Annotated in this window: 49 protein-coding genes and 3 tRNA genes (1 of these 52 cut by a window edge); 28 read left to right on the forward strand and 24 right to left on the reverse strand. The window is 72.1% G+C overall.

Going from position 1 to position 56,308, the window contains the following annotated elements; all coding sequences use genetic code 11:
• From ACFY6U_RS28555 to ACFY6U_RS28570, 4 genes are all read left to right on the forward strand, one after another.
• Positions 1-1,108, forward strand: the 3' portion of a protein-coding gene (locus ACFY6U_RS28555) for a right-handed parallel beta-helix repeat-containing protein (RefSeq protein WP_390042739.1). Its footprint begins 932 nt before the window's first position; the window shows 1,108 of its 2,040 coding nt (coding positions 933-2,040); its start codon lies off the left edge, out of view; its stop codon occupies positions 1,106-1,108.
• A gap of 66 nt (positions 1,109-1,174) precedes the next feature.
• Complete coding sequence (locus tag ACFY6U_RS28560) at positions 1,175-2,053, forward strand: polysaccharide lyase (RefSeq protein WP_390042741.1); 879 nt, start codon at positions 1,175-1,177, stop codon at positions 2,051-2,053.
• A 28-nt stretch (positions 2,054-2,081) separates the two neighbouring features.
• Positions 2,082-2,846 (forward strand): NDP-sugar synthase, encoded by a 765-nt coding sequence (locus ACFY6U_RS28565; protein ID WP_390042743.1) that lies wholly within the window; start codon positions 2,082-2,084, stop codon positions 2,844-2,846.
• A 49-nt stretch (positions 2,847-2,895) separates the two neighbouring features.
• Entirely contained in the window at positions 2,896-4,248 is a 1,353-nt protein-coding gene (locus ACFY6U_RS28570) for a phosphomannomutase/phosphoglucomutase (RefSeq protein WP_390042744.1), read from the forward strand.
• 7 nt (positions 4,249-4,255) lie between these two features.
• Here ACFY6U_RS28570 and ACFY6U_RS28575 read toward each other — a convergent pair whose 3' ends face one another.
• Together ACFY6U_RS28575 and ACFY6U_RS28580 are read right to left on the reverse strand one after the other, a co-directional pair.
• Positions 4,256-4,756 carry a heme-degrading domain-containing protein gene (locus tag ACFY6U_RS28575; RefSeq protein WP_390042746.1) on the reverse strand — a complete coding sequence of 167 codons (501 nt, stop codon included), beginning with the start codon at positions 4,754-4,756 and terminating at the stop codon, positions 4,256-4,258.
• Positions 4,756-5,835: a Gfo/Idh/MocA family oxidoreductase gene (locus tag ACFY6U_RS28580; RefSeq protein WP_390042748.1), complete on the reverse strand. Its 1,080-nt coding sequence runs from the start codon at positions 5,833-5,835 to the stop codon at positions 4,756-4,758. The genes ACFY6U_RS28575 and ACFY6U_RS28580 overlap by 1 nt, the downstream gene beginning before the upstream one ends.
• Before the next feature lie 48 nt (positions 5,836-5,883).
• Between ACFY6U_RS28580 and ACFY6U_RS28585 the strand changes: the two genes are divergently transcribed.
• From ACFY6U_RS28585 to ACFY6U_RS28610, 6 genes are all read left to right on the forward strand, one after another.
• The gene (locus tag ACFY6U_RS28585; protein ID WP_390042750.1) at positions 5,884-7,086 is read left to right on the forward strand and encodes an ROK family protein; all 1,203 of its coding nucleotides are present in this window, start codon (positions 5,884-5,886) and stop codon (positions 7,084-7,086) included.
• A 455-nt stretch (positions 7,087-7,541) separates the two neighbouring features.
• Positions 7,542-8,543 carry a hypothetical protein gene (locus ACFY6U_RS28590; protein ID WP_390042751.1) on the forward strand — a complete coding sequence of 334 codons (1,002 nt, stop codon included), beginning with the start codon at positions 7,542-7,544 and terminating at the stop codon, positions 8,541-8,543.
• A 181-nt stretch (positions 8,544-8,724) separates the two neighbouring features.
• Positions 8,725-9,504, forward strand: a complete 780-nt coding sequence (locus tag ACFY6U_RS28595; protein ID WP_351491055.1) for an HAD-IIA family hydrolase — start codon at positions 8,725-8,727, stop codon at positions 9,502-9,504.
• Between the two features lie 139 nt (positions 9,505-9,643).
• Positions 9,644-10,186: a hypothetical protein gene (locus ACFY6U_RS28600; protein ID WP_390042753.1), complete on the forward strand. Its 543-nt coding sequence runs from the start codon at positions 9,644-9,646 to the stop codon at positions 10,184-10,186.
• A 13-nt stretch (positions 10,187-10,199) separates the two neighbouring features.
• On the forward strand, positions 10,200-10,871 hold the full coding sequence (locus ACFY6U_RS28605) for a class F sortase (protein WP_390042754.1): 672 nt from the start codon (positions 10,200-10,202) through the stop codon (positions 10,869-10,871).
• A gap of 323 nt (positions 10,872-11,194) precedes the next feature.
• Positions 11,195-12,223, forward strand: a complete 1,029-nt coding sequence (locus tag ACFY6U_RS28610) for a glycoside hydrolase family 6 protein (RefSeq protein WP_390042756.1) — start codon at positions 11,195-11,197, stop codon at positions 12,221-12,223.
• Between the two features lie 117 nt (positions 12,224-12,340).
• On the opposite strand, the gene ACFY6U_RS28615 is transcribed toward ACFY6U_RS28610, so the two are convergent.
• The 3 genes from ACFY6U_RS28615 to ACFY6U_RS28625 all read right to left on the reverse strand — a co-directional run bounded on the left by ACFY6U_RS28615 (position 12,341) and on the right by ACFY6U_RS28625 (position 16,802).
• A complete protein-coding gene (locus ACFY6U_RS28615; RefSeq protein ID WP_390042757.1) occupies positions 12,341-14,278 on the reverse strand; it encodes a galactose oxidase-like domain-containing protein in 1,938 nt (645 codons plus the stop codon).
• Positions 14,275-16,257: a glycosyltransferase family 2 protein gene (locus tag ACFY6U_RS28620; RefSeq protein WP_390042759.1), complete on the reverse strand. Its 1,983-nt coding sequence runs from the start codon at positions 16,255-16,257 to the stop codon at positions 14,275-14,277. The genes ACFY6U_RS28615 and ACFY6U_RS28620 overlap by 4 nt, the downstream gene beginning before the upstream one ends.
• Before the next feature lie 471 nt (positions 16,258-16,728).
• Positions 16,729-16,802 (reverse strand) — tRNA-Lys (locus tag ACFY6U_RS28625).
• Positions 16,803-16,988: 186 nt separating this feature from the next.
• Here ACFY6U_RS28625 and ACFY6U_RS28630 point away from each other — a divergent pair.
• From ACFY6U_RS28630 to ACFY6U_RS28650, 5 genes are all read left to right on the forward strand, one after another.
• Positions 16,989-18,290 (forward strand): peptidoglycan-binding protein, encoded by a 1,302-nt coding sequence (locus ACFY6U_RS28630; protein WP_390042761.1) that lies wholly within the window; start codon positions 16,989-16,991, stop codon positions 18,288-18,290.
• Between the two features lie 69 nt (positions 18,291-18,359).
• Positions 18,360-19,490 carry an SPFH domain-containing protein gene (locus ACFY6U_RS28635; protein ID WP_390042763.1) on the forward strand — a complete coding sequence of 377 codons (1,131 nt, stop codon included), beginning with the start codon at positions 18,360-18,362 and terminating at the stop codon, positions 19,488-19,490.
• Between the two features lie 114 nt (positions 19,491-19,604).
• Positions 19,605-20,210 carry a lytic polysaccharide monooxygenase gene (locus ACFY6U_RS28640; RefSeq protein WP_390042765.1) on the forward strand — a complete coding sequence of 202 codons (606 nt, stop codon included), beginning with the start codon at positions 19,605-19,607 and terminating at the stop codon, positions 20,208-20,210.
• A gap of 129 nt (positions 20,211-20,339) precedes the next feature.
• Positions 20,340-20,816 (forward strand): DUF3592 domain-containing protein, encoded by a 477-nt coding sequence (locus tag ACFY6U_RS28645; RefSeq protein ID WP_390042767.1) that lies wholly within the window; start codon positions 20,340-20,342, stop codon positions 20,814-20,816.
• Positions 20,817-20,923: 107 nt separating this feature from the next.
• Positions 20,924-22,579 (forward strand): long-chain-fatty-acid--CoA ligase, encoded by a 1,656-nt coding sequence (locus ACFY6U_RS28650; RefSeq protein ID WP_390042769.1) that lies wholly within the window; start codon positions 20,924-20,926, stop codon positions 22,577-22,579.
• Here the strand turns inward: ACFY6U_RS28650 and ACFY6U_RS28655 are convergent.
• The 6 genes from ACFY6U_RS28655 to ehuB all read right to left on the reverse strand — a co-directional run bounded on the left by ACFY6U_RS28655 (position 22,545) and on the right by ehuB (position 27,068).
• A tRNA-Lys gene (locus ACFY6U_RS28655) sits at positions 22,545-22,618 on the reverse strand. The genes ACFY6U_RS28650 and ACFY6U_RS28655 overlap by 35 nt on opposite strands.
• Before the next feature lie 340 nt (positions 22,619-22,958).
• Positions 22,959-23,717 (reverse strand): IclR family transcriptional regulator C-terminal domain-containing protein, encoded by a 759-nt coding sequence (locus tag ACFY6U_RS28660; RefSeq protein ID WP_351496851.1) that lies wholly within the window; start codon positions 23,715-23,717, stop codon positions 22,959-22,961.
• A gap of 280 nt (positions 23,718-23,997) precedes the next feature.
• On the reverse strand, positions 23,998-24,780 hold the full coding sequence (gene ehuA / locus ACFY6U_RS28665; protein ID WP_390042771.1) for an ectoine/hydroxyectoine ABC transporter ATP-binding protein EhuA: 783 nt from the start codon (positions 24,778-24,780) through the stop codon (positions 23,998-24,000).
• On the reverse strand, positions 24,770-25,420 hold the full coding sequence (ehuD, locus tag ACFY6U_RS28670; protein ID WP_351496855.1) for an ectoine/hydroxyectoine ABC transporter permease subunit EhuD: 651 nt from the start codon (positions 25,418-25,420) through the stop codon (positions 24,770-24,772). The genes ehuA and ehuD overlap by 11 nt, the downstream gene beginning before the upstream one ends.
• Positions 25,417-26,133, reverse strand: coding sequence for an ectoine/hydroxyectoine ABC transporter permease subunit EhuC (ehuC, locus tag ACFY6U_RS28675; RefSeq protein WP_390042773.1), 717 nt, complete (start codon positions 26,131-26,133; stop codon positions 25,417-25,419). Before ehuC ends, ehuD begins: the two co-directional genes overlap by 4 nt.
• A complete protein-coding gene (gene ehuB, locus ACFY6U_RS28680; protein ID WP_390042775.1) occupies positions 26,130-27,068 on the reverse strand; it encodes an ectoine/hydroxyectoine ABC transporter substrate-binding protein EhuB in 939 nt (312 codons plus the stop codon). The genes ehuC and ehuB overlap by 4 nt, the downstream gene beginning before the upstream one ends.
• Positions 27,069-27,115: 47 nt before the next feature.
• Here ehuB and ACFY6U_RS28685 point away from each other — a divergent pair, with 47 nt between their 5' ends.
• On the forward strand, positions 27,116-27,610 hold the full coding sequence (locus ACFY6U_RS28685) for a DUF3830 family protein (protein ID WP_390042777.1): 495 nt from the start codon (positions 27,116-27,118) through the stop codon (positions 27,608-27,610).
• Positions 27,611-28,040: 430 nt separating this feature from the next.
• Here ACFY6U_RS28685 and ACFY6U_RS28690 read toward each other — a convergent pair whose 3' ends face one another.
• Together ACFY6U_RS28690 and ACFY6U_RS28695 are read right to left on the reverse strand one after the other, a co-directional pair.
• The gene (locus ACFY6U_RS28690; protein ID WP_390042779.1) at positions 28,041-29,447 is read right to left on the reverse strand and encodes an amidase; all 1,407 of its coding nucleotides are present in this window, start codon (positions 29,445-29,447) and stop codon (positions 28,041-28,043) included.
• Between the two features lie 16 nt (positions 29,448-29,463).
• Complete coding sequence (locus tag ACFY6U_RS28695; RefSeq protein ID WP_390042781.1) at positions 29,464-30,417, reverse strand: D-2-hydroxyacid dehydrogenase; 954 nt, start codon at positions 30,415-30,417, stop codon at positions 29,464-29,466.
• A 160-nt stretch (positions 30,418-30,577) separates the two neighbouring features.
• On the opposite strand from ACFY6U_RS28695, the gene ACFY6U_RS28700 reads away from it, so the two are divergent.
• The 3 genes from ACFY6U_RS28700 (at position 30,578) to ACFY6U_RS28710 (ending at position 33,575) form a co-directional block, all read left to right on the forward strand.
• Entirely contained in the window at positions 30,578-31,378 is an 801-nt protein-coding gene (locus ACFY6U_RS28700; RefSeq protein ID WP_390042783.1) for a decarboxylase, read from the forward strand.
• A complete protein-coding gene (locus ACFY6U_RS28705; RefSeq protein WP_390042785.1) occupies positions 31,375-32,106 on the forward strand; it encodes an aspartate/glutamate racemase family protein in 732 nt (243 codons plus the stop codon). The genes ACFY6U_RS28700 and ACFY6U_RS28705 overlap by 4 nt, the downstream gene beginning before the upstream one ends.
• A 371-nt stretch (positions 32,107-32,477) precedes the next feature.
• Positions 32,478-33,575, forward strand: a complete 1,098-nt coding sequence (locus ACFY6U_RS28710) for an LLM class flavin-dependent oxidoreductase (RefSeq protein WP_390042787.1) — start codon at positions 32,478-32,480, stop codon at positions 33,573-33,575.
• Here ACFY6U_RS28710 and ACFY6U_RS28715 read toward each other — a convergent pair.
• Positions 33,545-35,398 (reverse strand): putative bifunctional diguanylate cyclase/phosphodiesterase, encoded by a 1,854-nt coding sequence (locus tag ACFY6U_RS28715; RefSeq protein WP_390042789.1) that lies wholly within the window; start codon positions 35,396-35,398, stop codon positions 33,545-33,547. The two genes, ACFY6U_RS28710 and ACFY6U_RS28715, sit on opposite strands and share 31 nt — an antisense overlap.
• A gap of 372 nt (positions 35,399-35,770) precedes the next feature.
• Here ACFY6U_RS28715 and ACFY6U_RS28720 point away from each other — a divergent pair, with 372 nt between their 5' ends.
• Positions 35,771-36,985, forward strand: a complete 1,215-nt coding sequence (locus ACFY6U_RS28720; RefSeq protein ID WP_390042978.1) for a M6 family metalloprotease domain-containing protein — start codon at positions 35,771-35,773, stop codon at positions 36,983-36,985.
• Positions 36,986-37,046: 61 nt separating this feature from the next.
• On the opposite strand, the gene ACFY6U_RS28725 is transcribed toward ACFY6U_RS28720, so the two are convergent.
• The 7 genes from ACFY6U_RS28725 to ACFY6U_RS28755 all read right to left on the reverse strand — a co-directional run bounded on the left by ACFY6U_RS28725 (position 37,047) and on the right by ACFY6U_RS28755 (position 43,230).
• Positions 37,047-37,120 (reverse strand) — tRNA-Lys (locus tag ACFY6U_RS28725).
• Positions 37,111-37,734, reverse strand: coding sequence for a bifunctional DNA primase/polymerase (locus ACFY6U_RS28730; RefSeq protein WP_390042790.1), 624 nt, complete (start codon positions 37,732-37,734; stop codon positions 37,111-37,113). The genes ACFY6U_RS28725 and ACFY6U_RS28730 overlap by 10 nt, the downstream gene beginning before the upstream one ends.
• A 105-nt stretch (positions 37,735-37,839) precedes the next feature.
• On the reverse strand, positions 37,840-38,202 hold the full coding sequence (locus tag ACFY6U_RS28735; RefSeq protein WP_390042792.1) for a hypothetical protein: 363 nt from the start codon (positions 38,200-38,202) through the stop codon (positions 37,840-37,842).
• Positions 38,203-38,281: 79 nt separating this feature from the next.
• Positions 38,282-39,619 carry an AAA domain-containing protein gene (locus ACFY6U_RS28740; protein ID WP_390042793.1) on the reverse strand — a complete coding sequence of 446 codons (1,338 nt, stop codon included), beginning with the start codon at positions 39,617-39,619 and terminating at the stop codon, positions 38,282-38,284.
• Positions 39,616-41,205 (reverse strand): hypothetical protein, encoded by a 1,590-nt coding sequence (locus ACFY6U_RS28745; RefSeq protein WP_390042794.1) that lies wholly within the window; start codon positions 41,203-41,205, stop codon positions 39,616-39,618. The genes ACFY6U_RS28740 and ACFY6U_RS28745 overlap by 4 nt, the downstream gene beginning before the upstream one ends.
• Complete coding sequence (locus tag ACFY6U_RS28750) at positions 41,196-42,380, reverse strand: hypothetical protein (RefSeq protein ID WP_390042795.1); 1,185 nt, start codon at positions 42,378-42,380, stop codon at positions 41,196-41,198. Before ACFY6U_RS28750 ends, ACFY6U_RS28745 begins: the two co-directional genes overlap by 10 nt.
• Positions 42,277-43,230, reverse strand: a complete 954-nt coding sequence (locus ACFY6U_RS28755) for a phosphatase PAP2 family protein (protein ID WP_390042797.1) — start codon at positions 43,228-43,230, stop codon at positions 42,277-42,279. The genes ACFY6U_RS28750 and ACFY6U_RS28755 overlap by 104 nt, the downstream gene beginning before the upstream one ends.
• A 223-nt stretch (positions 43,231-43,453) precedes the next feature.
• On the opposite strand from ACFY6U_RS28755, the gene ACFY6U_RS28760 reads away from it, so the two are divergent.
• Positions 43,454-44,050: a histidine phosphatase family protein gene (locus ACFY6U_RS28760; protein WP_390042799.1), complete on the forward strand. Its 597-nt coding sequence runs from the start codon at positions 43,454-43,456 to the stop codon at positions 44,048-44,050.
• 119 nt (positions 44,051-44,169) lie between these two features.
• Here the strand turns inward: ACFY6U_RS28760 and ACFY6U_RS28765 are convergent, their stop codons facing one another.
• A complete protein-coding gene (locus tag ACFY6U_RS28765; protein ID WP_390042801.1) occupies positions 44,170-45,648 on the reverse strand; it encodes a hypothetical protein in 1,479 nt (492 codons plus the stop codon).
• Between the two features lie 255 nt (positions 45,649-45,903).
• Here ACFY6U_RS28765 and ACFY6U_RS28770 point away from each other — a divergent pair, with 255 nt between their 5' ends.
• Positions 45,904-46,284, forward strand: a complete 381-nt coding sequence (locus tag ACFY6U_RS28770; RefSeq protein WP_390042803.1) for a hypothetical protein — start codon at positions 45,904-45,906, stop codon at positions 46,282-46,284.
• A 36-nt stretch (positions 46,285-46,320) separates the two neighbouring features.
• Positions 46,321-47,193 (forward strand): spermidine synthase, encoded by an 873-nt coding sequence (locus tag ACFY6U_RS28775; protein ID WP_390042805.1) that lies wholly within the window; start codon positions 46,321-46,323, stop codon positions 47,191-47,193.
• Between the two features lie 171 nt (positions 47,194-47,364).
• Here ACFY6U_RS28775 and ACFY6U_RS28780 read toward each other — a convergent pair whose 3' ends face one another.
• Positions 47,365-47,895 carry a hypothetical protein gene (locus ACFY6U_RS28780; protein WP_390042806.1) on the reverse strand — a complete coding sequence of 177 codons (531 nt, stop codon included), beginning with the start codon at positions 47,893-47,895 and terminating at the stop codon, positions 47,365-47,367.
• 98 nt (positions 47,896-47,993) lie between these two features.
• On the opposite strand from ACFY6U_RS28780, the gene ACFY6U_RS28785 reads away from it, so the two are divergent.
• The 4 genes from ACFY6U_RS28785 to ACFY6U_RS28800 all read left to right on the forward strand — a co-directional run bounded on the left by ACFY6U_RS28785 (position 47,994) and on the right by ACFY6U_RS28800 (position 52,775).
• Positions 47,994-48,704, forward strand: coding sequence for a response regulator transcription factor (locus ACFY6U_RS28785; protein WP_093502626.1), 711 nt, complete (start codon positions 47,994-47,996; stop codon positions 48,702-48,704).
• Positions 48,701-50,140, forward strand: coding sequence for a sensor histidine kinase (locus ACFY6U_RS28790; RefSeq protein ID WP_390042808.1), 1,440 nt, complete (start codon positions 48,701-48,703; stop codon positions 50,138-50,140). The genes ACFY6U_RS28785 and ACFY6U_RS28790 overlap by 4 nt, the downstream gene beginning before the upstream one ends.
• A 132-nt stretch (positions 50,141-50,272) precedes the next feature.
• Complete coding sequence (locus tag ACFY6U_RS28795; RefSeq protein ID WP_390042810.1) at positions 50,273-51,763, forward strand: cellulose binding domain-containing protein; 1,491 nt, start codon at positions 50,273-50,275, stop codon at positions 51,761-51,763.
• A gap of 109 nt (positions 51,764-51,872) precedes the next feature.
• Positions 51,873-52,775, forward strand: a complete 903-nt coding sequence (locus tag ACFY6U_RS28800) for a hypothetical protein (protein WP_390042812.1) — start codon at positions 51,873-51,875, stop codon at positions 52,773-52,775.
• 123 nt (positions 52,776-52,898) lie between these two features.
• On the opposite strand, the gene ACFY6U_RS28805 is transcribed toward ACFY6U_RS28800, so the two are convergent.
• The gene (locus ACFY6U_RS28805) at positions 52,899-54,329 is read right to left on the reverse strand and encodes a GH1 family beta-glucosidase (protein ID WP_390042814.1); all 1,431 of its coding nucleotides are present in this window, start codon (positions 54,327-54,329) and stop codon (positions 52,899-52,901) included.
• A gap of 628 nt (positions 54,330-54,957) precedes the next feature.
• Here ACFY6U_RS28805 and ACFY6U_RS28810 point away from each other — a divergent pair.
• A complete protein-coding gene (locus ACFY6U_RS28810; protein WP_390042816.1) occupies positions 54,958-56,274 on the forward strand; it encodes an ABC transporter substrate-binding protein in 1,317 nt (438 codons plus the stop codon).
• Positions 56,275-56,308 lie beyond the last annotated feature (34 nt).

Genomic DNA, 56,308 nt, shown 5'->3' on the forward strand with positions numbered 1-56,308 from the left:
TCATTCGCACGACAACGGCGACCACGGGATCATCTGCTCGCAGCGGTGCGACCACCTGGAGATCGCGTACAACGAGGTCGACCACAACGGCATTCCGCCGTACGTCCCGGTCGGTGACGACGACCCGTCGGACAACCAGGTCCACGGCATCATGATCCACCGCGGGGTCACCGACAGCGTCATCGAGGACAACTACGTCCACGACCAGCCCAACGGCGCCGGCATCGCGGTCTTCGACAGCAGCGGCGACACCATCCGCGACAACACGGTCACCGGCGCCGAGTACGGCCTGCGCTACAGCGTCGGCTCGTCGAACATCACCACCACCGGCAACACGGTGACCAACAGCAGCCAGTACGCCGTCTTCACCTACCAGGGCTCCGACATCCCGGCCTACACCAACAGCACCGGCCGGCCGAGCAACCTGACCTTCACCGGCAACACCTTCGACACGACCGCCAGCAACGCGGTGAAGCTGAACCAGACCGACGGCACGGTGTTCTCCGGCAACACCTTCAGCGGCTCGTTCGCCTCCGGGGTGCTCACGCAGTGGAGCACGGGGACGGTGTTCTCCGGCAACACCCTTCCCACGTCCCTCACCTACTCGGTGAAGGGCGACTCGACCACCCCGGGCAGCATCACCTTCAAGGACGTCAGGCAGGCCACGAAGGTGGCGGTGGACTCCGTGAGTTCGGCGTCGTTCACCGGCTCGGCCGGCACCGTCTACAAGGCGAGCGCCTACCCGGCCGTCACCACCGCGCTCGGCTCCGCCGGAGCGGGCAGCACGGCGACACTGACCGCGGCGGCGGTCGGCACCTCCCAGGTGACCGTCACCCCGCAGTCCGTCGCGGTGATCCCCGCGAGCGGCACCGCCACGGGCCGCGTGCCCACCGGCGCGGGGGCGTACGAGGTGCTGGTCGCACCCGGCACCGCCGGCACCGACCTCGCCTTCACCGCCGTCGGCCTGACGCCGGGCGCCAGGTACGCGCTGACCGTGGGCGGCACCACACTCGCGAGCGGCACGGCCGCCGCCGACGGCACCCTCACCCTGCACACGGTGGCGAGCACGGCCCAGGAGGTGGACTACCGGTTCGTCAGCGCGAGTTAGCGGGCCCTGAGACGGCCCGACGCACGGATCGACGGTTCGGCACACCGGCAGACGGGAGCGGCGGCAGTGCGCAGAAGGCAGTTCATCATGGCCTCGGGGGCCACCGTGATCGGTACGGGGGTCGCCGCCTGCTCCTTCGGCGGCCCGGGGGGCGGCACGTCCGGATCCCCGGGCCGCTCCACCGGCCCGGCCACCCCGCTGAGCGCGGACCCGGCCGCCGTGGCCGGGTTCTTCGGCCCCCGGCTCACGGCACGCCAGGCCGGCTCGTTCGGCCTCTCCCGCGCCGGGCTGCTGCCGGGACACCACCCCGTGCTGGGCCGGGTGCTGCGGGTCCACTACCCGGCACGCTCGGCCAGCCCGACCGTCGCGCGACAGTACGGCCTGCCCGAGGGCGGAGCCCAGATCTACCTGAAACTGGCGGACGGCCCCGTCGACCTCCTCCACCTTCGTTACTACGTGCGGTTCCCGAAGTACTTCGACTTCGTCAAGGGTGGCAAGCTGCCCGGCCTGTACGGCGGGACGGTGACGAGCGGCCGTCGCATCCCCGACGGGGCGAACGGGCTGTCCACCCGCTACATGTGGCGCACACACGGCGCCGCCGAGGTCTACGCCTATCTGCCGACGTCGGTCGCCCACGGCACCTCGCTCGGTCGTGGCTCCTGGGACTGGCCGCTCGGCCGCTGGGTCTGCGTCGAACAGGCCGTACGCCTCAACAGGCCGGGCCACTTCGACGGAAACGTGACCGTCCACGTCGACGGGCGGCAGGTGCTGAGCCGAGGCGGGCTGGAATTCCGTACCACCGAGCGGCTCGGCATCGACGGAGTGCTCTTCTCGACCTTTTTCGGCGGTAGCGACCCGACATGGGCGACGCCGCGTTCCCAGTACGCCGACTTCGCGGCGTTCGCCGTGGCCGACCGGCCGATCGACCCGCTGCCAGGCGTCTGAACATCCCGTCCTAGGAGGGACCCCACCCATGACCGTCACCCATGACACGGCTCTCACCATCACCGGCTGGGGCGGAGCGCATGTCCGACAGGCCGTCATCCTCGCCGGAGGGCAGGCCAGCAGGCTGCGCCCCTACACCGACCACATCCCCAAGGCCCTGGTGGAGGTGGCCGGACGGCCCATCTTCGAGCACCAGGCGCACTGGCTGGCGGCCGAGGGCATCGAGGAGGTGGTCATCTCCTGCGGCTACAAGGCCGACGTGCTGCGCGACTACGTGGCCGCCAACCGGCTTCCGCTGCACGTACGGGTCGTCGTCGAGGACGAGCCGCTCGGCCGTGGCGGCGGCCTGAAGTACGCCGCCACCCGCCTCCCGTTCCCCGCGGAGCGGTGGGCCGGCCTCAACGGCGACATCCTCACCCGCTTCTCGCTGCGCGACCTGGCGCGGGCCCACGTCGAGCGGAACGCGCTCGCCACGCTGGCGGTGACGCCGCTCAAGTCGCCGTACGGGATCGTGGAGATGACCCACTCCGACCGGGTGACGAGCTTCACCGAGGCACCGGTGCTGCCGCACTGGATCAACGCGGGGGTCTATCTGTTCGAGCCGGAGGTCACCGCGCTCCTGCCGGACCTGGGCGACCACGAGGACACCACGTTCCCCGAGCTGGCGCGGGAGGACCGGCTGTCGGCGTACCGGATCAACGGGTACTGGCGCGGCGTGGACAACGCCAAGGACCTGAAGACGGCGACGAAGGAGATCACGGGGTTCGGCTGGGTCCGGACGGTCACCGCCTAGCCGCCCCGACGGACCGTCCCGGACCGCCCCGACAACGAAAGGCTTTCCCGTGCCCGACTACTCCCACCTGGTCAAGGCCTACGACATCCGTGGCGAGGTCCCCGCACAGCTGAACTCCGACCTCGCCCGCAGGACCGGCGCCCTCTTCGTCCGGCTCACCGGCGCCCCGCGGATCGTGGTCGCCCGCGACATGCGCGACAGCAGCCCGGAGCTGGCCGCCGCGTTCGCCGCGGGCGCGAACGCGGCGGGGGCGGACGTCGTCGACGCCGGGCTCGGCTCGACCGACTACCTGTACTACGCCTCCGGCAGCCTCGACCTGCCCGGTGCGATGATCACCGCCAGCCACAACCCGGCCAAGGACAACGGCATCAAGCTGTGCCGTGCCGGAGCGGCGCCCATCGGCGAGAGCTCCGGGCTGGGGCGGATCCGGTCCTGGCTGGAGGCCGGCGACATTCCGGCGCCCGCGGCCCGCCCCGGCACCACCACCTCCCGGAACCTGCTCGGCGACTACGCCGCCCACCTCAACGCCCTCGTCCCCCTCAAGGGCAACCGCCGCCTGACCGCGGTCGTGGACGCCGGCAACGGCATGGCCGGCCACACCGTCCCGGCCGTCCTCGACGGCCTGCCCGTCGATGTCGACGCCCTGTACTTCGAACTCGACGGCAGCTTCCCCCACCACGAGGCCAACCCCCTGGACCCGAAGAACCTCGTCGACCTGCAGGCCCGGGTCCGCGCCGTCGGCGCCGACATCGGTCTCGCCTTCGACGGCGACGCCGACCGGTGCTTCTTCGTCGACGAGCGCGGCGAGGCGGTGTCCCCCTCGGCCGTCGTCGGCCTGGTCGCCGCCCGCGAGCTGGCCCGTCACCCCGGCTCGGCCGTCGTGCACAACGTGATCACCTCCGCGGCCGCCGTCGAGATCATCCGTGAGCTCGGCGGCACGCCGGTCCGCTCCCGGGTCGGCCACTCGTTCATGAAGGCCGCGATGGCCGAGCATGACGCGGTCTTCGGCGGCGAGCACTCCGGCCACTACTACTTCCGGGACTTCTGGCGTGCCGACACCGGGATGCTCACCGCCCTGCACGTGCTGGCCGCCCTCGGCGAGCAGGACCGCCCGCTGTCCGAGCTCGCCGCCGGCTACTCCCGCTACGCGGCCTCCGGTGAGATCAACTCCGTGGTCGCCGACGTGCCCGGCACCCTCGACCGGGTCGAAGCCGCCTACCGCGGGGAAGGGGTCACCACCGACCGGCTGGACGGGCTGACAGTGGACCTGAGCGACGGCCGCTGGTTCAACCTGCGGCCGTCGAACACCGAGCCCCTGCTGCGGCTGAACGTCGAGGCGCCCGTCCCGGCGGCTGTCGACGCCCTGCGCGACGAGGTGCTCGCCCTCGTACGGCGCTCCTGAAGGGGTGTTACGGCTTCAGGAAGTTCTCCAGTGCCTCCACCACGAAGCGGTGGTCCTGGAGTTGGGGGAGGCCCGAGACCGTCACCGAGCCGATCACGCCCACGTTCTCGACGGTGATCGGGAAGGAGCCGCCGTGGGCCGCGTACTCGTCCGGGTCCAGGCGGGAGGACTCCTCGAAGGTCGTGCCCTTGGCGCGGAAGCGGGCGCCGACCAGGTAGGAGGCCGAGCCGTAGCGCTCGACCACGCGGCGCTTGCGGGTGATCCACGCGTCGTTGTCGGGGGTGGAGCCGGGCAGGGCCGCGTGGAAGAGCTGCTGGCCCGCGCGGTGGATGTCGACGGCGACCGGGGCCTGGCGCTCCCGGGCCATCTCCACCAGCAGGGAGCCGAGGGCCCACGCGTCGTCGTAGGTGAACTGCCGGAACACCAGGCGGCGTTCCTGCTTCTCCAGCTCCTCCACGGACGGGGTGAGTTCGGGAGCGGTCTTCGGGGTGAGCTGCGGGTGGTGCATCAGAGGGTCACCGTCACCTTGTCTCGGGCCGAGCGGCGGGCTGCTTCCAGTACGTCCAGGGCGGCGGCCGCCTCCAGCGCGGTCACCGGGTTGGGGCCCTCGCCCCGCAGGGCCCGGGCCACGGCCGCGTAGTACGCGGGGTAGTCGCCGGGGAGGGTGGGGACGGTACGGCCGCCGCCGGTGACCGGGGACTCCCCGGCGCCGATACGGCCGTACAGCGACTCCGGTTCCTGGCCCCAGGCGGCCGAGGTGTCCGGGCGCTCGCCCTTGCGCAGGGCGTCCTCCTGCGGGTCCAGGCCGTACTTGACGTAACCGGCCTTCGAGCCCAGGACCCGGAAGCGCGGGCCGAGCTGGGCCGCCGTCGCCGAGGCGTAGAGGTGGGAGCGGACGCCGTTCGCGTGCGTGACGGCGATGAAGGTGTCGTCGTCCGTCTCGGCGCCGGCCCGGCGGATCACCGACTCGGCGTACACCTCGGTGGCGGGGCCGAAGAGGACCAGGGCCTGGTCGACGACGTGGCTGCCGAGGTCGTAGAGGAGACCTCCGATCTCTGCCGGGTCGCCGGACTCGCGCCAGCCGCCCTTGGGCTGCGGACGCCAGCGCTCGAAGCGGGACTCGAAGCGCCAGGCGTCGCCGAGTTCGCCGTCCGCCAGCAGCTTGCGGAGCGTCAGGAAGTCGTTGTCCCAGCGGCGGTTCTGGAAGACCGAGAGCAGCAGGCCGCGCTCCTCGGCGAGGGCGGCCAGCTCGCGCGCCTCCGCGGCGGTGCCCGCGACCGGCTTGTCGACCACGACCGGGAGGCCCGCCTTGAGGGCGGTCGTCGCCAGCGGGACGTGCGTCCTGTTCGGGGACGCGATGACGACCAGGTCGAGCCCGGCGGCCCGGTCGAACAGCTCGTCGGGCGTGGCGACCGTCCGGGCGTCGGGGAACTCGGCCTTCGCCTGCGCCTGCCGCTCGGCGTTCGAGGTGACCACCGTGTCCAGGGCCAGGCCCTCGGTGGCGGCGATCAGGGGGGCGTGGAAGACGGATCCGGCGAGGCCGTAGCCGATGAGGCCGACGCGGAGGGGAGGGGCAGCAGCTGTCATGCGTCCTACTTTCGCAACGCTGTTGCCAAAGTGCAAGTGGGAGGGAGAATGAGTGGCGTGAACAGGACGAGGAGCGGGCGGCCGGGTGTGGCCGGCGGGCGAGCCGGTGCCGCTGGGGGGCTGCCGGGTGCGGCCGGTGGGCTGCCGGGTGCGGCCGGTGGGCGGCCGGGGGCGGTCGGAGCGAATCTGCCGGCCATGCGCAGCCACAACAGCGCGCTGGTGCTGGACCTGCTGCGCACGGCGGGGGAGGACGGCATCAGCCGGCTCGAACTGGCCGAGCGGACCGGGCTCACCCCGCAGGCGGTCAGCAAGATCACCGCCCGGCTGCGGGAGGACGGCCTCGCCGCGGAGGCCGGGCGGCGCGCGTCCACGGGCGGCAAGCCCGCCACCGTGCTGCGGCTGGTGCCGGACGCCGGGCACGCGGTGGGGATCCAGCTCGACCGGGACGAGCTGCGCGCGGTGCTCGTCGACCTCGACGGCACGGTGGTCGCGGACCGGCAGGCGGCGGTGGACCTGGGGGCCGGGGCGGAGGCCGTCCTCGGCGCGGTCGTGGAGCTGGCCGGGGAACTGGTCGAACGCGGCGGCGACACCCTGCTCGGCGTCGGGGTCGGGGCGCCGGGGCCGCTCGACCACAGCCACGGGGTGCTGCACCGCGTCACCGGGTTCCCCGAGTGGGACGGCTTCCCACTGCGGGACGCCCTCGCCGAGCGGCTCGGGGTGCCGGTCGTCGTCGACAAGGACAGCAACGCTGCGGCCCTCGGACTCGCCGTCGGCGGCGAGGGCGGCTCCTTCGCCTGCCTGCTCCTCGGTACGGGGCTGGGCGCCGGCCTGGTGATCGGCGACACCGTGCACCGGGGGGCGCGGACCGGGGCCGGGGAGTTCGGGCACCAGGTCGTCCAGCTCGACGGGCCGCCCTGCCACTGCGGCAACCGCGGCTGCATCGAGGCCCTGTGCCTGGCGGCGGTGGCCCGCGGCGACGTGGCCGAGGCGGCGCGGGTCCTCGGCGTCGGGGCCGCGAACCTGGCCGGCCTGCTCGACATCGACCTCGTGCTGCTCGGCGGCCGGACGATCGCCGCCGCGCCGGAGCCCTTCGTACGGGGGGTCGCCGCCGTCCTCGACGCGCACACCCGGCGGGAGGGGAGCCTGCGCACGGCCGTCCCGGTCCGCCTCGCTCCCGGCGGCGGCCGGGGGGTCGCGGAGGGCGCGGCCCAGCTGCTGCTCGCTCCGCTGTTCGGGCGCGCGGACGGCTGAACGGAGTGCGCCCCCGCACGAGTTTCGGCGGGCATGGCGAACGGGGTGCGTCGCTGCAATGGGCGGGGCGTTGGCAGGCATGGCGAAGGGGGTGCGCCCTTGCACGGGGTCGGGCGGGCATGGCGACGGGAAGTCCTCTTCACCGGGCTTCGGACGGATATGGCGGATGGGGTCCGTCATTCCATTGGGTTTTGGTGGGCATGACGACGGAAGTGCCTCTGCACCGGGCTTCGGGCGGGTATGGCGAACGGGGTCGTCGGTGCATGGGCTTTCGGGCGGGTATGGCGAACGGGGTGCGTCGGTGCAGGGGTTCGGCGGGCATGGCGAACGGCGGTTGCGCGCGGGCGGGTTTCGGCGGGTATGGCGAACAGGGTGCGGCTGATCGGGCGGAGTGGGCCCCCTTCGCGGAGTGGCGTCCGTCCTCTCCGGCTCGCGCCCGGCAGAGTCACCTGTCCATGCGCATGCGACTGAGCACCCCCCTGTCCCTCTGCCTGGCCGCCGCAGCCGCCGTACTCACCCCCGCGTCCCCGGCGACGGCCGCCCCCGCCGTCGCCGAGGCGTCCTGCGCGGGCGCCGACCAGCAGGGCTTCCCCCTGACCACCCGCCTCCACGACGGCCCCTCGTCCTACGAGCCCGGCGGCGGCTTCGGCACCTGGTACCTCGACCTCACCAACATCACCGGCCGCACCTGCGCCGACATCCACCCGGTCGTCGTCCTCGTCGACGACAAGAAGGCCCTCAAGCCGTCCCAGACCGAGCTGGAGTTCTACGACGGCCCGCGCACCCGCCCGGTCCCGCTGACGGAGACCGACGAGTCCGAACTGGTCGGCGTCTTCGACGGGACCGGATTCCCGGGGCTCACCGTGGCGCCCGGGGCGACCGTCTCGGTCAAGGTGAGACTGGCCGTCACCTCCGACGCCGTACGGAACGGGGTCACGGCCAACGCGGCCGTCGTACAGCGGCAGGGGGCGGACGGCGAGTGGGTGGGGGAGTCGAACGACTACCGCTTCGGCATCGGCGGCGAGGCACCGCCGCGGCCGCCCGCGAGCGTCGCTCCCGCCGTCCCTTCCAGTGGCTCCTCGCAGGTCGGGCCGGAGACGCCCGCGCGCACACCTGCGGGGACCAGCCCCGCAAGCCCCGCCAGTCCCGACACCAGCCCGGGTGCCACCCCCGCCGCCTCCCCCGGGGGCAGCGCCTCGCCCTTCACCGACGAGGCCGCTGGCGGAAAGCGGGACGGCCGGCGTGACGGCTGGGAGGGCCGGGAGGTCTGGGACCGCCGCCGGGAGGCCTGGGAAAACCGGGGTGCCTGGGGCGCCGAGGGACCCTGGGAGGCCGGGGAACGCGCCCGCGAACTGGCCCGCACCGGCCTCGGCCTGGCCCACGGGCTGTTCACGGCCGCCGTCGCCCAGCTCGCCGTAGGAGCGAGTGCGTTCCTGCTGGCGCGCCGACGGCGGTGACCGCTGTCGGGTGACGGTCACGGCGACGGCCATGGCGCTGCCCCCTGTCGATCCCTGGGTGGGCCGGCAGGCGAACCGGCCATTCCCGGGTGATCCCGGCTGTGTCTAGGCTGGGGCGTCGGTACGCCGTGGTTCCGGCGCCCCAAACGCACACAGGACAGCTCACCAGGAGACGCACCACATGGCAGAGCGCAAGCCCATCGAGTCGTGGCTCACCGACATGGACGGGGTCCTCATCCACGAGGGGGTTCCGATCCCTGGAGCGGACGCCTTCCTGAAGAAGCTGCGGGAGTCCGGACGGCCCTTCCTGGTGCTCACCAACAACTCCATCTACACCGCCCGTGACCTGCACGCACGGCTGCGCCGGATGGGGCTCGACGTGCCGGTGGAGAACATCTGGACCTCGGCGCTGGCCACCGCCCAGTTCCTGGACGACCAGCGGCCCGGCGGCAGCGCCTACGTCATCGGCGAGGCCGGCCTGACCACCGCCCTGCACGACATCGGGTACATCCTCACCGACCACGAGCCCGACTTCGTCATCCTCGGCGAGACCCGCACCTACTCCTTCGAGGCGCTGACCAAGGCCGTGCGGCTGATCAACGACGGCGCCCGGTTCATCGCCACCAACCCCGACAACGTCGGCCCGTCCGTGGAGGGCGACCTGCCCGCCACCGGCTCGGTCGCCGCGCTGATCACCGCGGCGACCGGCAAGAAGCCGTACTTCGTCGGCAAGCCCAACCCGCTGATGATGCGGGCCGGCCTCAACGCGATCGGTGCCCACTCGGAGACCTCCGCGATGATCGGCGACCGCATGGACACCGACGTCCTCGCCGGCCTGGAGGCCGGGATGCGCACCTTCCTGGTGCTGTCCGGCGTCACGCAGCCGGACGACGTCGACCGCTACCCCTTCCGCCCCTCCGAGGTCGTGAACTCCATCGCGGACCTCGTCGACCGGATCTGAACCGGTCCCGGAGCGACTCCGGACCGGCTGCGACCGGCGGGCACCAAACCTGGGACCACCCGTACGGAGCAACAAGGCGCCCCCAGAGGATGCGGGGGCGCCCCGTGCGGGGGAGCCTCCAGATATCTGGAGGTTCACGATGGGCTCAATTCCCCTCACTCTCTGTACCGGACTCCTGGTCTGCGCCGCCGGTCTCGCCCCCGCGGCGGCCCTCGCGGCGGACGGCCAGGGCGTCACCGTGACCCCTGCTTCCCCGCCCGCCGGATCCGTGGTGGCGCTGCGGGCGAGCGGCTGCTCCGGTACGACCGGCACCGCCGCCTCGACGGCCTTCGTCACGGACGTCCACCTCGCCGGCACCGGCGGCGACCTGACCGGGCAGGCCCAGGTCCGCTCCACGGCCGGCGCCGGCAGCTACACCGTGCAGGTCACCTGCGGCGGCTCCGCCGTCGCCGGCAGCGTCACCGTCGTACGGCAGTCCCAGCCGGACGCGCCCGGCGTGGTGCCCGCCTCGCCGTTCGCTCCCGTGCACGCGGGCGGCGGCGGCACCGCTCCGCTCGCCTCGGTGGATGCCCGTTCGGCCGGTCCGGACACCGCGCAGGCGGTCACCGGCCTGCTCCTCGCCGCCTTCGCCGCGGCCGCCGTCGGACTGCTGAGCGCCCGCCGCCGGCGCAGCTCGCGCTGAGGACGGGAGCACGATGTCCGACGACACCGAACGTTCCCCCGGCACCGGACGGCTGCTGACCGGGGTGGCCTGGGCGGTCCTGCTGCTCGGGCTGTGGCTGTGGGGTCGCGGGGTGACCGAGATGCCCGACGGCATGACGGGGCCCACCACGGGTGACGTGGCCGCCGTCGGCCGCCCTCCGTCGGATCCCGAACTCCCGCCCGCAGCAAAGCCGTTGACTTCGGCCGTGCCCGAGCGCGTCGACATACCGGACCTGGGCGTGCAGGCCCCCGTGGTCGCCCGCGGCCTCGACGGGGACGGCGGGGTCGACCCACCGCCCTTCGACCAGCCCGGTGTGGTCGGCTGGTACGGCTCCGGGACCTACCCCGGCGCGGCCGGCACCGCGGTCCTGGTCGGGCACGTCGACACCGAGACCCGGCCCGCCGTCTTCTACAAGATCAGCGCGATGCGCCCCGGCGAGACGATCCGCGTGGTCCGCGCGGACAACACGGTCGCCGAGTTCACCGTCGACGACGTCCGGGTCCTGCCCCGCGACCACTTCGACGCCCAACAGGCCTACGGCACCCGCGAGTCGGGTCGCGCCGAGCTCCGCCTGATCACCTGCGGCGGCACCTTCGACCGGACGACCCACAGCTACACGGCGAACGTGGTCGTCTCGGCGTACCTCACCGGCACCGCCGCATAGGGCCGCGGTACCGCACGCACCACCTGTCGCCCGGTCGACGGCCCGCTCCCCTGAGACCGCCGACCGGGCCGGTCCTCGACCGCGCGCGCTCGGGCTGCGGGAGCAACCCGGCGTCAGGCGCGGGAGGCTGGGAAGGCGGCCGGTGTCCGGGCCGCCCGCAAGCGACTCTAGAGGGCGACGGGCGCCCGGGCCTAGGTTCGCGCTCGCCAAGCCCGTCAACAGCGGCTGTAACAGCTCACCGACAAGGGTTGGGCGATCTCGTGGCGAGAGCGGTGGGTATGTCACGATTGGGCTCTGGCCAAGTGCACCCAGGGGGGAATTGGATGTACGACAGCAGGGGGGCCCGCTCGGCGGCCCGGGCCGGGGCACTGGGGGCGGCGCTGCTGCTCGCCGGCTGCTCCTCGGGCGGCGGCTCGGGCGGGGGCAAGCCGGCCGCGAGTCCGCAGGCGGTGATCACCCAACAGCCCAAGGAGGCCGACCCGTTCTGGGTGAACCCGGACTCCAACGCGGCCCGCCAGGTGAAGGCCTACGCGAAGGCCGGCAAGGGCGGCGACGCCGAGCAGATCCGCAAGATAGCGGCACAGCCGACCGGCGAGTGGATCGGCCCGGAGAACCCGGAGCAGGAGGCGCGCGGCTTCACCGAGGCCGCCCAGAAGTCCGACCGCACGGCCCTCCTGGTCCTCTACGACATCCCGCACCGTGACTGCGGGCAGTACAGCCAGGGCGGCGCGGCCGACGGCGACGCGTACCGGGCGTGGATCGACGGGGTCGCCCGGGGCATCCAGGACCGTCCCGCCACGGTGATCCTGGAACCGGACGCCGTACTGCACATGGTCGACGGCTGCACCCCGCCCCAGTTCCAGGAGGAGCGCTACAGCCTGCTCAACTACGCGGTCGGCAAGCTGAAGTCCCTCAAGTCCACCAAGGTCTACCTGGACGCCGGCAACGCCGGCTGGGGCCACCCCGACCAGATCTACCGCCCCCTCCAACAGGCGGGCATCGCCCAGGCGGACGGCTTCGCCGTCAACGTCTCCAACTTCTACTCCACCCAGGACTCCATCGCCTACGGCAAGCAGCTCTCGGCGAAGGTCGGCGACGAACACTTCGTCATCGACACCAGCAGAAACGGCAACGGCCCGTACGCAGGCGGGAATCCGGACGAACGCTGGTGCAACCCCCCGGGCCGTGCCCTGGGAGAGACCCCGACGACGAAGACGGCGGACCCCCTGGTGGACGCCTACCTGTGGGTCAAGCGCCCGGGCGAGTCGGACGGCACGTGTAAGGGAGGGCCGCAGGCGGGCCAATGGTGGCCCACCTACGCTCTGAAACTTGCCCAAGGGTCGGATACCTAGGGGCGCGGGGCGGAGCCGACTTGCGGCTCCGCCGCGCGGGCGCGACAAGCCCCCACCGGCCCGCAGGTGACCCCTGCCCGGTTCGGCACAGCGCTCCCGCCCGAACCCGCGGGAGCGCTACGGCACCTTCACCCACTGCGCCTTGCTCGGCGTTCCCTGATCGTCGTCCACGAAAATCATGTACCACCCCGAAGGAACCAGGTTCCGGTTCCCCGGCACCGTCACAGTGATCCGGTTCCCGGACGTCTTGAAGTCCAGGGCGACCGACCGCTGGTCCACGTCCGTGACATGGGTGGTCGCACTCGGCCGGATCAGCCGCACCTTCTTGATCGTCGACGCATGCCGCGACGTGAACGTCCCCGTGCCGCCCCGTGCGATGGTCTGCGGGCCCCCGCTCAGCGACGGCCGTGAGTCCCGGTACAGGTACGGCGGCGTGTAGATCTCGATCCGCTGCTCGAAGACCCCCGGCTTGGTGTTCGCCTTGTCCGCGAAGAGCGGGTTGGAGCCGAAGAACATGACCCGGCCGTCGGGCAGCAGGATCGACCCGGAGTGGTAGTCGCGGCCCACGAGCGGGTCGGCCACCCTCCGGAAGGAGTTCGTGGCGGTGTCGTAGATCCGCGCCTGTCTGATGTCGGAGGCGCCGCGCCCCCGGTAGTCCTCGGAGCCGCCCGACACCAGCACGCTGTCGTCCGGGAGCACCGAGATCTGCGGGTACCGCGTCCCCTTCTCCAGCGAGGGGCCGTCGACGAACTTCGGGTTCGGGTCCTTCAGGTCGATCAGCCGCGTCTTCCTCGTGGACAGCGCGGACTCGCCGACCCCGCCGCCCCCGACCACCAGGTACTTCTCGTCCTGCGCCGGAGGCAGCAGCACCGTCCCGGACGTCTCCAGCATGTTCGGGTCGCTGAGCCCGGACAGCCTGGTGAACCGGTTGGTGTCGACGTCCCAGATGCCGGGGTCCCGGCCGACGTCGTCCGGACCGTACCCGGCGTTGGAACCGGAGTAGAAGAGCCTGCCGTCCTGGAGGAGGAACAGCGCGGGGTAGGTCGGGAACTGGCGCTTGTACTTGGTGTACGTCCAGGTCTTCGTCCTCGGGTCGAAGACCTCGTTCTTGCCGGGCACCAGCTGCCCGATGTCGTCGAGTCCGGAGACGCTGAGGATCTTTCCGTCGGACAGTGTCGTGAGCGTGGGATACCAGCGTGCCTCGTTCATCGGGTCGACCTTGATGTACTTCTCGGCGACCGGATCGAATTCGTAGGCGTTCTTGATGCCCTCGAAGTCCCGCTTGTCCATCCCGAGTTTGTTGGCGATGCCGTAGGTGTTGCGGGCGTCGGCGCCGGTCAGTCCCGCGATGCTGTAGTTGTCCTGGGTGCCGGTCTCGTACCTGGTGCCCTGCTCGGGCGCCTCCACGACGACGCGGGCGTAACCGGGGTTGTTCCGCAGGAACCTGCCGGTCTTCCTGTCGAAGACCTTCGTCGCGCGCGGGATCAGCGCCGAGTCGTCGGAGACGAACGTCTTGCCGTTCTGCTTGCCGGTGAACCGGGTGCCCTTGGGCAGGGTCATCGGTTTGTCCGGGTTCTCGTTGTAGAGGATCATGACGCCGCCGGCCTTCTTGACGTCGCCCTTGAGCTTCTCGTACCGCTTGGTGCCGCCCGCGATCAGGATGTTGCCGTTGGCGAGCTGGGTGTGGCCGGTGCAGAACAGGTCGGCCGGGGTGGGCACCTTCTTGATCGTGCCCTTGACCGGGTCCCAGATCCGGCTGTCGTAGATCTTCGCGTCGAAGTTGTCCTGGTTGTTGCCGGAGCCCGCGACGAGCAGCACCTTCCCGGTGTGCAGGAGCACCGCGTGGATGGTGTCCTGGCGGTACTCCTTCGGGAACTCGATGATGTCCCAGTGGCCGTTCGCGGCCTTGTACTCCGGTCTGTTGATCTTGTACTGGTGGTATCGCTCGGTCCCGAAGCGGTACAGCCACGGCCCGTTCATCCCGGCCAGGGCGAGAACGACCACGGTACTGATCGCGAGCCGACGGGCCCGGCGGCGCCCGGCGCTGTCGTTCATGCCTCACGGCCTCCCGGTCCGCCGCTGCCCCTCGGTCCGCCCGGACCGCCGAGCGCGATCCGCAGGGTCTGCTCGGCGGGGGTGCCGGTGGGCGGCGTCCAGGTCGGCCGCTGCCGCGGCGCGTGTCCCGCGGGCAGGTAGCCGGCCGGCACCGCGTCCTCCGGTTCGGGCACCGCCCCGGACGCCCCGCGCTCCTTCCGCAGGGTGTACCGCCAGACGAAGATCGGCGCGGCCGTGATCAGCAGCGCCAGCGTGGCCCAGGTGAGCATCGCGGGCTGCGCGTGGCCCTCGACGAAGCCCGCGGCGAGCGAGCCGCCGAAGACCAGGATGAAGAACCAGTGGATGCGGAAGGTCCCGAAGAGGGTGTCGGGGCTCGCCGACTCGCCCTTCGGGGTGACCACGAACCTGCTCTTGCGGCGCAGCACGGCGTCCATGAGGGAGCGGGCGTAGACGGGTGCGGAGAGAGCCGACATCACCATGCCGGCGACCCCGCCGGAGCCCTCCGGCTCGTGCGGGGAGACGTTGTGCCGGCGGTTCCAGACGTAGAGGCCGATCTGGAGCGCGGAGGCGTTGCCGTAGAGCATCAGCCACACGGCGGGGTCGATGTTCACGCCCGAGGCGCCCAGGCCCAGGAACAGCGCGCAGCTCAGCGCCGCCAGGATCCAGTTGAGGGCCGACATCGGGTAGAAGATGATCATCATGGTGTAGTTGAAGAGCTTGCCGGGACCCAGGCTGAACAGGCCCTTCCAGTACTGCTTGAGGATCGTCTCGTACGTGCCCCGGGACCAGCGGAGCTGCTGGGTGAAGAAGTCGGTCCAGGCGTTCGGGCCCTCGCCGACCGCGAGCACGTCCGGGGTGTATACCGAGCGCCACTTGCGGCCGGTCGCCGGGTTCTTCGCGCGGTGCATCTCGAAGCCGGTCGCCATGTCCTCGGTGATCGAGTCGTACAGACCGCCGATCTGCTGGATCGCCCTGATCCGTACGGCGTTGGAGGTGCCGACGAACATGGGGGCGCCGTAGCGGTTGCCGGCGCGCTGGATCAGGGCGTGGAAGAGGAACTGCTGGGACTCGGCGGCCTTGGTGACGAACGTGTCGTAGTTGCCGTAGACCTGCGGGCCGATGACGAAGCCGACGTCCGGGTCGCGGAAGTACCCCAGCATCCGCTCCAGGTAGTTGGGGAGCGGGACGTGGTCGGTGTCGACGGAGGCGAAGAAGTCGTACTCGCCGCCGTGCGCCTCCAGCCAGGCGTTGTAGTTGCCGTGCTTGGTCTTCGCGCGGTGCGGGCCCTGTGGCCGGTTCCACCGCTCGACGCCCTTGCGGGTGAAGTGGTGCACGCCCAGGCGCGCGCAGACCTCCTTCACCTCCGCGTCGTCGCCCTCGTCGAGCAGCCACACATGCAGCAGGCCCCGGTGGCGCAGCCGGACGGCCGCCTCCAGGGTGCGGGTGACCATGTCGAGGGGTTCCTTGCCGGGCACGAACGTGGTGATGAAGGCGACCCGGGTGCCGGTCTCCGGGACCACCGGGACCGGGTCGCGGGCGACCAGGGTGGCGTGCGCGTTGGACAGCACGTTCAGGCAGCGGAAGAACTCGATCAGGCCGATCGACACCAGCATCACGATGTCGAGGGCCGGCAGGACGTCGTACGCCGGGTAGTCCCGCTGGGTCCAGTGCTCGGGCTGCAGCAGCCAGGTCAGCAGGACCAGCGAGAGCAGCGGGGCCGCGCCCAGCATCAGCGCGGCGCGGACGCGGTGCGGTTCCTGGGAGAGCAGCGAGCGGTACTGCACGGTGTACGGCCGGGCCGGGTCGGGCTGGGTGAGGGGGCCCGCGAGCCGGCTGTAGTGCTCGTAGTCGTATCTGGGCAGGGTCTTCTTTATGCGGCCCAGGGCGGCGGCGGTGCGGTGCGCGGGCACCCGGAGCTGTGCGGTCTGTGACGGGTCGTATTCCTGTTCCTGCCGGGCGCCCATCGGCGTCGACGTCATGAGTCATCCCCCCACACGCAGATCAGCGCGTGATTCATCGGTCCCGGAGCCCGCTCGGATCCCCCTCGACCCTGCCGGGCGCGTCAATGGCGGGGCACAGTCGTCCCACAGGAAATGGACACGGACCGTGACCGTCCGGTTGCATGGTGCCCCCCTCGGCACCGATTCATGACGGGGCCCCTCAACCCCGCAGATCTGGCAACCGGCTATCTACCCCCCAAGTGCCGCGAAACACCGGCACTTTGGACAACCAGGGTTCTACGCTGCCCAACATGATCGCAAGGGCGAAACGCCGTGTTTACCGGGCATAAGCGTTCATTGTGGAGCATGTGGTGATTGTGTGGATCGGTCGTGTCGGTTGTTGACATGAAGGGGCAAGAGGGGGCACGGGGCGCCGAAGTGGCCTCGCGTGACCGCCGGGGTGTACGCCAGAAGGCCCCCCGCTGCTGCGGAGGGCCTTCTGGGTGTCTGTGCGCCGCCAGGGACTCGAACCCCGGACCCGCTGATTAAGAGTCAGCTGCTCTAACCAACTGAGCTAGCGGCGCCTGCTGACATCGAGAACTCTACCCGACGGGGAACCGTGCTCCCGACCATCGGCCACCAGGGCGACCCCCGTCCGCCCTTTTCTGTACATCATTCGGACCGTCAGCATGCGCACCGGGGCCACAGTTGGGAAACTGATCAACGTGCACAGTCCCGGACATATCAACATGAAGTGTGAGGGGAATCGCATGCCGGCCCCGGTCTTCGAGGAATTCGACCCCGCGACCACCTGCGACTGCCCCGGCTGCGTCCACTGGCGGCGGGTGAGCCCCTCCCCGCTGCCCGGCCGCTTCGGCGGACACCCGGCGGCCCGCGGCGTCCTGGTCGTGGCCGCCGCCACGTCCGCCGCCCTCGCCGCGGGCGCCCCCATCGCCGCCGCCCACAGCACCCCGCCCGCCCCGCACCGGTCCGCCACCCCCGTGGACCCCCAGCCCGAGACCCCGCAGGGCGTGAAGTCCCCCCTGCACGGCCCCAACGGCAAGCCCGTCCAGGGCCCGGTCACGACGCCCCCCATCACCCGCACGCAGATCATCAACCGGGCCAAGACCTGGGTCACCGCCAAGGTGCCGTACAGCATGACCCTCTACTGGACGGACGGATACCGGCAGGACTGCTCCGGCTACGTCTCCATGGCCTGGGGGCTGACCGGCAACGAGTGGACCGGGAGCCTCGACCAGTTCGGCACGAAGATCACCAAGGAGGAGCTCCAGCCCGGCGACATGCTGCTCTTCCACAACCCGGACGACCCCGAGAAGGGCTCCCACGTGGTGCTCTTCGGGGGCTGGACGGACTACACGCACACCTACTACACGGCGTACGAGCAGACACCCCCGCACGCCCGCAGCCAGTCCACGCCCTACGCCTACTGGAGCAACTCCGCCAAGTACGTCCCCTACCGCTACAAGGGCCTGATCGCGGACCCGGCCACGCCCGGCGCCCAGGCCGCGAAGACGTCGGTGGTGTACCCGGGGGCGGCCTACTTCGGGCCCGGTGCCCACAACAAGTACGTGACCCTCCTCGGGCAGCTGCTGATCGCCCGGGGCGCCGGCGGCTACTACGCCAAGGGCCCGGGGCCGGCCTGGGGGCCGTCGGACCAGCGGGCCACCCAGGCCTTCCAGCGGGCCCAGGGCTGGACCGGCGCCGCCGCCGACGGCCTGCCGGGACCGGGCACCTGGGAACTCCTCGCCACCGGCAGGGGCAAGAACATCAAGTCCGCCCCCACGGCCCCGTCCGCCCCCGCCTCGCACGGGGTCCCCGGCTACCCCGGCAAGAACTTCTTCCGCCCGGGCGCCGCCAACGACTACGTCACCCGGCTCGGCAGGCAGCTGGTCGAGAAGGGCTACGGCCGGTTCTACCCCGACGGTGCGCATCCCGCCTGGGGGGAGGCGGACCGCAGGGCCGTCGAGGCGTTCCAGCGCGCCCAGGGCTGGCGCGGCGGCGCGGCCGACGGCTACCCGGGGCCGGAGACCTGGCGACGCCTGTTCCTGTGACGACCCCGACCCCGATCCCGACCCCTTGAGGACCACCTGAAGCATCTGGCGCGGAGGCTGGAGGCAGGCATGAGTACGACCACCGAACACACCCCTGATGCGGACGGGCCCCCGGACGGCGGGCCGCCCACCCGCCCGACCCCCCGGCTGATCCAGAACGAGATCACCACCGAGATCCCCGTCCACCTGCTGTTCCGCGACGACCCCGACCCGGTGTCGGTGCCGCTGCGGCCCGCCGTGGTCGGCCGTAGGCAGGGCACCGGCGAGCAGCCCCGGCTGCGCCGCCCGTTCCCGGCCAAGCCCCGGCCGGCCGCCGCCGTCGACCCCGACCTGGTGGAGCGTCCGGCCCGGGTGCTGCCCGGCGCGGCCGGCGTGTGCGCCGGGCTCGGCGGAGTGGCCGGGGGGCTCGCCACCTCCTGGTGGGCGGGGGTGCTGCCGCCGCTCGCGGCGCACGCGCTGCGCCTGCCGGCGTACGGGGGCGCGGGGCTGGGCCCGGCGCAGTGGGCGGCGTACGCCGGGGCCGGTGCGCTCGGGCTGGCCGGCTTCGCGGGGCTCGCGCGCGGGACGACCGGCCGGGCCTGGGTGCTCGGCCTGTTCGGCCGCTACCGGGGAACGGTACGGCGCACCGGCCTGCTCTGGGTCAACCCGCTGCTGCAGCGCCGCCGGGTCGATGTCCGGCTGCGGCACTGGCGCAGCGAGGAGATGCCGGCGGCGGACGGCAACGGGGTCGCGCTCCGGGTCGTCGTCCTGGTGGTGTGGCGGGTGCGGGACACCGCGCGGGCGGTGCTCGGGGTCGAGGACCACGAGACGTATCTGCGCGAGTGCGTGGAGGCCGCACTGGCCCGGGTGCCGGTGGAGCCGCCGGGCACCGCACGGGGTTCGGTGGAGATGGCCACGGACGCGCTGACCCGGCTGGTCACGGCGGACGCGGCGGGCATCGGCCTGGAGGTGTTCGCCGTGCAGCCGGTCCGCGTGGAGTACGCCCCGGAGGTCGCCGCCGCCATGCAGCGCCGCCGGATCGCCGCGCTCGACGCCCGGCAGCGGGCCACCATGCTCACCTCGGTCGTGGACTCGGTCGAGGACACGGTGACCCGGCTGACCATGCGCGGACTCGTCGAACTCGACGACTACGAGCGCAAGGTGCTGGTGCGTGACCTGACGGTGGCGTTCTGCTCGGGGCGCACCGAGCCCGTGCCGTGACGGGGACGGACCCCCGTTTGGTATGGACATGTTCAACAGGCGGCAATAATCTGGGACTTGGTCTAGACCTGCACGGCTCACTGAACCTCCCCCACGTTCTCCAGGAGCGGCAGCATGCGTAAACGGACCAAGGTGTCGGCCGTCGTGCTCGGCGTGGCGACCGCCGGAGCCTTCGCACTCTCCACCGGCGGCGCCAGCGGGCACGGCTACACCGACCTCCCCATCAGCAGGCAGAAGCTCTGTGCCAACGGCACGGTGACGAACTGCGGCGACATCCAGTACGAGCCGCAGAGCGTCGAAGGCCCGAAGGGCTTCCCGGCGGCCGGTCCCGCCGACGGCCAGATCTGCAACGGCGGGCTGAGCAGGTTCGCCCAGCTCAGCTCGCCGACCACGCCCTCGGGCGGCGCCTGGCCGACGACGAAGGTGACCGGCGGCCAGACGTACACGTTCCGCTGGCAGTTCACGGCGATGCACGCCACGACCGACTTCAAGTACTACGTCACCAAGCAGGGCTGGAACCAGAACCACGCCCTCGCCCGTTCGGACCTCAACACCACCCCGTTCCTCACCGTCCCCTACAACGGCCAGCGCCCGCCGGCCACCCTCAGCCACAGCGGCACCCTGCCGTCGGGGCTGAGCGGTCACCACGTGATCGTGGCGGTCTGGACGATCGCCGACACGGGCAACGCGTTCTACGCCTGCTCGGACGTCACGTTCTGACCGGCGTCGTTCGACAACCGGGTAACACCCGGCTGATCTGAGCTTCGCTTGAGGACCCGCCGCGGGCCGCGGGGGTACGTTCCCGCCACGCCGGTCAGTCGGACCGGTGTTCGGAGGCGGGGGACTCTCATGGGCCTGATGGAAGCGTTCTTCTACATCCTTCCCGGCATCTTCGTCGTCGTCGGTGTCCTCGGGTTGGTCAAGACGCTGCGGCGGTCGAGCGAGATCAGCCGGACGTGGCGTCACGGGCGTACCGCCGAGGCGCGCTGTCTGCGGTCGTACACGAGGACCAGCGGCGGTGGCGGGGACACGTCCGTGACGACCACGCTGCACCATGTCTACGAGTTCACGACGGCCGAGGGGCGGGTCGTCCGCTTCGACGAGGCGAGCGGGCGGTCGACCGTGGTCGAGGGGGATTTCGTGACCGTGTACTACCTGCCGGAGCGCCCCGAGGGGGCGACCTCGCAGCCGCCCGCGCAGGGGAAGCTGGCGGTGGGGACCGGGTGCACGGTGGCGTTCTTCGCGGTGTTCATCGGGTTCGCGCTGGTCTTCATGGGGGTGGCGCACTTCTTCTTCTCGGTGGCGGACGGGACTGTTGCGCCGTGAGTGTCGGTTGAGGCCGTGGGCTTCTGCGGGCCGGTGTGGGCTGGTCGCGCAGTTCCTCGCGCCCCCGGGGTATTGATCTGATGGAGTGTCAGTTAATCTGCTTCTCCATGGCCGTCGATGGGCGCACCGTTGCCGAAGCCGTTGCCGCCCGGTGGGGGGACCACCGGCCGGGGCTGTGGTTCGAGGAGTCGGTGCTGACGCACCACGAGGTGGCCGGCGGGGCCGCTGCCCGCGCGGCCCTGTTCAGGGAACTGCTGCCTGCCGGGGCCGTGCCCCACGTCGGGGTCCTCCTCGACAACACCCCCGAGTTCGCGCTCTGGTTGGGGGCCGCCGCGCTCGCCGGGGCCGCCGTCGCCGGGGTGAACCCGACCCGCCGGGGGCCCGAGCTCGCCCGGGACATCCTGCACACCGAGTGCCCCGTCCTCGTCACCGAGCGGGCCCGACTGCCGCTCCTCGCCGGGCTCGAACTGCCCGGCGTCCGCGTCCTCGTCACCGACGAGCCGGAGTACGGCGCTCTTCTCGCCCCTTACCTCGGTGCCTTTCCCGACGCCTCCCGGGCCGCCCCCGAGGACCGGATCCTGCTCTACTTCACGTCCGGCTCCACCGGCGCCCCGAAGGCCGCCCTCTGCTCGCAGGGGCGGCTCGCGGCGGCCGGGCGGTCGCTCGCCGGGCAGTTCGGGGTCCGGCCCGACGACGTGCACTACGTCTGCATGCCGATGTTCCACGGCAACGCCGTGATCGCCGACTGGGCGCCCGCGCTGGTGGCTGGCGCCGGGGTGGCGTTACGGCGGCGGTTCTCGGCGTCGGGCTTCCTGGCGGACGTGCGGCGGTACCGGGCCACCTACTTCACCTATGTCGGCCGCGCGGTGCAGTACGTACTCGCCACCGAGCCGCGCGCCGACGACCGGGACAACCCGCTGCGGCTCGGGTTCGGGACGGAGGCCGGGGCCGTGGACGCGGCGGCCTTCGAGGAGCGGTTCGGGGTGCGGCTGGTCGAGGGGTACGGGTCCTCGGAGGGCGGGGCGGCGATCCAGTGGTCGCCGGGGACGCCGGCCGGGGCGGTGGGGCGGGCGGCGCCGGGGCTCGTCGTACTCGACCAGGAGTCGGGGGAGGAATGCCCGCCGGCCGTCTTCGACTCCGGGGGAAGGCTGCTGAACGGGGAGGCGGCGATAGGGGAGTTGGTGAACCGGGCGCCGAATCCGTTCGAGGGGTACTGGCGGAACCCGGCGGCGGAGGCGGAGCGGCGCAGGGGAGGGTGGTACTGGACCGGGGACCTCTTCTACCGGGACGCGGCGGGATACCTGTACTTCGCCGGGCGTACCGACGACCGGATCCGGGTCGACGGGGAGAACCTGGCCGCCGCGGTGATCGAGAACATCGTGGCCCGCTACGAGGGTGCGGAGGCCGTCGCCGTGTACGGGGTGCCGGACCCGGTGACCGGGGACCAGGTGATGGCGACCGTGGCCGGGCGGTTCGACCCGCTGGACTTCGCCGAGTTCCTGCTGGCCCAGCCCGACCTGGGGACGAAGATGGCGCCCCGGTTCGTGCGGGTGGTGGACCGGATGCCGGTGACGGCGACCAACAAGATCCAGCGGGCGGCCCTGCGGAGGGAAGGGGTGCGGTGTGCCGACCCCGTGTGGTGGCGGCCGCCGGGGGAGCGGACGTACCGCAGGCTGACTCCGGAGGACGCCGAAGGGCCCCTCGTGTCCACGAGAGGCCCTTCATCTGTGCGCCGCCAGGGACTCGAACCCCGGACCCGCTGATTAAGAGTCAGCTGCTCTAACCAACTGAGCTAGCGGCGCATGACCCATGCCGACCGTTCGAATCGTCTCTCGACTGGTTCGTCCGGCTGGCGACGAAGAAAATACTACCTGGTCCGGCGGGGTGCTTCCGACCACCGCCGGGGTGACCCAGGGCTGTCCGGCGGATCAAGCCGCAGACGCGGGGTCCGGCACGTCCTCCCCCGGAGGGGGTACCCCCAGCGGCGCTGTCGTCACTCCCCGACGTCCCCCAGCCTCCGGCCGGGAGGTGCCCCCACCGCGCCGGCTCCCTCCTCCGCCTTGCAGCCGGAGGCACCAGACCCCGCTCACCTCGGCACGTAGTCGCCGCTGCTCTCCTGCGACTTGATCCGCCGGACAGCCCCTAGATGGCCAGGGAGAGCAGCAGGGGAGCCGCGCTGCGGTTCAGGGTGTCGGCGGCCTGGCGGAGACGGTGGGCGTGCTCGACCGGGAGGGAGAGGGCGAGGCAGCCCACGGCCGAGCCGGCGGTGATCGGGACCGCGGCGCACACCGTGCCGATCGCGTACTCCTGGAGGTCCAGGACGGGGACCGTCGGCGGCTGTGCCTCCAGGCGGGAGAGCAGCAGCTTGTCGCTGGTGATGGTGCGCGAGGTGAGGCGGGCCATCTTGTGCCGGGAGAGGTGGTCGCGGCGGGCGTTGTGGTCGAGCTGGGTGAGCAGGCTCTTGCCGATCGCGGTGGCGTGCGCGGAGGAGCGGAAGTCCACCCACTCGTTGACCGCGGGGGTGGTCGGGCCGGCGGCGTACTGGCCGATCTTCACCTCGCCGTCGACGTAACGGCTGAGGTAGACGGCGGCGCCGACCGAGTCGCGCAGCCGGTCGAGGGTCTGCTGGAGCTGCTCGCCGAGGGCCTGCTCCCGCTCGTGCGCCGAGCCGAGCCGGCGCAGGGTCTCGCCGGTCACGTACGCGCCGTCGGTGACCTGCTCGACGTAGCCCTCGCGGCGCAGCATCCGCAGCAGCGCGGTCAGCCGCTCGGGACCGAGGCCGGTCCTGCGGGCCAGTTCGGTGTCGGTGACGCCGGTGGCGTGCCCCGCCACCGTCTCCAGGACGCGAAGGGCGTCCTGGGCGGAGTGGTACGGGGCGGTCGGCTCGTGCATCAGCGCCACGGTGGTCCCCCTGTGCTCGCTCGGCGATACTGCTTCGGCAGCACTGCTTGGGCCGCGATCCGGACAGCGGATCCTCTCCACGATAACGGGCAAGCACCGGAAACGGAGGGGGTGTTGGCGAGATTCCAGTGCTCTCAACTGCGGAAAAGACCCTCTGGCATATGCCAGCGGAATGAACCATGGCCCGGTCGGCCCGCCGGACCTCGGGTGATCGAGCGTTCACTTCCTGTAGTCATGGCACGGTGTGGGGAAATTTCTACGGCGCCGGCGGTGGAAATATCTACAGCACCGCGCTGAGGAACTCCCGGGTCCGCTCGTGCTCGGGCTCGCTGAAGATCCGCTCCGGCGGGCCCGCCTCGATGACCCGCCCCGAGTCGAACATCAGGACCTGGTCGGAGATGTCCCGCGCGAAGTTCATCTCGTGGGTCACACAGAGCATGGTGATGTCGGTGGTGCGCGCGATGTCCCTGAGCACGTCGAGGACGCCCGCGACCAGCTCCGGGTCGAGCGCCGAGGTCACCTCGTCGAGGAGCAGCACCTTCGGCCGCATGGCCAGCGCCCGCGCGATCGCCACCCGCTGCTGCTGTCCGCCGGAGAGCCGGGTCGGCCGCTCGTCGGCCTTGTCGGCGAGGCCCACCAGGTCGAGCAGCTCCCGGGCGCGCGCCTCCGCCTCGTCCTTGGGCAGGCCGAGCACGGTCACCGGGGCCTCGGTGACGTTGCGCAGCACGCTCATGTTCGGGAACAGGTTGAACTGCTGGAACACCATCCCGATCTGCTTGCGGACCTCCCGCCGCTCCTTCTCGGACGCCGGGAAGAGCCGCTGCCCGTCGACGGTGATGGTGCCGGTGTCCGGCTTGGTCAGGGTCATCAGCAGCCGCAGGATCGTGGTCTTGCCGGAGCCGGACGGCCCGATCAGGGTGACGTGCCGGCCCGTCTGCACGGCGAGGTCGAGCCCGTCGAGGACGGTGTTGTCCCCGAACCGCTTGGTCACCCCCTCCAGGCGGATCAGCTCCGTGGCTGCGGTACCGGTCGTACTCGGCTGCTTGCTGGTGTCAACGGACAAGGCGACGCTCCAGGGTGCGCAGGAGAAGGGAGGCGAGGTAGGAGATGACGATGAAGGCGACGCCGATCACCGTCACCGGCTCGGTGAACTGGAAGTGCTGCTGGGAGAAGAGCCGGGCCTGGCCGAGCATCTCCAGGACGGTGATCGACATCAGGATCGGCGTGTCCTTGAGCATCGAGATCACGTAGTTGCCGAGCGGCGGCACCACCCGGCGCACCGCCTGCGGCAGGATGACCGCGAACCAGGTCCGCCGCGTGGGCAGGCTCAGCGCGGTGGCGGCCTCCCACTGCCCGACCGGCACCGCCTCGATACCGGCCCGGTAGACCTGCATGGTGTACGTCGAGTAGTGCAGGCCGATCGCGAAGACCCCGGTGGTCAGCGCGGAGAACGTCAGCCCCCACTCGGGCAGCACGTAGAAGAGGAAGAACAGCTGCACCAGCAGCGGGGTGTTGCGCACGAACTCGGTCACCACCCCGACCGGCCAGCGCACCCACCGCGTGGGCGTCCGCATCAGCAGCGTCCACACCAGCCCCAGCGAGAACGAGATCAGCGAACCGAGCGCCAGCGCCTCCAGGGTGACCCACAGGCCGTCCCAGAAGTGCGGCATGAACTCCCGTACGGCACTCCAGTCCCACGTCACACGACACCACCGACCCCGGTCGTCTCCCTGCGCTTCACCGCACGCGCCTCACGTTCCGTCCCCGGCGCCTTGCCGATGCCGGCCTTCAGCCGCTTCTCCAGACCGCGCATCAGCCGGGTGATGACGAACGCGATCACGAAGTAGATGAGCAGCAGGTACGTGTAGATGTGGGCGCTCTCCTGCAGCGCCAGCCGCACCAGGTTCCCGCTGAAGGCGAGGTCGCCCATGCCGGTGATGGACACCAGCGCGGTGCCCTTGAGCAGCTCCACGAGCAGGTTGCAGTAGGACGGGATCATCTCCGGCACCGCCTGCGGCAGCAGGATCAGCCGCAGCCGTTGCCAGGGCGTGAAGCTGAGCGCGATCCCGCCCTCCTTCTGCGCCGGGTCGACCGCGTTGAGCGCCCCGCGCACGATCTCCGATCCGTACGCGCCGTACGTCAGGCCGAGCGCGAGCGTCCCCGCCCACATCGGCACCAGCTGCCAGCCGAAGGCGACCGGCAGCACGAAGAACACCCAGAAGATCATCACCAGCGCCGAGGTGCCGCGGAACACCTCGGTGTAGAGACCGGCGAGGAACCGGACGATCCAGAGCCGGTGCGTCCGGGCCACGCCCACCACCAGCGCCACGGCCGTCATCAACAGCCCGCTGAGCACCAGCAGCTGGACGGTCGTCCAGACCCCCTTGAGTACGAGGTCCCACAGTCCCGAGGTCATCCGCTCTTCCCTCCCCCGCACAGCTCCTTCGCCGTCAGGTCGGTCATCTCGGCCTCGGTGAAGCCGAACGGGCGCAGGATCCGCGCCAGTTCGCCGCTCTTCTTCAGCTTGTGCAGCTCCACGTTGAAGGCGTCCCGCAGCCTCGTCTCCGCCGACCGGAACGCGAACGCGCCCCCGTCGACCTGCGGTTTGCCGCCCACGAGCGGGGTGAACGGCTTGGTCGCCCCGGCCTTGGCGGACTTCTTGACGACGTCGCGGACGGTGACCGCGGTCCCGGCGAACACGTCGACCCGCCCCGCCTCCACGGCGTTCAGCCCGGCGACCTGGTCCGGCACGATCAGGATGTCGCTCTGCCTGTAACCGGCCTCGACCGCGTGCTGGATCTGGGCGTAGCCCGTCCCCGTGGCGAACTTGGCCCTCTTCGCGACGACGTCCTTGTAGTCGTGCAGCCCCTTGGGATTGCCCTTCCGCACGACGAACGAGTCGAGCATCTGGTAGTCCGGATCCGCGAAGATCACCTGCTCGCACCGCTCGGGGGTGACGTACATCCCGGCGGCCACGACGTCGAACTGCTGCGAGTTCAGCCCGGGGATCAGCGAACCGAACTCGGTCGGCACCGGCTGGACCCGGTCCACCCCGAGCCGTTTGAAGATCGCCTTGGCCAGCTCCGGCGCCTCACCGGTCAGGTGCCCGTCCTTGTCGATGTACCCGAAGGGGATCTCACCGGCTATGCCGAGCCGTACGACACCCTGGGCGCGCAGCCGTTGCAGCAGATCGCCGCCGTCGGTGCCGGCCGCGTCGGCCACGCGCGTACAGCCTGCGGCGCCGAACGCGCCGAGTGCGCCGACCGCGGCGGCACCCGCGAGAACGGCCCGCCGACTGTGTCTGGATTCGTACCCTGATGTGTCTGATTCGTTCCCGAGTGGTGGAGCCATGGCGGCGCGGCTACCCGACCCCAACCGACTTATGCACCATGGAAGGCATGACCGAACGATTCATCGAAGTCTCGCTGGTCAGCCGCGGTGTCACCGCCAAAGCCCGGCTCCTGGACGACCGCGCGCCCGTCACCTGCGCCGCCGTCTGGAACGCCCTGCCGCTGTCCGGCGACGTCTACCACGCGAAGTACGCCCGCAACGAGATCTACGCCCTTTTCCCGCCGTTCGCCCCGACGGAACCGCCCCTGGAGAACCCGACGGTCACTCCCATCCCCGGCGACCTCTGCTACTTCTCCTTCGCCGGCACGGAACTGGCCACGAAGGCCTACGGCTACGACCGCGAGGTACACCCCGGCACCACCCTGGTCGACCTCGCCCTCTTCTACGAACGCAACAACCTGCTGCTCAACGGGGATGTGGGGTGGGTACCGGGGATCGTGTGGGGTCAGGTGACGGAGGGCCTGACGGAGATCGCCGCCGCCTGCAACGACCTGTGGCGCAACGGTGCGGCGGGGGAACGACTGGAGTTCCGGACCGCCTGAGCCCCTGCCTCCGGTGCGGCACCGCCGCATGTGGTGTTCCGCCGCGACGGCGCTGAGCCGCGACGGCGTTGTCCGGCGGTGCCGAACCCCCCGTGGCCGTCGCACCGCTCGCTGGTCTCCCGGGGCGCTGTCACTCCTTGCCCCCGGCGCTGCCGGTCCTTCTCTTCCGCCGCCACGGCGCTGGGCCGCGACGGCGTTGTCCGGCGGTGCCGAACCCCCCGTGGCCGTCGCACCGTTCGCTGGTCTCCCGGGGCGCTGTCACTCCTTGCCCGCGGCGCTGCCGGTCCTTCTCTTCCGCCGCGACGGCGCTGAGCCGCGACGGCGTTGTCCGGCGGTGCCGAACCCACCGTGGCCGTCGCACCGTTCGCTCGTCTCCCGCGGTGCTGTTCGCTCTTCTCCTGCGAGGTGCTTCTTCTCCGCCGCCACGGCGCTAGGCCGCAACGGCGCTGCCCGGCGGTGCCGAGGCCACCCCCGCCTCGTACAGGGCGTGGGACGCGCGCAGGACCAGGTCGTCGTGGTGGCGGGCGGCCACGATCTGCAGGCCGACGGGGAGTCCGTCGGTGTCCGTTCCGACCGGGACCGTCGCCGCCGGCTGCTGGGTCAGGTTGAAGGGGTAGGTGAAGGGGGTCCAGCCTGTCCAGCGGCGGTGGCCCGAGCCCTTGGGCACCTCCAGGCCCGCCTCGAACGCCGCGACGGGGAGGGTGGGGGTGACGAGGATGTCGTACGACTCGTGGAAGCGGCCCATCCGGCGGCCCAGGTCCATCCGGACGTCCACCGCGGCGAGGTAGTCCAGCGCGGACAGCCTGGCGCCGGTCCCGCAGATCTCCCGCAGCCCCGGGTCGAGCGACGTGCGCTGCTCGGGGGAGAGACGCTGCGTCACCCGGGCGGCACCGGCGAACCACAGCGCGTGGAAGGCCTCCACCGGGTCGCTGAAGTCCGGGTCGGTCTCCTCGACGTACGCCCCGAGTTCCGCGAGGCCCGTCACCGCCCGCCGTACCGCCGCCGCGACCGCCGGACGCACCGCGACCTGACCGCCCAGCGTCGGCGAGAAGGCCACCCGGAGGCCGCGGACGCCTCCGTCCAGCCCCGCCACGAAGGAGCACGGCGCCGGACCGAGGGCCGACCAGTCGCGGGCGTCCGGCGTCCCGATCACGTCCAGCATCAGCGCCGCGTCGGCCGCGTCCCGGGTCATCGGGCCCACGTGGGACAGCGTGCCGAAGGCGCTCGCGGGGTAGAGCGGGACACGGCCGTACGTCGGTTTCAGGCCGAAGATCCCGCAGAACGCGGCCGGGATGCGCACGCTGCCGCCGCCGTCCGTGCCGAGGGAGAGCGGGCCCGCGCCCAGGGCCACCGCCGCCGCGCTGCCGCCGCTCGAACCGCCCGCGGTGCGCGAGGGGTCGTACGGGTTGCGGGTGACCCCGGAGAGCGGGGAGTCGGTCACGCCCTTCCAGCCGAACTCGGGGGTGGTGGTCTTGCCGACGAACACCGCGCCGTGCTCGCGCAGCCGGGCGACGGACGGCGCGTCCTCGTCCCAACTCCCGTTCTCCGGGATCGTCTTCGAGCCGCGCAGGGTCGGGTGGCCGCGCATGAGGAGGATGTCCTTGACCGTCACCGGGACGCCGTCGAGCAGACCCGTCGGCTCGCCCCGCCGCCACCGCTCCTGCGACGCCCTCGCCTGCGCCAGGGCGTCCTCCTCGGTGAGCCGGACGAAGGCGTTGACCTCCGGCCCGATCCGCGCCGCCCGGTCCAGGACCGCCCGGACCGCCTCCACCGGCCCGAACTCGCCCTTGCGATAGCCGTCGAGGAGTTGCCGGGCGGTGAGGTCGGTGAGCTTCATGGGCCCCTCCCGAGGGTCAGTGACCGCGCACGTATCCGCGCTTCTTGTCGACCACGTTCAGCAGAGATCTGCCCGCCGCCCACCGCTCGTACAACTCCAGGAACTGGGTGCCCAGTTCGTCCCGCCAGCCGACCGTGTCCCCGCTCATGTGGGGGGAGACCAGCAGGCCCGGCACGTCCCACAGCGGGCTGTCGGCGGGCAGCGGCTCGGTCGCGAAGACGTCCAGGGCCGCGGCGGCGATCCAGCGCCGGGACAGCGCCCGCACCAGCGCCTCCTCGTCGACCAGCTGACCCCGGCCGACGTTGATGAAGCAGGCCGACGGCTGCATCACACCGAAGCGGTGCGCGTCGAACATGCCGTACGTCTGCTCGGTCAGCGGCGCGGCCGCGATCACCCAGTCCGCGCGGGACATCAGCCGGTCCAGGTCGTCCGGGCCGTGGATGCCGGTACGCGGGACCCGGCCGACGAGGGCCGTGGTGATGCCGAGCGCCTTGAGGGTGCGGACGATCGCCCGGCCGATCGGCCCGGTGCCGACCACGCACGCGCGCGTGCCGGCCACCCGGCGCGCCTCGCGGTGCCGCCAGGTCCGCTCCCGCTGGAGGTCCAGGGTCCGCGGCAGGTCCTTGGCGACGGCCAGCACCAGCGCCGACACGTACTCGGCGATGGGCGCGTCGAAGATCCCGCGCGCGTTGGTGACGACCGTGTCGGACGCGGCCAGCTCCGGGCACATCAGATGGTCGACACCCGCGCTCGCCGTGTGCACCCAGCGCGGCCGGGGCCCCTCGCCCGGCCAGGCCTCGCGGACGGCGTGCGAGGCGAAGTCCCAGACGAGGAGGACGTCCGCCTCCGGCAGCCGGGCCGCCAGGTCCGCCGCGTCCGTGTGCACGATCCGGGCGCGGCCGGTGAGCCTGCCCAGCCGCGGGGGCGGGTCGGCGTCGAGGACCAGCAGAGTGGGCACGGGCGGTGTCATTCGGGGCGGTCTCCCGGTGTCCGACAGCGTCTGACGTGGGCGGACGGAACGTCTCGAAGGTGCGGATTGACCACGCTGGCACCCGAACCTACCTTCGTCAACACGGGCGTATCCGTCGACCGTTGCCCCTCGATCTCCCACATGAGGCCGGTGACCTCCCATGGACGTCTCCTTTCTGGGCGGACCTCGTCCCCAGCGTGGCATCGGCGTCGTGGCGCCGTTCGACTTCGCGCTCGACCGCGAGCTGTGGCGCTGGGTGCCGGACGACGTCTCCCTGCACCTGACCAGGACACCGTTCGTACCGGTCGAGGTCGGTCTCGACCTGGCCCGGCTGGTCAGCGAGCACGAGACGCTCGGCGAGGCGGTGCGGGCGCTGACCGCGGTCGCGCCCGAGGTCGTCGCCTACGCCTGCACCTCCGGCAGCTTCGTCGGCGGCATCGCGGGCGAGCGCGCGATGTGCGAGGCGATGACCCGCTCCGGCGCCGTGCCCGCCCTCACCACCTCCGGGGCGCTGCTCGACGCGCTGACCGAGCTGGGCGTACGGCGGCTGGCGCTGGTCACGCCGTACACGGTCTCGGTGACCCGGGTCCTGGAGGAGTACGTCGCGGAGGCGGGCGTACGGGTCGCCGGCTGCGCGTTCATGGGGCTGACCCGGCACATCTGGCAGGTGCCGTACCGGGACGTGGTGGCCATGGCACGGCAGGCGGTACGGCCCGGGGCCGCCGACGCCCTGTTCATCTCCTGCACCAACCTCGCCACCTACGAGGTCATCCCCCAGCTGGAGGCCGAGCTGCGGATACCCGTCCTGTCGGCCAACCAGGTCACGATGTGGGCGGCGCTGCGCAGGCTGGGTACCCGAGCGGTGGGCCCTTATCAGGCGCTGATCCGTCACCAGGACGAATCGGCGTCGTCCGGTCAGTGGCCCGTACTGCCGGAAGAACAGCAGGAAGGGTGGACATGACAGCGCTCGGAATCCTCTATCCGGGGCACTCCGCGGAGGACGACTACCCCCGTATCGAACAGCTCCTCGGCAGCGACATCCGGGTGGACGTCGTCCACACCGACATCGGCGAGGACGCGCACCGGGTGGACGCGCTGCGCGAGATGGGGTCCGAGGAACGGCTGGCCGCCGGGGTGGCGGAGCTGCGGCTCGCGGGCGCCGACGCGGTGGTGTGGGCGTGCACCAGCGGCAGCTTCGTGTACGGCTGGGAGGGCGCCCAGCAGCAGGTCCGCGCGCTCGCCCGGGCGGCCGGGATGCCGGCGTCGTCCACGTCCTTCGCGTTCGTGCACGCGGCGCGGGAGCTGGGGGTGCGGCGGGTGGCGGTCGGCGCGACCTACCCCGACGACGTGGCGGCCCTCTTCGCCGACTTCCTGCGGGCCGGAGGCCTGGAGGTGACCGGCGTGCGGTCCTCGGGGATCGTGACCGCGGCGGAGGTCGGGACGTGGGGGGAGGAGGAGGTGCTCACGCTCGCGCGGGCGGCCGACGACTCCGGCGCGGAGGCGGTGCTCCTTCCGGACACGGCACTGCACACGGCGGCGCACATGCCCCTGCTGGAGAAGGCCCTCTCCAAGCCGGTGCTCACGGCGAACCAGGTGACCGTCTGGGAAGGCCTCCGCCTGGCGGACCGCCGGGTGAACGCTCCCGCCCTCGGCGCCCTCTTCACCCGCGAACCAATCGTCCAGGCCTGACGGTCCCACCGCACCAGGGGGCTCCGCCCCCTGGACCCCCGAAAGCCCTCGCCCACCCACCACCCGACTCGGTCGGCTGGAACGTGAGGAGGGGGGCCTCGGCGGGCTGAAGGGTCGGACCTCCGCGCTCATCCACCCGCCCGACTCGGTCGGCTGGAACGCGAGGAGGGGGGAGGCTCGCGTCGTGGTGCGACTGCGGCTGGGTGGGGGCTGGTCGCGCAGTTCCCCGCGCCCCTTGGTCGGCTGCACCGCCCGGCGCCGAAAAGTGCCGGCAGGCTTGTCCGTCACCCACGGCGCAGGAATAAACGGAGACCTCCTCCTGTTAACGCCCCTCAGGACAGCTCACGGCCGTAAAACAGGAGGCTCACACCGTGTCGGCAGACGAGATCCGGGGCATCACGCACGGGACCGCCCCCGTCCCCCTCTCCGTACTGGACCTGGTGACGGTCGGCACCGGCAGTACCGCCACCGACGCCCTGCGCACCAGCGCGGACCTCGCGCGGCTCACCGAGGCGCGCGGTTTCCACCGGTACTGGGTCGCCGAGCACCACTCGATGCCCGGCGTGGCCTCCTCCTCGCCCGCCGTGATCCTCGCCAACCTCGCCGCCCACACGGAGCGGATCCGGCTCGGGTCGGGCGGTGTGATGCTGCCCAACCACGCGCCGCTCGTGATCGCCGAGCAGTTCGGGACGCTGGAGGCGCTGGCGCCTGGGCGGATCGACCTGGGCCTCGGGCGGGCGCCGGGGACCGACGGCGCCACCGCCGCCGCCCTGCGCCGGACCCAGACGCTCAACGAGGGCGCCGACGACTTCCCGCAGCAGCTCGCCGAGCTGATCCGGTTCCTGGACGACGACTTCCCGGACGGGCATGCGTACCGGAGGATCCACGCGATCCCGGGGCCGGTGCAGAGCACGACCCCCGGCGGTGTGCAGTCGCCGCACCGGCCGCCGGTCTGGCTGCTCGGCTCCTCCGGGTTCAGCGCCCGGCTGGCCGGCATGCTCGGGCTGCCGTTCGCCTTCGCGCACCACTTCTCCGCGCAGAACACCGTCCCGGCCCTCGACCTGTACCGCGAGTCCTTCAGCCCGTCCGCCGTCCTCGACGAGCCCTACGCCCTCATCGGCGTCTCCGTCCTCGCCGTGGACGAGGAGCGCGAGGCGCAGCGGCAGGTGCGGGCCGGTGCGGTGAACATGCTGCGGCTGCGCACCGGACGGCCGGGGCTGTTCCCGGACCCGGACGACGTCGAGAAGCACGAGTTCTCCCCGATGGAGGAGGAGTTCGTGCACTCCTGGACCGCCAACATCGTGCACGGCACCGCCGACGAGGTCCGCGCCGGCCTCGACGACCTGCAGAAGCGCACCGGCGCCGACGAGCTGATGCTCACCACGCACGCCCACCGCGGCGAGCTGCGCCTGCGCTCCTACGAACTGGTCGCCGACGCCTACGGCTTGCCGACCGGGGTGTCCGCGTAGGTCCTGGTGTCCAGCAGCTCGGAGATGCGATCCGCCGTCACCGGCCGGGAGTAGAGCCACCCCTGGCCGGTGTCGCAGCCGATGTGACGCAGTCGGGAGGCCTGCGCCGAGGTCTCGACGCATTCGGCGGTGACGGTGAGGCCGAGGCGGTGGGCCAGCTGGATCATCGCCTCGACCACGACCTCGTCCGCCGGGTTCGGGCGGTCGCCCGGGTCGTCGTACTGGAAGCCCCTCACGAAGGAGCCGTCCAGCTTGAGGACCGAGACCGGGAGGCGGCTGAGGTAGGCGAGGTTCGAGTAGCCGGTGCCGAAGTCGTCGATGGCGATGCGCACCCCCATGTCGCTGAGGGCCTGGAGGGCCTGGAGCGGGCGCCCCGCCGAGCCCATGACCGCCGACTCCGTCAGCTCCAGCTGGAGCAGGTGCGGAGCCAGCCCGGTCTCCGCGAGGGTCTCGGCGACGTCCGCGACCAGGTCCGAGTCCCAGACCTGACGGACCGCGACGTTGACGCTGACGAAGATCGGCGGCTCGCCGGGGTGGTCCAGCTGCCAGCGGCGGGCCTGCCGGCAGGCCGTGGTCAGGGCCCAGCGGCCGAGCGGGACGATCGAGCCGTCCTCCTCCGCCAATCCGATGAACCGATTCGGCGTTAGTGTGCCGAACTCCGGATGGTGCCAGCGGACCAGGGCCTCGACCCCGCTGAGCCGGCCGTCCCCCATGCCCACCAGCGGCTGGTACTCGAGCACGAACTCGCCGCGCTCGATGGCCGGGCGGAGGGTGGAGGAGAGCGCCTGCCGGGTCACCAGGTGGGCGTTGCGCTCCGGGTCGAACAGCGTCCAGCGGGACTTGCCGTCGGCCTTCGCCCAGTAGAGCGTCGTGTCGGCGGCCTGCATCAGACCGGTGGCGGTGGTGCCGGCGGCGTGCCGCTCCACCACCCCGATCGACGCCGACAGCGACAGCCGCTGGCCGGCCAGGTCGAACGGCGCCTGGAGAGCCGCCAGCGCCGACTCGGCCAGATCGGCCAGCTGCTCCGTGCCCGTCGAGTCCTCGACCAGCAGGGCGAACTCGTCCCCGCCGAGCCGGGCCACCAGCGGCGCGCCGGCCCGCGCGAAGCCGGCCTCGTCGGCGACCCGGGTCAGCCGTTCGGCGACGGCGGCCAGCAGACGGTCGCCGACCCGGTGGCCGAGGGTGTCGTTGACCGCCTTGAAACCGTCGAGGTCCAGGTAGCACAGGCCGATCCGGCCGGTGCCGCTCTGCTCGTACGACTCCGCCTCCAGCGCCGCCGTCAGCCGCTCGAAGAACAGTGTCCGGTTGGGCAGCCGGGTCACCGGATCATGCATCTGCAAGTGCCGCAGCCGGGCCTGGAGTTCGCGACGGGCGCTGATGTCCGAGACCGAGATCAGCACACCCGGCACGTCCCTGGCCAGCGGGGCGATGGTGACCTGGGCCCAGACCGAGTGCCCGTCGGGGTGTTTCAGCCGGCGGGTGCAGCGCAGCCTGGCCTGCCGGCCGCGCAGTACCTCGCGGTAGGCGTGCCAGGTACGGGCGTCGGAGGCCAGGTCCAGCAGGTCCGCGGCGGTCCGCCCGGGCAGCCCGGCCTGGTCGGCGCCGATCAGGATGGCGAACGCCTCGTTGGCGGCGGTGACCAGCCCCTCGCGGTCGACCACGGCCATGGGCAGCGCGGCGGCCGCGAAGGCGTGCTCGTAGGTCGTCGGTTCTGTCTTCTCGTCTGTCTTCTCGTACGACTTCCGGTAGGTGTTGTCACTCTCTGTGACGGCGGACCGGTCGAGGTCTGCCGCGGGCGTCGGCCCTTCGGACGTTCCGCTCACCGCTCGCTCCCGCAGTGCACTCGATCTCTGTCCGTGCAGGAAAGTGTGCCGATCATAGAGGCTGGCCCGAGGGCCTTCCAGCCACTGTCCAGTGTCCCCGATGAACCGGCGATTCTGACAGATCGTTTCTGCCCGCACCTGGACGGGTTCTTGGGGCGCGCGACCACTTGTGACGTTCCGTTAGCGTCCCGGGGTGTCGGCCGTTCGGGTCTGCCTGTGGTGAGCAGGTGGTTCCTCACCCTTCTGGTGCAGATAAACAGGTCATAAGGTGACAAACTCAAAGAGGCTGGGTGCGGTGTCCCGCGAACCGCCCCCGGAGGTCCTTCCGTGCCGCGTGTCCTGCTGCGCAGTTCCGCCGCCGTGTTCACCACGATGTCGGCGCTCGTCGCAACGACGATCCTGACCGGGCCGTCGGCCGCCGAGCCGTTCTCCACGGCCCCCTGCGCCCTGCACCGCACCGACGCGCACCACTCCGAGGGCGTCGACACCTGGAACCCCGACTACACGCGCCCCACCCATCCGCTTTCGGCCGTGATGGTGTTCCTCTCCTTCCCGGACGCGACCCCGCAGACCACGCCCGCGGAGCTCGCCGCCGACCACTTCCCGGCCACCAGCCGCTACTACGAGCAGGCCTCCTACGGAAAGTTCACCATCCGCCCGCACCCGCTCACCCACTGGCTGCGGATGCCCCGGCCCTCGGTCGACTACGGCATGAGGCGCGACTGGAGCATCCCGCTGCGGGCCGCCTACCTGCGGGACGCGTTCGCGGCGGCCGATCCCGAGGTCGACTTCTCGCGCTACGACGTCGTGTACCTCGTCGCCGACCCGGACGCGCCCGGCGTCGACTCCGACGCCACGAAGGTGGTCAACCTCGACACCCCGGTGCACGTGGACGGCATCGACGTCCGCCGGGTCGTCACGGTCTTCGAGAAGCACCCGCCGGACCGGCTGGTTCTCGCCCATGAGACCGGGCACGTCTTCGACCTCCCCGACCTCTACCACCGCCCGGTGGACGGCAAGGGCGACTGGGACACCTACGTCGGCGACTGGGACCTCATGGGCAGCCAGTTCGGTCTCTCCCCGGACCTCTTCGCCTGGCACAAGTGGAAGCTCGGATGGCTGGATCCGCGCCAGGTGGTGTGCGTCCGGGGGAGCGCGCCGACCCGGCTGACCCTGGAACCGCTCTCCGCCGGGCCGGGTGTGCCCGCGCAGGGCGACGCGGGCGGCGAAGCCTTCGGGCTCGGCGACGGCGCCAAGCTGGCGGTGGTGCGCACCGGGCAGGACACCGCGCTGGCCTTCGAGGCGCGCGACGCGTCCGGCAACGACAGCGCGGCCTGCCGGCAGGGCATCCTCGTCTACCGGGTCCGCGACGGGGCGGCCTCCGGCAGTGGGCCGATCGAGGTGATCGACGCCCATCCGCACACCGAGGCGTGCTGGGAGAACTCGGTCTACCCGCCGCTGGCCGATGCCCCGGTCGCCCTCGGTGAGAGCTTCACCGTGCCGGGGGACGGTGTGCAGGTGGCGGTGGAGGGGCGGACGGCGTCCGGCGCCTGGAACGTGAAGATCACGCCGGCCAAGCCGGACTGAACCCTGCCGACGAAAAGACGAAGGCCAAGCTCACAGGAGCTTGGCCTTCACCTACTTCGCGTGCGCCGCCAGGGACTCGAACCCCGGACCCGCTGATTAAGAGTCAGCTGCTCTAACCAACTGAGCTAGCGGCGCCTGCTGACGTCGTAGACCTTAGCACCCTGATCGGCGGGAGGAAAAATCGATATGCGGACGGCCGAGCGGGCCGCGCGGACGGCCGCCCAGAGCAGGATCTCGGGGCCCGGAAGCCACGGGTGCCGGGTGTCCGGGGCGACCAGCCAGCGGGTGCCGGCCGGGGCGGCAGAGGGGGCGCCCTGCGGCGCCGGCGCCGGTACGGTCACCGCGTCGCCGGTGCCGTGGCACAGCAGCGGAGGTACGGCCCCGCCGCGGCCGCCCCACTCCTCCCAGCCCAGCAGCGACGGCAGCCGGGCGGCGGTGCCGGGGGCGGCGAACAGGAGCATCCGGCCCCGGAAGACCGCGACCGGCCCGGAGCCCGGCCCCTCGTCCCACAGCCGGTCCAGCATGCGGCGGCCGAAGATCGCCGGGGCGTTCACCACGTCGAACACGGTCCCGCAGGGCAGGACGACCGGGGCGTCCGGCCGCTCCTCCCAGAACGCCAGCGTGCTCCGCGGATACGTTCCTGCCGAGGCCAGCCAGGCTGCTCCGTCGGAGGTGACCCCGGCGGCGCAGCCGAGGTCGGCGAGCTCGGCGAGGTCGCCGGGGAAGGTCTCGTACGGTGTGCGGCTCATGGGGAATTGATACCCCTCGTGAACGCCCGCTCGCCGTCAGTTGCGGGAAACCCGGACAGGACCGAACGGAGGGGCGTATCTTGCCCACCCGGCATATGCCATCCGCTAGATCTGCTCGGGTCCCCGCCCTTCCCTCCCTCGCAGCAGGTCCCGGCCGAACTCGACCATCTTCTTCGCGTAGTCCTCGGTCCACTCGGTCCGCTCGGCGATGTCGGCCGGGGTCAGCCGGTCGAAGCGGCGCGGATCGGCAAGCTGGGCGGCGGCCATGGCCTGGAACTCCACCGCCCGGTCGGTGGCCACCCGGAACGCCTGGGTCAGCTCCGTCGCACGGCTCAGCAGCACCCCGGGGTCGTCGATCGACTCCAGGCCGAAGAAGTGCTCGGGGTCGGCGACCGCTTCCACAGGCTCGAAGAGCAGGGGCGCGGGGCGTAGCCGCGGTTCGTTCCGACGCGGCGTGGGCTCCGCCATGTCTGGTCCTCCTCGTACGGTGTCGATGACTACGGTCCGATGACCACCGTCCATTGTCCCGCGCCCGCGCAAGGGGACCCTAAGGCCGGTGGCTGACTCTGTGCTCGCCCAGCTGTGCCAGCACCGCGTGATTCGCCTCCCAGCCGTCCGGGAACTTCACGAGGGTTCCCAGCTGGACCGGTTCTGTGGACGGGTAGTCGTCCAGGAGGTCGGTCACGCCGGCGCGGCAGATCACGATGCAGGCGTGGCGGTGGCGGGAGGCGAGGACGCAGAGGCGGCCCGTCTCCAGGTGGAAGGCGGTGGCGTCGGGGCGGCCGGAGAGCGGGTGGAGGACGACCGTCACGTCGTACTCCCGGCCCTGGAGACGGTTCGCGGTGTCGACGGTGACGTCGGCCACGCCCAGCTCCGCCAGGGCCGCGCGGACGGCCGCCGCCTGGTCCCGGTGGGCGGTGCCGACGGCGATCCGGTCGGCGGTGAGGGGTGCGGGGTCGGGGGAGCGTTCGGAGCGGGCCGCGCCGCCTCGGTCCAGTAGCCGTCGTACCACCGTGGCCACCGCGCGGACCGCCTCCGGGTCGGTGCGCGGGGTGTGCCGGGCGGGCAGTTCCAGCAGGCCCCAGCCGGACTCCGCCGCCTCGTCGATGACCCGGTCGGGCCCGGAGCCGTCGGAGGGGACGGCGAAGGTGAGGCGCCGGTCGCCGGGGCCGGTGCCGCTGCGGAAGGGGGTGTACGGGTAGAACGCGCCGGAGACGAGGGGCGCGGCCGACGCCGGGAGGCGCCAGGAGACCGGGAGGCGGTGCTGGGGCAGGCCCGGGTTGTGGGCGAGGAGGGTGGAGACGGCGGACGCCGACGGGTCGTACGACAGGCCCGCCCACTGCTCGCTGCCCACGATCGCGAACGGGTCCAGCTGGCCGGGGTCGCCCACGAACAGTGCCCGTTCGAACAGGCCGGCCACGGCGAGCAGGGAGTCCGAGCGCATCTGGTACGCCTCGTCGACGATCGCGTGCCGCCAGGGCTCGTCCACCTTCACGTGCGCCCACTTCGCGGCGGTGGACAGCACGACCTGCGTCTCCTTCAGGTCGGCTGCCTTCGCCGACTTGCGGACGCTCGGCAGGTCGTCCAGCGCCTTGTCGTACGGGTCGGCGTCACTGCTGTGCAGGCGGCCGACGGGCAGCTCCGGGTTCTTCTCGGCGAGCCGCAGGACCAGGTCGTCCACCTGCGCGTTCGTCTGCGCGACCACCATCAGGGGGCGGCCCGCCGCCGCGAGTTCCAGCGCGGCGCGGACCACCAGCGTGGACTTGCCGGCGCCCGGCGGGGAGTCGACGACCACGCCCCGGTCGGCGCCGTGCAGGGTGTCGTGGAGGATCGCGGCGGTGGCCTGCGCGGCGGCCGCTGCGGGATCGAAGTCCGTGGTCGTCACAGGATGTCCTCCGGCGTCGCGGTGTCGGCCGCCTCCGCTGCCGCCTCGCCCGGCGGGCCGCCGTGCGTCCACGGGGTGTCCTCCGGGTCGGGCAGCCTGGCGCCGCCGCGCTGCTCGTGTTCGAACAGGGTGAAGACGAGTCGGTCGCCCTTCTCGGGGACCGAGCCCGGCTCGGGTTCCTTGCCGCGGCCCATCTTGTCCAGGACGCGCAGCACCAGCACTCCGTCCGCCTCGTACCCGACGAACTCCGTCGACTGCGGCCTGCCGCCCAGCGAGCGGTACGCCTTGGCGCGCTCGCCCAGCTGCGGCCGGTCCTCCGTGCGCACGGTCAGCAGCGGGCGCGGGCTGGGCCGCTTGCCGTCGCTGTACGCCATGACGACGTCGAGGACCTCTCCGGCGAACGCCTCCCCGGACAGCCGCCGCCCCGCCATCACCAGCGGGTCGTCGAGGGCTTCCTGGGCGTCGAGGCGGGCCTGCTCCCGCTCGCGCGTGGCCAGCTTGTTGGCGGCGGTGACCGCGTCGTCGCGGCGCGGCTGCGGGGGTTCGCCGGCCAGCACCCGGTCGCGGTGACCGGTGAACGACCAGCGGTCGCGCGTCCACCGCTCCTCGACCCGGGCGCCCTCCGGCAGGCCGCGCAGCAGGTCGAGCCCCTGCCAGACCGCGTCCCAGGTGGGCCGGGTACGGCTCTCGACCAGGGCGCGGATCTCCCGCTCGGCGGCGGTGAGGATCAGCAGCCGGTCGTCGGCCTGGAGGCCGTCCTCGGCCCCGGCGAGGGCCGTGCGGGCCCGGTCGTAGCGCTCGAAGGCGGGGGCCAGCAGCCTGTTGTCGAAGGCCGGGTCGGTGGCGGGCCCGGCCGGCGGCCACAGCAACTGCCCGTCGCCGTCCCGCGCCAGCTCGGCCACGCGCGCGGCCGCCGCGCCCGTGCTCCCCTGCGGCGGGGCGATCCAGGCGAGCAGCGCGCCCAGGTGCTGGTCCTCGATGCCGGACTGGCCGGTCGCCCAGTGCCGGGACAGCAGGTCCGTCATGGCGAGGAGCAGGGAGGAGCCGGGGACCCGGGCGCGCTCGCCGAAGTGGGTGAGCCACCGGCCCAGCAACGGCACCCGGGGCGGCGCCGGATAGGGCGCCTCCGGGTCCTGCTCCGCCGTGCGCCGGAACCGCATCGACCGCCCCAGCAGCCGTACGTACTCGATGCCCGCGCGGCCCGGGACGATCAGCTGGGGTGCGTCCGCGCACAGTTCGACCTCGACCTTGACGCGCTTGCCGGTCTCCGGGTCGGTCTCGGTGCGCTCGGCCGCCTCGACGCTGTCGGCGTAGGAGTCCAGGTAGGGCAGGACGACGTCGGCGAGCTCGGCGAGGAAGGCGAACCGCAGGTCGCGGTCGCGCGGCTGGGGTACGACCAGCAGGCGCGGGGCGTCCCGGTCGGTGCCGACCAGGGCCCCGAGCGGGGCACCGGCCTCACCGGCGGTGGTGAGCGGCACGAAGACCAGGGGATGCTCGGCGAGGTGCCGGTGGCGGACGGTCGCGGCGGGCTGCGCGGTGCCCGAGCTCACGGCTTCGAGGCGGGCGAGCGTGGTGATCAGGGACACACGGCCTCCCGCGCACCGCTCAGCGCCTCGGCGCGCAGGGCGGCCGCCCTGCGCAGCGCCGCCACCGCCGGGTCGGCCGGGTCGCCGCTCTCGCCGCGCGCCGCCGACAGCACCTCCTCGACGGTGCTCAGCCCGCCCAGCTCGGCCCGGGCCGCACGCCCCAGCGCGGTCACCTCGTCGGCCGCGCGGGACCGCTGCCGGCAGTGGAAGGCCAGCTCGCAGGCGGACAGGCACTCGGGCGCGTACGTCGCGGGGACGGCGTCCACGGCCGCCGTGAGCTGCTCCTTCGGAAGGTCCGGGGCGAAGCAGGTGCCCTCCGGCAGGGCGTCGGCGATGTCCTGGACGCGGGTGAGCCGGGCCAGCTGGCGGGCGGTGACCGCGCGCTGCTTGCGGACGTCCACGGCGGCGGCGGTCGGCAGGTTGGCGAAGTCCTTGGGGCAGACGAGCAGCACGTCGTGGCGCACGCGCGGGGCCGGGGTGAGCCGGGCCGCGACCTCCTCCAGGGCCAGCACGTACACCGCGGCCTGCCGGGCGGCCGCGCCCACCTTCGCCGGGTCGGCGGAGCCGTCCAGCATCGGGAACGACTTGATCTCCACCACCGTCCAGCTGCCGTCCGGGTGCACGACCACCGCGTCCGGCTCCAGGAACGCGAGCGAGCCGGCGACCTCCAGGGCCAGCATCGGATGGTCGAACAGCGCCCAGCCGCCCGCCTCGACGGCCTCGCGCAGCGCCAGCGCCGTACGGGCCGTGCGCCCCTCGGGCCCGGCCGCGGAAAGGTCCGGCACGGCGGCCCGCTCGGCAGGCTCGGCGCCCGGGTCGAGGTGGGTACGCACCAGCCGCAGCAACTCGGCGCCGCCGTCCGCCTTCACCTTCGCCTCGAAGGCGTTGCCCCGGGTCAGCGCGAACTGCGACTGGCCGAAGGCCGACGGTGAGCCGAGGGCGCCCGCCAGCGCGGACTTGTCCACCCCGGCCCCGTCCAGGATCGCCCGCCGCCTGCACCCCGGGTTCGCGGCGAGCGCCGCGAGGGCACGCGCGTCGAGGGCCTTGGCCGGGACCGCGGGGCCGCGCAGCTCAGCGAGCCGGTGCCGGAGCGCCGTCCCCCGCGTCTGTGGGGGAAGCGTCCGGTTCGGCTGCGGGGGCGAGCCGGGACTCGCGCTGCGCTGGAATTCGCTCACCCGCCGAAGTCTGGCATCCGCCACTGACAATCGGGGAGCCCGCGCCGTCCGAGCGCGCTGCGACGAGGGAGGCGCCCGGGGTGATCCGCACCCTGACGAGATCCGCGACCCGCGTCACGTACGGCGCCAGCAGGTAGCCCACGCCCATCACGAACACGCCCGCGACCGCGTCCAGGAAGTAGTGGTTGGCGGTGCCCATCACGACGATCGCGGTCAGCAGCGGGTAGGCCACGCCGAGCACCTTGGTCACGCGGTTGCCGCCGTGGCGCCACAGCATCACCCCGCACCACAGCGCCCAGCCGCAGTGCAGGCTCGGCATCGCCGCGTACTGGTTGGTCATGCCGCCGAGGCCGCGCGGGGCGCTTGCGTCGCCGCCCCACCAGCCGTACGAGCTGTACCGCGCCATCGTGTCGACGAACCCGTACTGCACGTCCAGCAGCCGGGGCGGGCAGGTGGGCAGCAGGGTGAAGCCGATCAGGCCTATGAACGTGGACGTCATCAGCCAGGTGCGGGCCCGCCGGTACATCTCGGCGCGCTTGCGGAACAGGAAGACCAGGATCACCGGGGTGACCAGGTAGTGCAGCGAGGCGTACCAGAAGTCCGCCGGTACGCCGAGCCACGCCTCGCGCGTGAACAGGCGGTTGAGCGGGTGCTCGGCGTTGAGGTGCAGGGCCTTCTCGATGCGCAGGATCGCCAGGCCGTGGTCGACGGCGGTGCCCGTGTTCCCGCGCGCGAGCAGGCGGCCGGCGGTGTAGCAGCCGTACACCAGCAGGATCAGCGGCAGCTCGGTCCACCAGCGCAGCCGGGTTCGTGCAGCCACCTCGGTGCCCGGTTTCTCGGTCTGCGGCATCCGACTGCCTCCCCCTTCTCGTCCCTGTCCGCGCGGCACCCGGCGGGCCGACCGTGACACTTTACGTTGCGCGTATTCCCGCCCATGCGGGGCGCTCAGCAGTCAAAGACGCGGAGAGCGCGCGCCGGGTTGCCCGCACCCGAGCCCGTTCCCGGCGTGTTCCCAGCCTGGGCGATGATGGAGGTGTCCCGCTCCCGAATTTCTCCCGGAAGGTTCTCCCCCCATGGCACCGCGCATCCTGCTGGCCCGGCACGGACAGACGGAGTGGTCACTGTCCGGCAAGCACACCGGCAGGACCGACGTACCGCTCCTGGAGGAGGGCCGGCGGGGGGCCAAGCTGCTCGGCGAGCGCCTGCACCGGCCGCCGTTCGACGGCCTCGCCGACGCCGAGGTGCGCACCAGCCCGTTGGCACGCGCGCGTGAGACGTGCGAACTCGCCGGCTTCGGCGACCGTGCCGCCCCCTGGGACACGCTGATGGAGTGGGACTACGGGGCGTACGAGGGCCTGACCCCGGCGGAGATCCAGTCCGTCCGCCCCGGCTGGCTGATCTGGCGGGACGGGGTGCCCGGGGGCGAGTCCCTGGCGGAGGTCACCGCACGGGCCGACGAGGCCGTGGCCTGGGCGCGCTCGGCCGACCGCGACGTGCTGATCTTCGCCCACGGGCACATCCTGCGGTCGATCGGGGCGCGGTGGCTGGGACTCCCGCTGGACTTCGCGTCCCGGATCCGGCTGAACCCGACGTCACTGTCCGTGCTGGGGTGGGCGTACGGGGAGCCCGCCATCGAGAGCTGGAACGATCTGGGGCACCTGGTCGGCTGACGGCGGGTGGGGGCTCGGGTGGGGTCGCTCACCGGCGCTTGCCGGGTTCCTCCCCCGGCCTTCGGCCGGGGGAGGAACTGCGCGACCAGCCCCCACCCACCCGCACCCGGAACTCGGCCCTATACGCCCCTCGGCGTGGACGCATGCCGGTCCAGGAACTCCTGGACGCCGCTCGCACGGCGGTGCGGCAGCAGTACCCGGGCCGTGCCCGCCAGCATGCCCTGGATCCGGGAGGACTGGACCTGGTCCAGCAGGTCCAGGACCCGCATGCCCGCCGTCGCCGCCTCGTCGGGGCGCCCTCCGCGCGCGAGGTCGTCCGCGAGTTCCGCCGTGTACAGCGCGATGTTCCTCGTGAAGTGCGGGTCCTGCAGCTCGGCGGCCCGGTGCGCGTGGCGCGCGGCACGGCGCCAGTCGCCCAGCGTGGACCAGCACTGCGCCTCCAGGCCCTCCAGCTCGGCCTCTCCGTAGAAGCTCATCCACTCGGGGTCGGCGTCCGAGTGGCCCCGCTCGAAGAGGGCCTGTGCGCGGGCCAGCGCCTGTTCGGTGCCGGTGCGGTCGGCGAGCCCCGCCCAGCCGCCCGCCTCGCGCAGCGCGAGGAGGGACATGAGGCGGGCCGAGCCGAGGGGCCGGCCGACCCGCTGCGCGGCCTGGGCCGCGCGTACCGCCTCCCGGGGACGCCCGGCGTCGCGCGCGAGGAACGCCGTGTTGCAGAAGGCGTGCGCCTCCAGCCCCGGGTCCCCGGTCATCCGTGCCGTCGCCAGCGCCTCCGCGTAGTGCGAGCGGGCGTCGTCGAAGCGGCCGGAGTCATGGGCCAGCCAGCCCACCGAGATGGCCAGTTCACCGGCGCCCGAGTGCAATCGCTCGGCGGTCGTCTGCCGGGTCGCGCCCGCGTCAAGGAGCGCGTACGCCGCGCGCAGCGGAGCCGCCGCGCGCCGGTACAGCCCGTCCGCGCCGTGCCGGTCGTCCAGCAGCCGGATCCGGCGTACGGCTTCCTCCAGGGCGGCCGCGTGCGAGGACCCGGCACGGCGCACCGGCCGGTCCGCCGCCACGGCGTCGATGGTGAACCCCAGCGGGCCCAGCGTGGCGGCGGCCACGGTGGCGCCCCCGCCGGTCATGAATAGGCGACGCAGCACGTCGCTCTCCTCGTAGTTGTCGTGCGTCTCGTACGGGTCCTGCGGGTTCCGCATCTCGTGCGGGTCATGCGGGTCGTGCGGGTGGTACTGGTCCTGCGGGTCATACGGCTCGGCGGCCCCTTGCGTCTCACCCCGGGCGAGAACCAGGGGCACCTCCTCCGGCGGCCGCGCCGCGCGTCCGCGGACGGACGAGCGGGGCGCGAAGCCGAGGTCGGCGAGCGTGCGACCGGGGAACATGTGCAGGAACACCCGTTCGTAGGCGTAGTTCGGGCAGCGGATCTCACCCGCCTCGACCCGGCCGATGTAGCGCGCGTCACAGCTGACCCGCTCGCCGATCTCGCGGGCGGCACGCCGTACCAGCGCGGCGAACTCGGCCGGCGAGTGCCGGCCGCGTACCTGCCGGAAGGCGACGTTCGGCCGTACCGGCCGATCGGGCTGCGACGAGGCCGTGGTTGACGACGTCATGGCCGGGTCCTCTCGTGCGAACCGTCGAACCATGCCGGACTCGTGGTGGGTTGTCCGAGTGGACCCTTGATTCCGGCGGGCAAGAACGTACCTGCTGTGTCGGACCCGTGACGCTGTGTTTGGCTACAAACCGGATATCTCATCCACGATCTGCCATGAACTGCCATCCTTTGCGGCTGACTTCTGCCGTAGCCGTTGACGCGGTGGCGCGTTGGACCTCATGGACTGCAAGAGGGCTGCGCGGTGGAGGCCGGGATGGAGACCAGCCAGAGCAACGATCCTTGTGACGACGCGGGATGTGATCTCGTGACGGTGCCGGCCCGGCAGGGCCTGGAGGCGGTCGACATCCTGCGCCGGGGTGCCGGGGAGGCGGTGGGACCCGTGCTCCACGACGACGGGGGCGACACCCTCGGCTTCGTGGTGCCGGCCGGTACGGCGGCGGGCTGGGACCTGCCCGGCAGCACCTGTACCGGGACCGAGGGGCGCGGGCTGCGGCTGAACCCGGAGCCACCGGTCGAGGGCTCCGACTGGCTGCTGCCGCCCGGCCAGGCCGAGCTGGCGACCGATCCGGCGGTGCTGCGGCGGGCGCTCGGCGAGGCGGCCCGGATGATCGAGGCCGCGGACAGCTGCCGCTGAATTTCCCGGACGGCCGCGGCCTGGGAAAATAGCGGAATGGGCAAGTCCAGGAACTCACGTCGCCGGTCGGCCGCCGCTGCCGAGGCCGTGGTCGAGGCCGTCGACGGCGGCCTCGCCCAGCTCATCCCCGACCCCGACCGCGGCCGGGCCTGGACGCTGCTCATCGACGGCGCCCCGCAGTCGCACGTCGACCTCGACGACCCGGCGTACCTCTCCTTCGAGTACCAGCGCCGGCTCGGCCACGTCATCGACCTGGTCGCACCGCCGGGCAGGCCCGTGCAGGTCGTGCACCTCGGCGGCGGCGCGCTCACGCTGGCCCGGTACGTCGCCGCGACCCGGCCCCGGTCCACGCAGCAGGTCGTGGAGCGGGACGCGGCCCTGGTCCAACTGGTGCGGCGCGAGCTGCCGCTGGACGCGAACGCGCGCATACGGGTGCGGTCCGTGGACGCCCGGGAGGGACTGGGCAAGGTTCCGGAGGCGTGGGCGGACCTGGTCATAGCGGACGTGTTCAGCGGGGCGCGCACTCCGGCGCACCTGACGTCCACGGAGTTCCTGGACGCCGTGCGGAGGGTGCTGCGGCCGGGGGGCGTGTACGCCGCCAACCTCGCGGACGGGCCGCCGCTGGCCCACCTGAGGGGGCAGATCGCCACCGCGGGGGCGCGGTTCGCGGAGGTCGCGGTGGTGGCCGACCCCACGGTCTGGCGGGGGAAACGGTTCGGCAACGCGGTGCTGGTGGCGGCCGACGTCCAGCTCCCTGTCGCGGAACTGACCCGGCGTTGCGCGTCCGATCCGCACCCTGGGCGGGTCGAACACGGGCGGTCTTTGCGGGACTTCACGGGCGGCGCAGTGGCCGTGACCGATTCAGTGGCCGTGGCGTCGCCTTCCCCGCCGCCTTCGGTGTTTCGTTGAGCCTGCGGGCCGGTGGGGGCTGATCGCGCAGTGCCTCCCCCAGCCTTCGGCCGGGGGTACCCCCAGCGCCCCTGAAGGACTTAGCTGCGGGCAGGCGTGCCGCAGGGCGGCACGGGTGGGCGCCGCGGCACCCTGCAGCGCCGGTGAGCGTCCCCACCCCCGGCGCAGCTGTCAATACGTCTCCACCTGCACCTGCGGCGCGCTGTCGTGCCAGGTGCAGAACACCGAGACGCGGTCCGTGCTCCTGCTGAACTCGACGCGGATCCACGTCTCCGTCTTCCAGACCTGCATCGACCAGCCCGTCCCCGGTGTCGCCGACACGAGGGTCGCGCCGGCGCTGCCCAGGTCGAAGACCGCCCGGCCGCCGTCGGTGTCGTAGGCCTTGACCTGGCCCGAGGCGGAAGCGGAACCGGTGGCGGACGGGCTCGGGGCGGTCGTGGAGGTCCTGGACGGCGTCGGTGTGGGAGACGCCGACGGGTGCGGGGAAGCGGTGCGCGAGGGGCTCGGGGCGCGGGCCGTGGACGAGGCGAGGGGCTTGGAGCCCTGGGTCGCCGGGTCGTCGTCCGCCGCCGTGACGGTCAGGGCGCGGGGCGGCGCGTAGGCCGTGGCCGCCATCACCGTGTGGACGCCCCACCACGACAGCGTGACCGCCGCGCCCGTGGCGAGCAGCCAGGCCATTACGTGTACGAGTCCTCTGCGCATCGCGGGCCATACTGCCTCAGGGGCACCGCGGTGCGCACTCGACCCGAGTTGTCCACAGCCCCCGACCGGCGCCTGCCGCATGGCGTACGGTGCGGCGCATGGCAAGTGTGCTCGTGGTCGAGGACGACCAGTTCGTACGCTCGGCGCTCATCCGGCATCTCACCGACGCCTCGCACACCGTGCGCAGCGTCGGCACGGCACTGGAGGCGCTGCGCGAGGTCGCCCATTTCCGTTTCGACGTCGTCGTGCTGGACCTCGGACTGCCGGACCTGGACGGCTCCGAGGCGCTGAAGATGCTGCGCGGCATCACCGACGTGCCCGTCATCATCGCCACCGCCCGCGACGACGAGACGGAGATCGTCAGGCTGCTCAACGCGGGGGCGGACGACTATCTGACGAAGCCGTTCTCCGTAGAGCACCTCTCGGCGCGGATGGCCGCCGTGCTGCGCCGGGCGCGGTCGGGCGGGGGCGAGCCGGCGCCGTCGAGCGTGCTGCGGGTCGGCGGGCTGGCCGTCGATCCCCTGCGCAGGCAGGCCGAGTTGGACGGGGTGCGGCTCGATCTCACCCGGCGGGAGTTCGACCTGCTGGCGTTCCTCGCCGGGCGGCCGGGGGTCGTGGTGCCGCGCAAGGAGCTGCTGGCGGAGGTGTGGCAGCAGTCGTACGGGGACGACCAGACCATCGACGTGCATCTGTCGTGGCTGCGGCGGAAGTTGGGGGAGACGGCGGCCCGGCCGCGGTATCTGCACACACTGCGGGGTGTCGGCGTGAAGCTGGAGCCGCCGGGCGGGGAAGCGAGGCCGGTCGGATGAGATGGGCTCTGGTCAAGGTCTGCCTGGCGGTCACCGCGATGGTCGTGGTCGCCTTCGCCGTTCCGCTCGGCCTGGTCGTCAAGGAGCTGGCCCGCGACCGGGCGTTCTCCAACGCCGAGCGGGAGGCCGCCGCCGTCGCCCCCGCCCTCTCCATCACCACCGACCGGGACAAGCTGGAGCGGGTGGTGGCCTCGGCCGGCGCCGACCGGGGCATGGCCGTGCACATACCGGCGGCCGGTGGCCAGGCCGCCGTCGACATCGGGCGGCAGCGCGCCGCCGACCGGGACATCGCGGCCGTTCGGAAGCTGGGGCGGGCCTCCACGACCGGGGTGGCCGGCGGGTCGACCCTGCTGCAGCCCGTCGCGCTGAGCTCCGGTGCCATCGCGGTCGTCGAGGTGTACGTGCCCGAGTCCGAGGTGACCAACGGCGTCGGCACGGCCTGGGCGGTGCTCGCCGCCGTCGGCCTGGCACTGATCGTCGGCTCGGTCGCGGTCGCCGACCGGCTCGGCGTACGGATGGTGCAGCCCGCCCAGCGGCTGGTGGAGGGCGCGCACGAACTGGGGGAGGGCAAGCTGGGGGCGCGGGTGCCCGAGGAGGGACCGAACGAACTGCGGCTGGCGGCGGTCGCGTTCAACTCGATGGCCGACCAGGTCGTACAACTGCTGGCGAACGAGCGGGAGCTGGCCGCCGATCTGTCGCACCGGCTGCGCACTCCGCTGACCGTGCTGCGGCTGAACGCGGCCTCGCTCGGGGACGGGACCGCCGCCGAGCAGACCCGGGCCGCGGTCGCGCAGTTGGAGCGCGAGGTCGACACCATCATCCGGACCGCCCGGGAGGCGAAGCCGCAGACGGCGGCCGTCGGGCCGGGCGCCGGGTGTGACGCGGCCGAGGTGGTGCGGGAGCGGATGGGGTTCTGGTCCGCGCTCGCCGAGGACGAGGGCCGCAAGTGGCGGGTGGCCGGCGTGGACCGGCCGGTGCGCATACCCGTGGCCCGCGCCGACCTGGCCGCCGCGCTCGACGCGCTGCTCGGCAACGTCTTCCGGCACACCGCCGAGGGCACCGCCTTCGCGGTCGACGTGCACAACGCGGAGGACGCGGTGATCGTGCTGGTCTCGGACGCGGGACACGGCATCCGGGACCCGGCGGCGGCGATGGCCCGCGGGCGGGGCTCCGGGGCGGCCGGGTCGACCGGGCTCGGCCTGGACATCGTGCGCCGGCTCGCCGAGTCGACGGGCGGTGACGTGCGGATCGGGTCGTCGGTGCTGGGCGGGACCGAGGTGCGGATCTGGATCCAGCTGGACGGCCGGAAGCCGGAGCGCAAGGGGCACCGGGGGGCGGTGCGCCGGCGCCGTCCGCGCAGGCAGCCGGGAGACCCGGGCCGGAGCGGAACCGGCGGAACCGGGGGAACCACCGGGCGAATTGGTCTCGACCTTTAATCGGTCCCGATGCCTTCCTTAAGCGCACCCTAAGATCCTCAACAGCCGTCCCTATCAGGCCGTTTGTCCGATTCCTGGCCGCTAGCGTGCTGCCGCACCCCACCCCCTTTGGCAGGCGAAGGCAGGCACGGCATGAGCACGCACCGGCGCAGAATCAGCAGCAGGAACAAGGTGATAGGCGGTCTGGTCGCCGCGGCCGTGGTCGGTGGCGGGGCGATCCTGTTCACCGGCATCGCGCAGGCGGCCGGGGTCGGCGCCGCGTACACGAAGACCAGCGACTGGTCGACCGGGTACACCGCGCAGTACGTCGTCACGAACAACAGCGGTGCCAGGGAGCAGACCTGGACGCTGGAGTTCGACCTGCCGGCCGGCGCGAAGCTCAGCTCGCTGTGGAACGCCGAGTACACCGTCAGCGGGCAGCACGTCACCGTGAAGCCGCCGAAGTGGGACACGGACGGCCTCGCGGCCGGCGAGTCGGACACCGTCGGCTTCGTGGTCAACGGCAGTGGGGACCCGACCGGCTGCCGTATCGACAACACGAGCTGTTCGGCGGACGGCACGGCGACCCCGGAGCCGAGCGGCCGCCCGACACAGTCCGCCACCTCGACCGCGACGGCCACCCCGACCGCGAAGCCGACGGCCACGGCGACCGCCACCGCCACCTCCACCCCCACCGCGACGGCCACCCCCACCGCCTCCCCGACCCAGACCACCGGATCCGGCACCACCGCCTCCGCCGGGTTCGCCCCGTACGTCGACACCTCCCTCTACCCGGCGTTCGACCTCCTCGCGGCGGCGAACGCGACCGGCGTGAAGAACTACAACCTCGCCTTCGTCACCGACGGCGGCGGCTGCACGCCCAAGTGGGGCGGCGTGACGGACCTGGCGAGCGACGGCGTGGCGTCCCAGATCGGCGCGCTGCGCGCCAAGGGCGGTGACGTCCGGGTCTCCTTCGGCGGCGCGTCCGGATCCGAACTCGCCACCACCTGCTCCTCGGTGGACGCGCTGGCGGCGGCGTACGGCAAGGTCGTGGACGCGTACAACCTGACCAAGGTCGACTTCGACGTGGAGGGCGGCGCACTGCCCAACACCACGGCGAACACCAACCGCGCGAAGGCCATCGCCAAGCTCCAGGCCGCCCACCCGAACCTGGACGTCTCCTTCACCCTCCCGGTGATGCCGGAGGGCCTCACCCAGGACGGCGTGAACCTGCTGTCCAACGCCAAGGCCAACGGTGTGAAGATCAGCGCCGTCAACATCATGGCGATGGACTACGGCGCCTCGTACAACGGCGACATGGGCACCTACGCCATCCAGGCCGCCACCGCCACCCAGGCGCAGATCAAGAGCGTCCTCGGCCTCTCCGACTCCGCCGCCTGGAAGGCGGTCGCCGTCACCCCGATGATCGGCGTCAACGACGTCTCCGCCGAGATCTTCAAGGTGGACGACGCCGGCCAGCTCGTCGACTTCGCCAGGTCCAAGGGGATCGGCTGGCTCTCCATGTGGTCGGCCACCCGCGACCAGCAGTGCGCCGGCGGCGCCAAGTCCACCGCCGACGCCACCTGCAGCTCGGTCACCCAGGACAAGTTCGCCTTCTCGAAGGCCTTCGCGGCGATCGGCTGACCCGCCCCTCCGCCCTCCACAAGGCATAGGCCGGAGGCATGTTCACCCACACGGCTGAACTCACTGCCTCCGGCCCTTTCGTGCGCCGCCGCCTCGCTACTTTTCGCACATGGTCAGTTCACCGCATGAGGCGATGCATCAGATCTTCCGCGAGGACCCGGGTCTCTTCGCCCGGGCCCTGCCACGAGCGGGCATCCCCTTCCCCGAGCCCGTCGCGATCGAGCATCTGGACACCGATCTCACCGAGATCAGACCACTGGCCCGTCGCGTGGACACCTTGCTGCGCGTCGACACCGCGGAAGAGGGCAGTTTTCTCCTCGTCGTCGAAGCACAGGGCAAGCCGGACCCGGACAAGTGGAACAGCTGGACGTACTACCTCGCGCATCTCTACGCCAAGTACGCGCTGCCTCCGATCCTGCTGGTCGTCTGCAAGGAGAAGGCCACCGAGGCATGGGCGGCGGAACCGATCCGGGTCGGGCTGTCCGTGCACACCAGCATGATGGTCTTCCCGCTCGTCCTCGGCCCGGGCAACGTTCCCGCCGTCACCGACCCGGACCAGGCCGCCGAGGACCTGCCGCTCGCCGTCTTCACCGCGCTCGCCCACGCCAAGGATCCGGTACTTCCTGCGATACTGGACGCACTGGCGGCGGCAGTGGTCAACGCCGACGGCGAGGCAGGAAAACGCTGGGCGGAGTTCACCGAAATCGGTCTGGGAGACACCCGGGCCCGTGCACTGTGGAGGCATCTGATGGCCACCTACACCCCCCGATTCCCCGGCAGCGGCACGCTCATCGAGGAGACCCTCATCGAAGGCGAGACCAGGGGCCGCGCCGAGGGCCGCGCCGAGGGCCGCGCCGAGGACATCCTCCGCATTCTGGATCTCCGGGGCGTCGAGGTGGCCGAGGCGGAACGCGACCGGATCACGGACTGCGGGGACCTCGCGACCTTGGGCACCTGGTTCGACCGGGCCGTCACCGCCACAAGCGCCCAAGAGCTGTTCGCCGACGAGTGACGGCCCCCTGAAAGCCCGGTTCCCGCGCCCCAAAGGGGCGCGGGGCTGTACCGCATGTGCGGCCGGCGCCGCGTGGGCGCGCCCAGTCACGTCGGCGCCGGCCGAACGACGGGTGCCGCGGCCTCAGGCGACCGCCGCCCCCGTCGCCGGCAACGTCCCCGTGCGGGCCGCCTCCCCGTACCAGCGGGCGCTCGACTTCGGCGTCCGGGTGAGCGTCGCGTAGTCGACGTACACCGCGCCGAACCGCTTCCCGTATCCGTACGCCCACTCGAAGTTGTCCATCAGGGACCACAGGTAGTAGCCGCGCACGTCCGCGCCGTCGGTGATCGCGCGGCGCACCGCCGAGAGGTGGCCGTGCAGGTACGCGATGCGTTCCGGGTCGTGGACCGTGCCGTCCGGGTCGGGCTTGTCGTCGTAGGCCGCGCCGTTCTCGGTGATGTACAGGGGCAGGCCCGGCGCCTCGCGGGTGTAGCGCATGATCAGCTCGTGCAGGCCCGTCGGGTCGATCGTCCAGCCCATCTCGGTGCGCTCGCCCGGCGTCTGGTGGAAGGCGACGTCGTCGGCGCCGGGCCAGGGGGAGTGGTTGCTCGCGCCGTGGCCGTCCGCCCGCGGACCGCTCGCCCCGCCGGACACCGCCGACACCAGCGCGGGCGTGTAGTAGTTCAGCCCGAGGGCGTCCAGCGGCTGGTTGATCGCGGCCAGGTCGCCGTCGCGGACGTACGACCAGTCCGTCACCGACGCCGTCGCCTCGAACAGCGAGCTCGGATAGGCGCCGTGCAGGATCGGGCCGTGGAAGACGCCGTTGGCCAGGTCGTCGATCTTCCGGACCGCCGCCAGATCGGCCGGGTCCTGTGACAGCGGCCGTACCACCGAGGAGTTGAGGCTGATCGCGACCTGGTTGCGGGCCGGCATCACCGAGCGCAGCGCCGAGGTGCCCAGGCCGTGCGCGAGGTTGAGGTGGTGCGCGGCGTGCAGGGTGGCCGCCGGCTCGGTACGGCCGGGGGCGTGCACGCCGGAGCCGTAGCCGAGGAAGGCGCTGCACCAGGGCTCGTTGAGGGTGGTCCACTGCTCCACCCGGTCGCCGAGCGCCTCGCCGACGATCCGTGCGTACTCGGCGAACCGGTACGCCGTCTCCCGCTCCGGCCAGCCGCCCGCGTCCTCCAGCTCCTGCGGCAGGTCCCAGTGGTAGAGGGTGACCGCGGGCCTGATGCCCTTCGCCAGCAGCTCGTCGACCAGCCGGCGGTAGAAGTCCAGGCCGACCTGGACCGCCGGGCCGCGGCCGGTCGGCTGGACACGCGGCCAGGAGACCGAGAACCGGTAGGCGTTCAGGCCGAGGTCCGCCATCAGCGCCACGTCGTCGCGGTAGCGGTGGTAGTGGTCGACAGCGATGTCACCGGTCTCGCCGCCGGCCGTCCTGCCCGGCGTATGGCTGAAGGTGTCCCAGATCGAGGGGGTGCGGCCGTCCTCCCGTACCGCCCCCTCGATCTGGTAGGCGGAGGTCGCGGCGCCCCAGAGGAAGGCGGGAGGAAAACTCTCGGTCGGCGAATCGGGCATGGAAGCGCTCCCATGGTCGGCTTGGCGCCATTATGCATGGGAGCGCTCCCATGGCAAAGGGGGTCGGTCGGGCTCCAGCGGCTGCGGCAGGGGTGCGGCGCGTCCGGTTCCCGTAAGCCCCATCGGAAAGCCCATCGTTCACCTCTCGGCGGCCCCTCCGCTCGTGCCGCATCCCGGCCCCGGAAACCCCGAGCGCGCGGTGGTGCGCGGCGAAACTCCTGGGGCGCCGATCGCCGTCGCGTCTGTGACCTGCGTGATTCCTGGATGAGGCGGGCTGATGTCGGACCGGTGAAACCCCCCGGCGCGACACGTTCCCGTGACGTCCGGAACACGCTTAGGCAACAACGCCGTTTTCAAGTCTTGACAGTCGGCCCGACAGGAACCAGTCTTCCGGCATGCCGCGTGGGAGCGGTCCCACGGGGAGCCGGGGAATCTCTCCCGTGTGGAGCGAACCACCCCATGGCCTATCCCTCTGTCGTCACCGCACCTCGTTGACCAGCACCTTTTCACCGCACGTCGAGTGCTGTGGGCCGGCCGCTGCTCGCACCGAGAGGGCAGGTCCGGATCGCCGGTCCCCGGCGGTCTGTTTCCTGAGATCCCGTTCCCCACTGGAACAAGGAGTAGTGGAATGCGCATCACCCGTACCGGTCGTCGCGGCCGCAGAGCGGCGGCCCTGACCACAACGGTCCTGACCGCCTCGGCGCTGCTGCTGACCGGTTGCAGCAGCGACAGCGACTCGGACGCCTCGGACTCCAACGGGAACATCACTCTCACGGTGGCGGACTTCGGGCAGTTCGGCTACAAGGAGGCCGACCTGTTCGCGAAGTACCACAAGCTGCACCCGAAGATCACGGTGAAGGAAGAGACCACCGCCAACGAGCAGGACTACTACCCCAAGCTCCTTCAGCAGCTGAACACGGGCAGTGGCCTGGCGGACGTCACCGGCATCGAGGTGGGCCGCATCAAGGAGGTCGTCGACACCCAGGCGGCCAAGTTCACCGACCTGAGCAAGACGATCAACGTCAGCGACTGGGTCTCCTGGAAGGAGAAGCAGGCCACCGCCTCGGACGGCACGGTCATCGGCGCCGGCACCGACATCGGCCCGATGTCCCTGTGCTACCGCAAGGACCTCTTCGACAAGGCGGGTCTGCCCTCCGACCGCGACGCGGTCGCCAAGGCCGTCGCGGGCGGCTGGGAGGACTACCTCAAGCTCGGCGAGCAGTACAAGAAGAAGGCCCCGTCCGGCACCTACTTCATGGACTCCGCGAGCGCCATGTACAACGCGGTCGTCAGCTCCTCGGCGCAGCAGTACTACGACGCCTCCGGCAAGCCGATCTACAAGGACAGCCCCTCCGTGCAGCAGGGCTGGAACCTGGCCGCCGAGGCCGCCTCGAAGAAGCTGACCCACGGTCTGGCGCAGTTCACCGACGCCTGGACGGCGGCGCTGCGCAAGGGCAGCGTGGCGACCGTGGCCTGCCCCGCGTGGATGGCCGGGCAGATCTCCACCAACTCCGGTGACGCCTTCAAGGGCAAGTGGGACATAGCCAAGGCCCCCGGTTCGACCGCGGCCAACTGGGGCGGCTCCTTCCTCGCCGTGCCCAAGAGCGGCAAGCACGCCAAGGAGGCCGCCGAGCTCGTCAAGTGGCTGACCGCCCCGGAGCAGCAGGCCGAGGTCTTCAAGGCGATCGGTGTCTTCCCGTCGAACAAGGGCGCCTATGACCTGCCCGGCGTGAAGAACGCGACGCTCCCGTACTTCAACAACGCGCCGATCGGCCAGATCTACGCCGACGAGGCCAAGACCATCCCCGAGGCGGTGCTCGGCCCGAAGGACGCGACGATCAAGGACACCATCTCCACGCAGATCAACAACATGGAGCAGCGGGGCACCAAGCCCGCCGACGCGTGGAAGGCCGCGACCGAGGCGATCGACAAGGTGATCGGCTGACGACCCGCGGTGCGGGCGGCCCCGCCGGCCGCCC

The organism is Streptomyces sp. NPDC013157 (assembly GCF_042899865.1).
Lineage (GTDB): Bacteria > Actinomycetota > Actinomycetes > Streptomycetales > Streptomycetaceae > Streptomyces.

Coding starts and splice junctions, on each gene's coding strand:
- ACFY6U_RS28565 (WP_390042743.1), top strand. CDS start 2,082: ATGACCGTCACCCATGACACGGCTCTCACCATCACCGGCTGGGGCGGA.
- ACFY6U_RS28575 (WP_390042746.1), bottom strand. CDS start 4,756: ATGCACCACCCGCAGCTCACCCCGAAGACCGCTCCCGAACTCACCCCG.
- ACFY6U_RS28580 (WP_390042748.1), bottom strand. CDS start 5,835: ATGACAGCTGCTGCCCCTCCCCTCCGCGTCGGCCTCATCGGCTACGGC.
- ACFY6U_RS28585 (WP_390042750.1), top strand. CDS start 5,884: ATGAGTGGCGTGAACAGGACGAGGAGCGGGCGGCCGGGTGTGGCCGGC.
- ACFY6U_RS28590 (WP_390042751.1), top strand. CDS start 7,542: ATGCGCATGCGACTGAGCACCCCCCTGTCCCTCTGCCTGGCCGCCGCA.
- ACFY6U_RS28595 (WP_351491055.1), top strand. CDS start 8,725: ATGGCAGAGCGCAAGCCCATCGAGTCGTGGCTCACCGACATGGACGGG.
- ACFY6U_RS28600 (WP_390042753.1), top strand. CDS start 9,644: ATGGGCTCAATTCCCCTCACTCTCTGTACCGGACTCCTGGTCTGCGCC.
- ACFY6U_RS28605 (WP_390042754.1), top strand. CDS start 10,200: ATGTCCGACGACACCGAACGTTCCCCCGGCACCGGACGGCTGCTGACC.
- ACFY6U_RS28610 (WP_390042756.1), top strand. CDS start 11,195: ATGTACGACAGCAGGGGGGCCCGCTCGGCGGCCCGGGCCGGGGCACTG.
- ACFY6U_RS28615 (WP_390042757.1), bottom strand. CDS start 14,278: ATGAACGACAGCGCCGGGCGCCGCCGGGCCCGTCGGCTCGCGATCAGT.
- ACFY6U_RS28620 (WP_390042759.1), bottom strand. CDS start 16,257: ATGACGTCGACGCCGATGGGCGCCCGGCAGGAACAGGAATACGACCCG.
- ACFY6U_RS28630 (WP_390042761.1), top strand. CDS start 16,989: ATGCCGGCCCCGGTCTTCGAGGAATTCGACCCCGCGACCACCTGCGAC.
- ACFY6U_RS28635 (WP_390042763.1), top strand. CDS start 18,360: ATGAGTACGACCACCGAACACACCCCTGATGCGGACGGGCCCCCGGAC.
- ACFY6U_RS28640 (WP_390042765.1), top strand. CDS start 19,605: ATGCGTAAACGGACCAAGGTGTCGGCCGTCGTGCTCGGCGTGGCGACC.
- ACFY6U_RS28645 (WP_390042767.1), top strand. CDS start 20,340: ATGGGCCTGATGGAAGCGTTCTTCTACATCCTTCCCGGCATCTTCGTC.
- ACFY6U_RS28650 (WP_390042769.1), top strand. CDS start 20,924: ATGGCCGTCGATGGGCGCACCGTTGCCGAAGCCGTTGCCGCCCGGTGG.
- ehuC (WP_390042773.1), bottom strand. CDS start 26,133: ATGACCTCGGGACTGTGGGACCTCGTACTCAAGGGGGTCTGGACGACC.
- ehuB (WP_390042775.1), bottom strand. CDS start 27,068: ATGGCTCCACCACTCGGGAACGAATCAGACACATCAGGGTACGAATCC.
- ACFY6U_RS28685 (WP_390042777.1), top strand. CDS start 27,116: ATGACCGAACGATTCATCGAAGTCTCGCTGGTCAGCCGCGGTGTCACC.
- ACFY6U_RS28690 (WP_390042779.1), bottom strand. CDS start 29,447: ATGAAGCTCACCGACCTCACCGCCCGGCAACTCCTCGACGGCTATCGC.
- ACFY6U_RS28695 (WP_390042781.1), bottom strand. CDS start 30,417: ATGACACCGCCCGTGCCCACTCTGCTGGTCCTCGACGCCGACCCGCCC.
- ACFY6U_RS28700 (WP_390042783.1), top strand. CDS start 30,578: ATGGACGTCTCCTTTCTGGGCGGACCTCGTCCCCAGCGTGGCATCGGC.
- ACFY6U_RS28705 (WP_390042785.1), top strand. CDS start 31,375: ATGACAGCGCTCGGAATCCTCTATCCGGGGCACTCCGCGGAGGACGAC.
- ACFY6U_RS28720 (WP_390042978.1), top strand. CDS start 35,771: ATGTCGGCGCTCGTCGCAACGACGATCCTGACCGGGCCGTCGGCCGCC.
- ACFY6U_RS28730 (WP_390042790.1), bottom strand. CDS start 37,734: ATGAGCCGCACACCGTACGAGACCTTCCCCGGCGACCTCGCCGAGCTC.
- ACFY6U_RS28735 (WP_390042792.1), bottom strand. CDS start 38,202: ATGGCGGAGCCCACGCCGCGTCGGAACGAACCGCGGCTACGCCCCGCG.
- ACFY6U_RS28755 (WP_390042797.1), bottom strand. CDS start 43,230: ATGCCGCAGACCGAGAAACCGGGCACCGAGGTGGCTGCACGAACCCGG.
- ACFY6U_RS28760 (WP_390042799.1), top strand. CDS start 43,454: ATGGCACCGCGCATCCTGCTGGCCCGGCACGGACAGACGGAGTGGTCA.
- ACFY6U_RS28765 (WP_390042801.1), bottom strand. CDS start 45,648: ATGACGTCGTCAACCACGGCCTCGTCGCAGCCCGATCGGCCGGTACGG.
- ACFY6U_RS28770 (WP_390042803.1), top strand. CDS start 45,904: ATGGAGACCAGCCAGAGCAACGATCCTTGTGACGACGCGGGATGTGAT.
- ACFY6U_RS28775 (WP_390042805.1), top strand. CDS start 46,321: ATGGGCAAGTCCAGGAACTCACGTCGCCGGTCGGCCGCCGCTGCCGAG.
- ACFY6U_RS28780 (WP_390042806.1), bottom strand. CDS start 47,895: ATGCGCAGAGGACTCGTACACGTAATGGCCTGGCTGCTCGCCACGGGC.
- ACFY6U_RS28785 (WP_093502626.1), top strand. CDS start 47,994: ATGGCAAGTGTGCTCGTGGTCGAGGACGACCAGTTCGTACGCTCGGCG.
- ACFY6U_RS28790 (WP_390042808.1), top strand. CDS start 48,701: ATGAGATGGGCTCTGGTCAAGGTCTGCCTGGCGGTCACCGCGATGGTC.
- ACFY6U_RS28795 (WP_390042810.1), top strand. CDS start 50,273: ATGAGCACGCACCGGCGCAGAATCAGCAGCAGGAACAAGGTGATAGGC.
- ACFY6U_RS28800 (WP_390042812.1), top strand. CDS start 51,873: ATGGTCAGTTCACCGCATGAGGCGATGCATCAGATCTTCCGCGAGGAC.
- ACFY6U_RS28805 (WP_390042814.1), bottom strand. CDS start 54,329: ATGCCCGATTCGCCGACCGAGAGTTTTCCTCCCGCCTTCCTCTGGGGC.
- ACFY6U_RS28810 (WP_390042816.1), top strand. CDS start 54,958: ATGCGCATCACCCGTACCGGTCGTCGCGGCCGCAGAGCGGCGGCCCTG.